Raw genomic sequence first — 55,827 nt, 5'->3', positions numbered from 1 at the left:
CGTGCGGCTGGAGGGCAGGGCCTTCGGCGACGTTCCGCTGAACCTGGAGTACAAGCTCGAGGTGTGGGACTCCCCGAACTCCGCGGGCATCATCATCGACGCCGTGCGCGCCGCGAAGATCGCCAAGGACCGCGGCATCGGCGGCCCGCTGCTGTCGGCGTCGTCCTACTTCATGAAGTCGCCGCCGGTCCAGTACGACGACTCGACCGCGCGGGACTCCGTCGAGAAGTTCATCAACGGCGAGGTCGAGCGCTGAGGGCGCCGGCACCGCTGCGCTGAAGGGGCGCCCGGGCCGCGGTCTCCGCGGTCGGGCGCCCTTTCGCGTGCCCGGTCGCCTGCTCAGGCCGCGAGCGCGCGCAGCGCCGACGGCAGCGCACCGACGTCCGGGATGGTGGCGGCCACCTCGGCCAGCACCGCCTCGTCGGGCGGGAAGTGCGGGTTCGGCACGCCGATCACGGTCATCCCGGCCGCGAGCGCCGCACGCAGGCCGTTGGTCGAGTCCTCCACGGCCGCGCACGACGCCGGGTCCACGCCGAGGCGTCCGGCCGCCTCGAGGTAGACGTCCGGGGCGGGCTTTCCCGCGCTGACCTGTTCGCTGGACACGGCGACGCCCACCAGGCCGGTGAGCTGCGTGGCGGACAGGAACGCGTCGATGAGCACGGGCGGCGACGAGCTGGCGATGGCGACCGGATAGTCGGCGGCGACCGTGCGCACGGCCTGTTCCGCACCGGGCAGCACGGGCGGGCCCTCAGCGTAGCGGCGGGTCATCTCGGTGACGACGAGGTCAGCGGCCCGTTCGGGCGTGAGCCGCGCGCCCAGCTCCTCCACCAGGTAGGCCGCCCATTCCGGCGTGCTCATCCCCTGCTGGGCGCGGGTGGCCTCGGGGGTCCACCGTCCGCCGTGCTCGGCCACCACGGACCTGCGCACCTCGTCCCACAGCTGTTCCGAGTCGACGAGCACCCCGTCGAGATCGAAGATCACGGCTCTCATGTCCCGCAGCCTACGTGTGCGCGACATTACTTCGCGTAGCTAAGCAATAGCGTTAGCCTTGCTAAGGAATGTGGAGTCGCCGGCTGCTGGCCCCAGCAGCGAGGAGGAACCCGCCGCCGATGAGCAACGATCACCACTCGAGCCTGCTCGACGCCGTGCGCGGTCAGCCGAAGCAGGTCTGGATCACCGCGTTCGCCGCCGTCATCGCCTTCATGGGAATCGGGCTGGTCGACCCGATCCTGCTGTCCATCGCCGAGGGGCTGCACGCGAGCCCTTCGCAGGTGACGCTGCTGTTCTCCTCCTACCTCGGCGTCCAGGTGGTGGCCATGCTCGGGACGAGCGCGGCCGCCGCCCGGTTCGGGGCGAAACGCACCGTGCTTGCCGGGCTGTCGCTCATCGTGCTCGCCACCGCGCTGTGCACGGTCGCGGGTTCCATCGAGGAACTCGTCGGCCTGCGTGCGGTGTGGGGACTCGGCAACGCGTTCTTCATCGCCACCGCGCTTGCGGTGATCGTCGGGGCCGCGACCGGCGGGCAGGCGGGCGCGATCCTGCTCTACGAGGCCGCGCTCGGCCTCGGCCTCTCCGTCGGGCCGCTGCTCGGCGCCCTGCTGGGCAGCATCTCCTGGCGCGGCCCTTTCCTCGGCACCGCCGTGCTCATGGCGTGCGCGCTCGTGCTGTGCGCCGGGTTCCTCACCAGCGACGCCCACGAACGCAGGCCCCGCATCGGCGTCCTCGATCCGCTCAGGGCGCTGCGTCACGGCGGCCTGCTGCGGACCTCGCTCGGCTCCGCCTGCTACACCGCCGCGTTCTTCGCCGTCCTGGCGTGGTCGCCCTTCGTGCTGGAGTACGGCGCCATCGCCATCGGGCTCATCTTCTTCGGCTGGGGCGTCTGCGTGGCCGTGGCCGGCGTGGTGCTGGCGCCGCGGCTCGCGGCGCGCCTCGGCGAACGCGGGGCCACGATCGTGTCCGTGCTCGGCTACGCCGTGCTGATGCTGCTCATGGCCGTGCCGAGCAAGCCGCTGCTCGTCGTGGCGATCATCGTCAGCGGACTGGTGTCCGGCCTGCTGAACACGTTGTTCACCGGCACAGCCATGTCGATCAGCGGCGCGCCCCGCCCGGTGGCGAGCGCGGGATACAACTTTTGCCGGTGGCTCGGCGGTGCGGCCGCGGCTACTCTCGTCGGACATGTCGCCGCCTGGCTGGGCTTCCCGCAGAGCCCATATCTGGTCGCGGCGGCGCTCTGTCTCGTGGCCGCCTGCCTGCTGGGCATCCGGGCACGCGGGACGGATCCGCACACCGTGCCCGCCGGGGCGGTGTTCGTCGGCGACAGTGCCTGAGCCGGTCCCAGCCGTCCGAGCCGTTCGCCCTTCGTTCACCTGGAAGACCGCGTGGGCTTGCTTTGGGCACTTACCGTCACACGCGTTCCCCTGACTGAGTGACTGGAGGGCTTGTGTCCGTCGAGCCGAGACGTCTGCTGCCGCTGCTGGGTTCCCACCGAACGGGCCGTTCCGCGGTCACGTGCGAGTACCGCTGCGGCAACGCGTGCGCGCACCCCGCGCCGAACCGGTCCGAGAACGAGTACTTCGGCGACGTCGTCAAGAACGTGGTCTCCCGCCGGGGCGCACTGCGGGCCGGGGCGGTGCTGAGCGCCACGGCCGCGGGCTTCGCCGCCCTGTCGGGCACCGCCGCCGCGGTGCCGCCCGCGCTCGCGGGCCGCGGTGGCCACCACGGTCGGCCAGGGCGGCGCGTCCCCGGCACCGACTTCGAGCCGGTGGCCCCCAACACGGCCGACGCCGTCGTGGTCCCCGAGGGCTACGAGCAGCGGGTCGTCATCCGCTGGGGTGACCCGGTGCTGCCCGGCGCGCCCGCGTTCGACTTCTTCAACCAGACGGCCGCCGCGCAGGCCAGGCAGTTCGGCTACAACAACGACTTCGTCGGGCTCATCCCGCAGGACCCGCAGGGCTGGCGCAACCTGCTCGTGGTGAACCACGAGTACACCAGCGAGACGGACATGTTCCCGGCCGGCACCTACGACGAGAACAACCCGACCGAGGAGCAGGTGCGGATCGCCTGGGCCGCCCACGGTCTCACGGTGGTGCAGGCACAGCGCGACCCCCGCGGCGGGCTGAAGGTCGTGCCGAGCCGCTACAGCAGGCGCATCACGATGGACACGCCGTTCGAACTGCGCGGCCCCGCCGCCGGGTCGGACTACCTGAAGACCTCGGCCGACCCGGGCGGCCGCACCGTGCTCGGCACGCAGAACAACTGCGCGGGCGGGGTCACGCCCTGGGGCACCGTGCTCTCCGGCGAGGAGAACTTCAACCAGTACTTCGCCAACGGGGGCACCGTCACCGACCCGGCCGCCGCCGAGCGCCTTTCCCGCTACGGCATCCGCGGCGGCGCCACCAGCCGCAAGTGGGAGCGCTTCGACAAGCGCTGGGACATCGCGCAGGAGCCGAACGAGGTCAACCGGTTCGGCTGGATCGTCGAGATCGACCCGAACGACCCGCACTCCACGCCGGTCAAGCACACAGCGCTCGGACGGTTCAAGCACGAGGGCGCCAACATCCAGATCGCCAGGGACGGCAGGGTCGTCGTCTACATGGGTGACGACGAGCGCTTCGACTACATCTACAAGTTCGTCTCCAAGGGCAAGGCCAAGCGGGGCACGAGCGCCTACGCCCGCAGGCACAACTCGCGCCTGCTCGACGACGGCACCCTCTACGTCGCCCGGTTCACCGGCGACAGCCCGGCGAGCGAGATCGACGGCAGCGGCGCGCTGCCCTCGGACGGCGAGTTCGACGGCACCGGCAGGTGGATTCCCCTCGCCAGCGGCGACAAGTCCTTCGTGGACGGATTCACCGCCGAGGAGGTCTACGTCTTCACCCGGCTCGCCGCCGACAAGGTGAGCCCCACGAAGATGGACCGCCCCGAGGACGTCGAGCCGAACCCGCACAACGGCCGCGTCTACGCGGCGCTGACCAACAACAGCGACCGCGGTGCGGCGGGCAAGGGCGCGGCCGACGAGGCCAACCCTCGCAACGGCAACCGCAACGGCCACGTGCTGGAGTGGGAGGAGCACCGCGGCGACCACACGGCGACCACGTTCTCGTGGCGCCTGCTGCTGGTCTGCGGTGACCCCGCGGCCGCCGACACCTATTTCGGCGGCTTCCCCAAGGACCAGGTGAGCCCGATCTCCTGCCCGGACAACGTGGCGTTCGACGGGCACGGAAACCTGTGGATCTCCACCGACGGCAACGCGCTCGGCTCGAACGACGGCCTGTTCTCGGTGCCGGTGGCAGGCCCGGACCGCGGCCAGGTCAAGCAGTTCCTCACCGTGCCGGTCGGCGCGGAGGCGTGTGGTCCCGTGGTGACCGACGACCTCGTGCTCGTCGCGGTGCAGCACCCCGGCGAGGGCGCGGGCGCCGCCGACCCCGACTCGCACTGGCCCGACGGCGGCACCGCCAACCCGCGGCCGTCGATCGTGTCGGTGTGGAAGAAGGGCCGCTGGGGCGCGGGCAGGATCGGCTACCGGTAACCGTGCGGCGTGGCCGGCCGTGCCCCCTACGGTGGGGGCATGGCTGACCAACCTCTCGCACTCGTCACCGGCGCCTCTCGCGGAATCGGCGCCGCCACCGCCCGCGCGCTCGCCCCGACGCACCGGCTGCTGCTGGGCGGGCGGGACGAGCAGGCGCTCGCCGGGCTCGCGCGGGAGCTGCCCGACGCGCGGCCGTGGCCGGTGGACCTCACCGACCCGGCCGCGCTCGCGTCGGCGGCGGCCGAGTGCGCCGAGCTGCACGTGCTCGTGCACTCGGCGGGCGTGGCGCGGCTCGGGCGGGTCGAGGACTCACCAGCGGAGTCGTGGCGGCACAACCTGGAGGTCAACGTCGTCGCGGTGGCGGAGCTGACCCGGCTCCTGCTGCCCGCGCTGCGGGCCGCGCACGGCCACGTCGTGCTGATCAACTCCGGGCAGGGGCTCGCCGCGCGGGAGGGCTGGGGGCCCTACGCGGCGAGCAAGTTCGCCGTGCGGGCCTTCGCCGACGCGCTGCGTGCGGAGGAGGAGCCGCACGGTGTGCGCGTCACGTCGGTGTACCCGGGCCGCACGGACACCGAGATGCAGCAGGCGGTCGTCGCCGGCGAGGGCGGCGAGTACACGCCCGAGAAGTACCTGCGGCCCGAGTCCGTGGCCGCCGCCGTGCACGCCGCCGTGTCGGCGAGCCCGGATGCCCACCTCACCGAGGTCACCATCCGCCCCCGCCCCAACCGCTGACCGCCGCCCCCAAGCTCCCCAATGCCACATTCGTAGCGTTCAACTTCCCCAATGCGGCATTCGTAGCGCCCGCCCGTCTCCCACCACCACCCAGACGGAGGCGCTCCGCGCCGCTGCGCCGATTCAGCGCCACCAATGCCGCATTGGGGAGACGTGGCGGGGGTGTCAGGCGCGGAGGCGGGCGGCGGCGGTCGCCACCTCGGCCTGCGCGGCGGCGCGGTCGACGCGCAGCGGCTCCCCCTCGCCCACCACCTGCTCACCGGCCACCCACACGTCGCGCACCCTGCGGGAGCCCGCCGCCCACACCAGGTTCGCCAGCAGCTGGTCGTCGGGAACGTCGAGCCCGGTGGCGAACGCCGGGTCGTCGAGGTCGATGTGCACCACGTCGGCCCAGCGGCCCGCCTCCAGCGCGCCGATGTCGTCGCGGCCGAGCGCCTCGGCGCCGCCGCGCGTGGCCAGCAGCAGCGCGTCCGCGGCCGTGAGCACGGTGGAGTCCTGAGTGGACAGCCGCGCGAGCATGGTGGCCAGCTGGATCTCCTGCCACAGGTCCAGGTCGTCGTTGCTGGCCGGGCCGTCGGTGCCCAGCCCGACCGCCACCGACGCCGCGCGCAGATCGGCCAGCCTCGCGATGCCGGACGCGAGCTTGCCGTTGGACCCCGGGCAGTGTGCGACGCCCGCGCCGTGCGCGGCGAGCACCGCGATGTCCTCATCGGACAGATGAACGGCGTGCGCGGCGATCAGCCTGCCGTCGAGCAGCCCCGTCTGGCGCAGCAGCAGCGGCACCGAGCCGTGCTCCGCGCGCTGCCGCTCGTCCTCGTCCGCCGCCTCCGCGACGTGGATCTGCACGAGCGCCCCGCGCGCCGCCGCCGACTTCGCGATGAGCCCGAGCGCCTCCACGGGCAGCATGTACGCCGAGTGCGCCGCGTAGGACAGCTCGACGCGGTCCCCCGGCCCGAAGCGCAGCCCGTCGGCGTCGATCCAGCGTTCGGTGGCCGTGATCATGCTCCGCCAGTCCAGCCCAGGCAGGTCGATGATCGGGCCGCCAAGCACCACCCTCGCGCCGGTGGCGAGCACCGCGTCGGCGACCTGCTCGGCGTGGAAGTACATCTCGGCGCTCGTGGTGATGCCGTGCCGCAGCATCTCCACCGAGCCGAGCAGCATGCCGGCACGCACGTCGCCGGGCCGCAGCTTCGCCTCGGCGGGCCAGATCACCTCGCGCAGCCAGCGCAGCAGCGGCAGGTCGCCACCCATGCCCCGCAGCAGCACCATCGGGCTGTGCGCGTGCGTGTTGACCAGACCCGGCAGCAGGATGCCCGGAAGCTCCCGCACGGGCGACTCGGCAGGCGGCGCCTGCGCGGCCGGGCCGCAGTAGCTGATCCGCCCGGCCTCGTCGATGTCCACCACGCCGTCCCGGATCACGGAGCAGCGGGCATCGGCGGGCAGGACGACGGGAGCATGCAGGCGAACGGTCATGCTGGCAGATTCTAGTGTCGCGCCCGGGTGGCCCCCGGCGATTACCAGGCACCGAACGAGAGGAGCCGGACATGGACGTCGAGGCGAGCCGGGTCATCGCGGTGGCACCGGAGCGGGTCGCGGCCTACGCGATGGACTGGCGCAACGACGCACGATGGACGCAGGGCATCAGGAACGCCGAGCTCACCACCGAGGCGCCGGGCGGCGGGTTCGGTGTCGGCGCCGAGGTGACCCGCACCGCGTACTTCCTCGGCCGCAGGATCGACTACGTGCTGCGGGTGGTCACCCACGAGCCGCCGTCGATGCTGGAGATGACCTCGGTCGCCGGGCCGTTCCCGATGCACGTGACCTACACCTTCGCCGCGCACCCACAGGGCACGCTGGCCACCATCCGCGTCCGCGGTGACGCGAGCGGGTTCTACCGCGTCGCCGGGCCGGTCATGGCACCGCTGGTGCGCCGCAACCTGCGCAAGGACCTGCGCGACCTGGCAGGCCAGATCGGCTGAGGGGCGTTCAGCCGTCGTCCACGATGCCGTTGCGCCACGCCCAGGCGGCGATCTCCACGCGGTTGCGCGCCCCGATCTTGCTCTGCACCGACGCCAGGTGGGTCTTCACGGTCGACAGCGACAGGTACAGCTCGGTGCCGATCTCGGTGTTGGTGAGTCCCCTCGCGGTCGCCTTCACCACGTCCAGCTCGCGGGCGGTGAGCGGCTCCGCGGGCTGCTCGGGTGCGGTGCGCGCCTTCGGCTGGCCGCTGAAGTGCCGCAGCAGGCGCACCGTGATCTGCGGCGACACCAGCGCGTCGCCCCGGGCGGCCGCGCGCACCGCCTCGATCAGCAGGCCCGGCCCCGCGTCCTTGAGCAGGAAGCCGGACGCACCGCCCTGCAGCGCCGTGTTGACGTACTCGTCGAGGTCGAACGTGGTGACCACGACCACCTTCAGCGGGTCGGCGACGTCCGGGCCGGCGAGCTGCTTGGTGACCTCGAGGCCGTCCATGCCCGGCATCCGGATGTCCAGCAGGCACACGTCCGGGCGCAGCTCGCGCGCCTTGCGCACGGCCTCGATGCCGTCGGCGACGTCGGCCACCACCTCGATGTCGTCCTGCGCGTCGAGGATCATGCGGAAGCCGATGCGCACCATGTCCTGGTCGTCGGCGATCAGTACCCGGATCACTCCCCAGCCGCTCCATCCTCGCCGTCCAGCGGTATCCACACCTCGACCAGCCAGCCACCGTCCGGGCCGGGGCCCGCGGACAGCCTGCCACGCAGCAGCTCCACCCGCTCCCGCATGCCGATCAGACCGTATCCGCCCGCGCCGCCCGCGGGCGGGCCAGGCCGGGCGGTGCCGTTGTCACTCACCCGGATGTGCAGTTCGCCGCCCTCGGCTCGCGCCGACACGGTGGCGAGCGTGGCTCCCTCGGCGTGCTTGCCGACGTTGGTGAGCGACTCCTGCACCAGCCGCAATGCCGAGCGGGCCACCTCCTGTGGCAGGTCGGGCGGAAGGTCCAGGTCGATCTCGGTGGGCACGCCGTGGTTGTTGGCCTCGACGAGCCGCCGCAGGTCCGCGGCGAGGTCCGTGGTGGCCTGCTCGCTGAACTCGCTGCTGCCCGCGGGGGCGTCGCCGCGCATGCTGCGCACGAGCCTGCGCATGGCCACCAGGGCTTCGGTGCCCGCCGTCTCGATCTGCCCGAGCGCGTCCACCACGACCCGGGGATCGCGCTCGCCGAGCATCCTGGCCGCCTGCGCCTGCACCACGATGCCCGTGACGTGGTGGGCCACGACGTCGTGCAGCTCCCTGGCCAGCGCCATCCGCTCCGCGGTCTGCGCGTCCGTGACCGCCGCCTCGACGGTCTTGATCCGTTCGGCCTCGCGGGCCTTGAGGTAGAGGCCGAGCGCCACCGAGATGCCCAGCAGCAGCACCGCCGCCAGCACCATCATGCGCAGGCCCTCGATGCTCTCGGTGGGCCGGTTGGTGAGCGAGGCGATCGCGACGGCGACCGACAACAGTCCGATGTGGGCACCCGCGCGGCGGGGAGACTGGTGACGCACCAGCGTCACGACGACGGCCATGCCCGACAGCACCTGCGTGGGCGGGATGCCGCCGAACGCGCTGTAGCTGGTGTCGGTGTTGCCCACCCACATCAGCAGCGCCGACAGCAGGATCAGCGCGGCGAGCCCCAGTGCCGCCCGGGTCGGGTAGCGCACGGCGAGCACCGTCACGGTGGCGGCCGCGGCCGAGCACGCGAGCACCAGCGCGCCGTCGAGCCCGGATGCCGCCGCCTGGAACATCTCCAGGAACAGCGCCAGGCTCAGCCCGCCGACCAGTGGCCACTGGCCGCGCAGCAGCTCCGGCAGCGTGTGGTGCCGCTGCGACTCGGCGGGCTTGCGCAGCTGCACCCCCACCCCCACCGCGAGCGCCAGGAGCACGAACCCGCCGACGAGCGTCTGGATGAGCTCGTCGCCGGAGTACGCCGACCACCCGCGGCCCACGACGGCCAGCAGCGTCGCCGACACCAGCCCGAAGACGCTGACGAACGCGATGCCACCGCGCGTGGCGCGTACGCACAGGTACACCAGCTCGAAGCCCGCGACCGTCTCGGCGAACGAGATGTCCGACAGCAGCGCCGTGTAGGCGTTCGCGTCGGTCGCGCGGAGCAGCGCGGTGGACAGCACCAGCGCCGCCGAGCCCGCCCAGGTCGCGGTCACCGGCTGGCTGCGGGCCCACACCGCGCAGGCGGAGATCGCGACGATGCCGGGCAGCAGCCACAGGTCGCTGCCTAGGGGCCCGATGCGGTCGACGCTCGCCGGCACGATGATCACCAGGTCGGTGAGCAGCGCGGCGAGCAGCACGATCCCGGGCAGGCCGAGCCACTGGAAGGCGGCGGCGAGCTTCCCGCGAGCAGGGGGTAGGGACACAACGCGACGGTAGAGGATTCCCGCCCGCGCGCACCTTGGCCGTCAGGCCGGTGCCGCCTCGGCCGTTCGGCCGAGGCCGCGTGGTCCAGTCCTGGCCGTCTGTCCGAAGTGCCCGGCCCGGCCGGCGCGCGAGGCTACGGATCATGCATCCACAGACGACAGATCGACCGGGGCAGCTGACCGCCGCGGCGCCCGCGCTCGCCGGGCGGAACCTGGTGAAGCGCTACGGCGCCCAGTACGCGCTGGCCGGGGTCGACATCGACATCCAGCCGGGTGAGGCGGTGGCGATCGTCGGCCCGTCCGGCTCGGGCAAGACCTCCCTGCTGCATGTGCTGGCGGGCATCCTCAAGGCGGACTCGGGCGAGGTGCTGCTCGCCGGGCGCCGGATCGACCAGCTCGGCGAGACCAAGCGCAGCGAGCTGCGGCGCACCGAGTTCGGCTTCGTGTTCCAGTCCGGCATGCTCGTGGCGGAGCTGAGCGCCGAGGAGAACGCCGCGCTGCCGATGCTGCTCGCGGGCGCGGCCAGGGGCGAGGCGCTGGGACGGGCCCGCGAGTGGCTCGGCAGGCTCGGCCTTTCCGGCAAGGAACGCAACCGGCCCGGCGAGCTCTCCGGTGGCGAGGCCCAGCGCGTGGCGATCGCGCGGGCGCTGGCCCACCGGCCGAGCGTCATCTTCGCCGACGAGCCCACCGGCGCGCTCGACACGCGAACCGGCCGCGACACGATGGACGCCCTGCTGGGCGCGGCGGGCGAGCACGGAGCGGCCGTGGTGATCGTGACCCACGACCGCGACCTCGCCGACTCGGTGCCGCGCACCGTGGCGATCCGCGACGGCCGCATCGACACCGCGGGGGGAACGGCATGAGCAGCGTCCGGCTCGCGCTGCGCGTGCTCAGAGTGGACGGGCGCACGCGGACCTCGGCGATCCTCACCGGGCTGGGGGTGGCGGTGGCGACCGCTCTGGTGCTGCTGCTGGTGGGCCTGCCGTTCGCCACCGAGGCGCGGGGCGAACGGTCCATGTGGCAGGAGCCGTCCTACTCGTCGGGGGAGGACGGCCCTGCCACGCTCCTGCTCACCTCCAGCGAGGACTACGCCGACGGCTCGAAGGTCGAGCGGGTGGACGTCGCCCCGCTCACCGATCCGCGGGCGATCGACCTGCCGCCCGGCATCGACCGGCTGCCGGGACCCGGCGAGACGTTGCTGTCGCCGGAGCTGGCCCGGCTCGTGGACGGCACGCCCGGATCGCAGCTGGGCGACCGTTTCGGCGAGGTGGTCGGCGTGCTCGGTGAGGACGCCCTGCAGTACCCGGACCAGCTGGTGGCGCTCGTCGGCCACACCCCGCAGACGATCACACCGGGCGCGCTGCGCCAGGACGGGTTCGCGGTCGGCGGCGCCGAGCAGGACCCGTTGCTGCAGTTGCTCGCCGGGGTCGGTGTGGTGGTGCTGCTCGTGCCGAGCCTGGTGCTGGTCGCCTCGGCGGCCCGGCTGACGGCGGCCCGCAGGGAACGCAGGCTCGCCGCGCTGCGGCTGGCCGGTGCCACGCCGCGGCAGGTGGTCGAGATGGTCGCCGCCGAGACGGCGATCGCCGCGGTGGGGGGCGCGGCGATCGGGTTCGCGGTCAGCCCCGTGCTGCACTCGCTGGCCGCGCACGTGCCGTGGAACGGCGGCACCTGGCAGCCGGGTGACTTCACCCTGCCACTCGCCGTCTCGCTGCCGATCACCGTCGCCATGCCCGTGCTGGTGCTGCTCGCCGCGGTGCTCGCCCTGCGCAGGGTGGTGAGCACCCCGCTGGGGGCGGCGGGCTCCCACGCGCGCAAGCCGCTGCACTGGTGGCGGTTGCTGGCACTGCCGCTGGCCGGGCTCGCGTTCACCCTCGCCGTGACCGCCGACGAGCCGACGATGATGACCGTGCTCGGTGGGCTGCTGCTGATCGTGGCGTCCGCCGCGCTGGTCGGGCCGTGGGTCACCTCCGCAGTGGGCGGCATCTTCGTCCGGATCTGGCGCAGGCCCGCGATGCTGCTGGCGGGCAGGCGGCTGCGGGACGACCCGCGCGGCGCCTACCGGGCCTCGGCCGGTGTGGTGCTGGCCGTGTTCACCGGGTCGATGGCGTTGACGCTGCTGCCGACGTTCGAGTCGATGGCGGGCTCGAGCTCGCCGTACCGCGACTCGGTGCTGTACGTGCCGGGGCTCGACGCGGCCGAGGCACGGCAGATCGCGGAACGGGCCGACGCCGACCTCGCCCGCTACGGCCAGCGGGAACGCACCGCGCAGGTGGGCGAGGTCTACCTGTCCAGGGGACCGGACTCGGGGGAGAGCGCCATGGTTCTGGACTGCGCCTCGGCGGGCACGTTGCTGCGGCTGGACATGGACGGCGCGTGCGCCGGGCAGCCCGGCGTCTACGCCGAGTACCCGATGAACCTCAACGGTGTCCACGTCAGCGCGATCTGGAACGAGCCGGGGCCCGCGCTGGCCGCGGACACGCCGGTGCGGCCGATCAGGGCCACCGACGCCGACGTCTCGTCCGTGCCGGTCATCGACCCCGCGGTGCTGCCGTCCGGGTTCGAGCCGCAGGCGGTCACCGTCGCCGTGGCCGCCACCGAGGCCAACCGGGAGGTCGTGCGCACGGCGCTGGCCGGTGCCGCGGGCGGTGTGCAGGTCGAGAGCAGGGAGATGCGGCTGGCGGACCAGCAGACGCAACTGGAGGACCTGCGGCGGGTGACCGTCATCGGCCTCATCGCCGCCGGGGCGCTCAGCGGGTGCAGCGCCGCGATCGCCACGGCGGGCTCGGTGATGGACCGGCGGCGCACCTTCGGGGCACTGCTCGCCGCGGGCACGCCGGTGCGTGTGCTGGCCAGGGCCCTGCGCACCGAGGCGGCCATGCCGGCCATGGTCGCGACGGTGGGCGCGGGTGCCGTCGGTGTGCTCGTCGGCATGGGCCTGTTCAGCCTCGTCGACGACGGTTCGGTGGTGCTCAGCCCGTGGATCCTGGCTCCCGTGGTGCTGGGCGTCGGGGTGGCGCTGCTGGCCGCGTCGGTGTGCCGCCCCGCGCTCAACCGGGTCCGGGCCGAACCCCTCGCCGACGAGTGAGCCCCAGCCTCACCGCTCGCCGGAGCGCGCCGCGGTGAGCCTGCGGGTGCACAGCCGCAGGGCGTCGCGCAGGGCCTGTACCTGCGCGGCGTCCAGGTCGGCGAGCATCTCCCGCTCCAGCTCGTCCATCCCCCGGTCCAGCTCGGCAAGGACGTCCTCGCCCCGCTCGGTCAGCCGTACCCGCAGCACGCGGCGGTTGGCCGGAGCGGGGCTGCGGGTCACCAGGCCCCGGCGTTCCAGGCCGGCGACCAGCTCCTGCATCGTCTGCGCGCTGACGAACGAGCGGCGCGCCAGCTGCGCCGACGACTGCTCGGGTGCCACGCGCAGCGCGGTCAGCGCCGTGTACTGGGCGGTGGTCAGCCCGTGCGGGCGCACCACGGCGTCCAGGTGTGCCCGCACGGCCAGCTCGAGGCGTTTGACGAGGTAGGCGGTGCGCACGGCGGGAACGTCGGTCACGGCGCGGCGACCTTCTCGAAGATCAGGTCGTGGCTGACCCTGCCCTCCTGTTCGGCCCGCTGCTCGAACTTGGTCACCGGCCGCCACTGCGGCCTCGGCGCCCAGCCGTCGAAGCGATTGCGCAGGGCGGGTTCCCCGGTGCAGACGGCCAACATCTGCTCGGCGTAGTTCTCCCAGTCGGTGGCCAGATGCAGCGTGCCGCCCGAGGCGAGCCGCGACGCGACCAGGCCGACGAAGTCCGGCTGCACGAGCCTGCGCTTGTGGTGGCGCTTCTTCGGCCACGGGTCGGGAAAGAAGATGCGCACCCCGGCCAGCGACCCGGGAGCGATGTGCTCGCTCAGCAGCACCACGGCGTCGCCGTGCAGCAGCCGCAGGTTGTCCACCCCGAGCTTCTCGGCGCGCAGCATGAGCTGGCCGAGCCCGGCCTCGTACACCTCGACCGCCACATAGTTGACCTCGGGCGCCGACGCCGCGAGCTGCGACGTGGTCTCTCCCATGCCGGAACCGATCTCCAGGATCACCGGCGCGGGCCTGCCGAACCAGGCGTCGAAGTCGATCGGGCCCGCGCCGAGGTCGGCCACGCTCCTGCCGAGTTGGGGCCACAGCCGTTCCCACGCCCGCTCCTGGCCCACGGTCATCCGGCCGCCGCGCTTGACGTAGCTGACGACGCTGCGCAGCCGTGGCTCCTGCTCGCTGTCCACGGACGGCACGATAGCCGCGCGGGTGGGTGGCTCAGCGCACCGCCTCGAACTCGCCGAGCCTGGCGCGCAGCCCCGCCAGCCCGGGCACGGCGATCGGCTCCGGCGTCGGCCCGCTGTGCGCGGGCAGCACGTCGATCCAGCCGGGATGCCGGTCCGTGGTGACGATGGTCGTGGGGATGCGATGGCCGGTGCGCCCGCCCTCGGAGGGCATGAACTCCCAGTAGCCCGACTCGCCGTCGGCAGCCCAGGGCACGAACTCCCAGCCCGGGCGCCTGCACAGCAGGGCGTCAATGCGGTCCTCGACGCGGAACCCGTCCTCCCTGCTCGGCAGCAGGCCGGCGGCGACCGCACGCAGCCACCAGGGGGACGGCACCACCTCGTCGTGGGAGCGTGCGGCCCGGTAGAGCGCGAGAACCCTGTCCTCGGCGGCCCGGTGGACCCAGGCGGTGCGCAGCTCGGCCGGGCTCGTGGCGGCCCGGGCGTCCAGGGGAAGCTCGATCGCCCGCGACCACTCCAGCTCGACCATCGGCTCGAGTCGCGGGACCTCGGGAAGGTCTGTCACCGTCAAGGGTCACCTCCGTAGAGTCCATGACGGGTGGTATCCACTATCCCCCGCGCCCGTGCGCCGTGGGCGCCCCAGTGGGCGGCCTCACAGACAGTTAACGCGTTCTTAATCCGGCGTTGGTTCCCCGGTGTGGAACTCGACGGCCTCCCCGGTGAGCTGCATGAACGCCTGTTCCAGCGACCCGCGTTGGGGGGCGAGCTCGTGCAGGGTGACGCCGGCGGCGAACGCCAGCTCGCCGACGGCGTCGCTGTCCATTCCGGACACGGTGAGCGCGCCGTCGGACTCGTCGAAGGACACCTCGCGCCGCGTCAGCGCCTGCTTCAGCTCGGGCAGCTGGGGGCTGCGCACCCGCACCGTCCGCGCGGTGGCGCTCGCGACGAAGTCGTCGGTGGTGCCCTGGTAGATCAGCTTGCCGCGGCCGATGACCACGAGGTCCTGCGCGGTCTGCGCCATCTCCGAGAGCAGGTGGCTGGAGACGAACACGGTGCGGCCCTCGCCCGCGAGGGTGTGCATCAGCTCCCGGATCCAGTGGATGCCCTCCGGGTCGAGACCGTTCACCGGCTCGTCGAACAGCAGCACCTCCGGGTCGCCGAGCAACGCGCCCGCGATGCCGAGCCGCTGCTGCATGCCCAGGGAGTAGCCCCCCGCGCGCTTGCCCGCGACGGAGGTGAGCCCGACGAGGCCGAGCACCTCGTCGACCCTGCGGTCCGGGATGTCGTTGGAGCGGGCGATCCAGCGCAGGTGGTTGCGCGCCGAGCGGTTGGGATGCACCCAGCCCGCCTCCAGCAGCGCACCGACCGTCCGCAGTGGATGGTCCAGCTCGTCGTAGTGCCTGTTGCCGATGCGGACGTCGCCCGCTGTCGGCCGGTCCAGCCCCAGCATCATCCGCATCGTGGTGGACTTGCCCGCGCCGTTGGGGCCGAGGAATCCGGTGACGCGGCCCGCGCTCACGGAGAAGGAGAGGTCGTCGACGGCCAGCGTCGGCCCGTAGCGCTTGGTGAGCCCTGTTGCCTCGATCACACCGTCGATGGTCCCACCACCACGCGGACCGTGCAGCACACATGACACAGGCCCGGGCCGCCCCCGATTGCGACCCGGGCCTGCATCCCCCGTACCGGCCTGTGCGTTCCCCGATGCCCCCGGCCGGCTTTTCTTCCCTGTGGTGGTCAGGCGTCCCGCCGCTTGGCGGTGGTGATGGCGATCGTCAGCAGCACCGCGGCGAACGCGGCGAAGTAGGCCAGCGCCCAGCCGGGGCTCAGCGGCGAGCTGGACAGCGGCGCCCCCGCCTCGGCCATGCGGCCGGCGTTCGACTCGCCCGCCCCGGTGAGGAACTTGTTCGCCACATTGAACGGCAGCCACTTGTAGATGTCGTCACCGATGCTCGGGATGAGCTGGATCAGGCTTTCCACGGCGAGGTTGTAGATCAGCAGCAGCGAGATGGCGCCCGCGCTGTGCCGGACCAGGATGCCGACGGCGACCGCGATCACCGACGCCACCGCGTACACGACGCCGACCCCGGCGACGTTGATCCAGTCGGCCGTGCTGTTCAGCGCGAGGTCGGCCCCCGGCTGCAGCAGCAGCGAGATGCCCCAGCACACGAACGCGGTGATCTCACCGATGATCAGCGAGAGCACGGCGATGACCGTGGTCTTGGCCAGCAGCGCGGCCGCCCGGTTGGGCACGGCCTGGAACGTCGTCCGGATGGTGCCGAAGCGGTACTCGGTGGTCACCGCGAGCGCGGCGAGCACCATGATCACCGCGAGGCCGAAGCTGTACCCGAACTGGGTGGAGGCGACGGTGGCCGGGAACTCTTCGTCGGCGTTGCCGACGACGAGTGCCGTGAATCCCGCGGTCACCACCAGGGCGACCAGCGCGCACCACCACGGCGAGCGCGTGGTGAGCAGCTTGATGCGTTCGACTGCGAGCAGAGTCATTCTTTTCGTCCTTGCGGCTCGAGAGGAGAGGTCGTTCTCAGGGGGCGGTGGGCGCGAGCACGTCCCGTGCCTCGGCCTCCAGGTCGGCGTGGTACTCGACGGAGTCGCCGGTGATCTGCATGAACGCCTGCTCCAGCGAGCCGCGCTGGGGGCTCAGCTCGTGCAGGACGGCGCCCTGCTGCATCGCGATCTCGCCGATCTTGGCGCTGTCCATTCCGGACACCACCAGCCCGTCCTCGGCGGGTTCCACCTGCGCGCTCGCGCGTTCCAGTGCCTCGCGCAGGGCCTCGAGCTGCGGGCTGCGCACCTTGACCGTGCTGTCGGTGGCGCGGGCGACGAACTCCTCGGTGCTGCTCTGCGAGATGAGCTTGCCCTTGCCGATCACCACGAGCTCGCTGGCGGTCAGCGCCATCTCCGAGAGCAGGTGGCTGGAGACGAACACGGTGCGGCCCTCGTCGGCCAGCCGGTGCATGAACTTGCGGATCCAGAGAATGCCCTCCGGGTCCAGGCCGTTCACCGGCTCGTCGAACAGCAGCACCTCCGGGTCACCGAGCAGCGCGCCCGCGATGCCCAGCCGCTGCGACATGCCGAGCGAGAAGCCGCCTGCCCGCTTGCCCGCGACGCTGCTCAGCCCCACGAGGTCGAGCACCTCGTCGACGCGGCGCAGCGGGAGCTTGTTGGACCTGGCCATCCAGGTCAGGTGCGCGCGTGCCGAGCGGTTGGGGTGCACCCACTTGGCGTCGAGCAGTGCGCCGACGGTCCGCAGTGGATGGTGCAGCTCGCTGTAGCGCTTGCCGCCGATCCGGACCTGCCCGCTCGTGGGGTTGTCCAGTCCGAGGATCATGCGCATGGTGGTGGACTTGCCCGCGCCGTTGGGGCCGAGGAAGCCGGTGACGCGGCCGGGCGTGACGCTGAACGTGAGGTCGTCGACCGCGAGCGTCTTGCCGTACCGCTTGGTGAGGCCCTGTGCCTCGATCATCTTTCCCTCCTGGTGCGGCTGCTCCAGCCGCCGTGACGCTTGCTCGGGTGCGTGGCGTTCCCCATGACGGTCCATCCACGATGACGCCATCATGTCCGGCTTCGTTGTCCGCCCGCGTCATCCTGGAGACCGAGATTCCGATCCGCCTGTGGTCATAGCGTGGCGGATCCGCGTGCCTCCGGCGATCCGTGATGACCCTGACTGAACCCTGAACTCCTTGCCGAGGGTTAGTGAATCGTGATTCAATAATCGTCATGGCACGGCCGAGGACCATCACCGACGAGCGGCTGCTCGCCGCGGCGGGGACGACCATCGCCCGCGAGGGGCCGGGATTCACACTGGCGCAGGTCGCCGCCGAGGCCGGGGTGGCTGTCGGCAGCGTGTCCCGCCGGTTCGGCTCCAAGCACGGGCTGCTGCGGGCGCTGAGCAGGGCCGCGGCGCGGGAGGCGGCCGCGGGCCTGAGCGCCGCGCTGGACTCCGCCCGCGATCCGAGGCTCGCCGTGCGCGACGGCCTCGCCGATCGCTACGCCCCGCTCGCCGACCCCGCGGTCGCGGCGAACCACCTCGGCCAGCTCGGTGCCGACATCAGCGACCCGGCGCTGCGTGACCTTCTCGGTGAGTACTACGCCGCTCTCGAGGCCGTGCTGGCCGGATTCCTCCGGCGCACGGCGGGGCGGCGCTGGCGGGGGCCGGAACCGGAGGTGGCCGCGCGGCTGCTGCTGGCGGCGGCGAACGGCACCGCCATCGACTGGTCGGTGCGGCCGAGGGGGGAGCTGGTGACGAGGCTGCGCGAGGACATCGACGCGATCACGGAAGGCTGGTGGACATGACCACGACCGAACGGAAACTGCAGGGAAGGGTCGCGGTCGTCACGGGATCGACCCGCGGCTGCGGGCGTGCCATCGCGGTGGAGCTGGGCAGGGCGGGCGCCACCGTGTTCGTCACCGGCCGCACCACCCGCGACAACGCCTCGCCGATGCGCCGGGGGGAGACCATCGAGGAGAGCGCCGAGCTGGTCGCCGCCGCGGGCGGGCGCGGGATCGCGGTCCGCTGCGACTTCACGTCGGTCGCCGACGTCGACGCGCTGCGTTCGCGCATCGAGTCCGAGGTGGACGGCAGGCTGGACATCCTCGTCGACGACGTGTGGGGCGGCGACCCGTTCGTGGAGTTCGGCAAGGCCTACTGGCAGTCCGATCTGGACAAGGCCCTTGGCGTGGTGCGCAACGGCGTCGACAGCCACCTCATCGCCCTCCACCGGCTGCTGCCGTTGCTCACGCGGCGCGAGGGCGGCCTGGTGATCGAGGTGACCGACGGCGACACCGACGACTACCTGGGCGCGGGCATCCCGTACTACGTGGTCAAGTCCACCGTTCGGGCGCTCGGCAGGGCGCTCGGCGCCGAGCTCGCCGCACACGGCTGCACAGGCCTCGCCGTCACGCCGGGGTTCCTCCGTTCGGAGGCGATGCTCGAGTTGTTCGGCGTCACCGAGGAGAACTGGCGCGATGCCGTGACCGGGGAACGCCCGGAGTTCGCCGTCTCGGAGACGCCGTACTACCTGGCCAGGGGTGTCGTGGCGCTGGCGGCCGACCCGGAGGTGCGCCGCTTCGCCGGGCGGACGCTGGCGTCGTGGACGCTCATGCACACCTACGGCGTCACCGACGTCGACGGCAGCAGGCCCGACTTCGGCCGCTACCTCCGCGAGGTGTACCTGGCCGGCGCCGATCCGGAGACGGTCGACGTCGCGGCCTACCGCTGAGAATCTAACCGGCGCCCGGCCTGGCGAGGCCGGTCTCGTAGGCCAGCACCACCGCCTGCACGCGATCGCGCAGATCCAGCTTCGCCAGTATCCGCCCGACGTGCGTCTTCACGGTCGCCTCGGACAGGAACAGCCGCTCCGCGATCTCGGTGTTGGAAAGGCCCTTGGCGACGAGTGCCAGCACCTCCCGCTCGCGCTCGGTCAGCACGTCGAGCACCGAGGCGTCCCTCGGCGGCGCCTGGCCGCCACCGAGGAAGCGGTCGAGCAGCCGCCGGGTCACCGCGGGCGAGACGACCGCGTCGCCCGTCGCCACCGAGCGCAGGGCCGACACCAGGTGATCGGGCGGGGTGTCCTTGAGCAGGAAACCGCTCGCGCCGCCCTGCAGCGCCGAGTACACGTACTCGTCCAGGTCGAAGGTGGTCATCACCAGCACCCTGGCCGTGCCCGCCTCGACGATGCGCTTGGTGGCCTCCACGCCGTCGAGCACCGGCATCCGCACGTCCATCAGCACCACGTCGGGACGCAGCTGCTCGGCCAGCCGCACCGCCTCCGCGCCGTCGCCCGCCTCGCCCGCGATCTCGATGTCGTCCTGTGCGCCGAGCACCATCCGGAAGCCGACGCGCATGAGCTCCTGGTCGTCGACCACCACGACGCGGATCATGGCTCCAACCTAACGGGCAGGCGGGCCCGCACGTGCCAGCCACCGCCCGGGCTCGGGCCCGCGTCGAGCGTGCCGCCGTAGACGTGGGCGCGCTCGCGCATGCCGATCAGGCCGTTGCCGCCGGGCTCGGGCGCACGCGTGCCCGCCACCTGCCGCGCCCGGCCCGCGCCGTCGTCGGTGACCGTCACGGTGACCTCGTCGTCGCCGCGCCGCACACACACCTCCGCCCGCGCGCCCGGCCCCGCGTGCTTGAGCGTGTTCGTCAGCGACTCCTGCACGATCCGGTACACGCCGAGCGAGACACCCGCGGGCAGCTCGCCGAGGTCGCCGTCCACGTCCAGCAGTACGGGCAGCCCCGCGGCGCGCATCGCGTCGGCGACCTCGGCGAGGTCGGCCGCCGTCGGCTGCGGCACCCGCGGCTCGCTGCCGCCGCCCTCGCCGCGCAGCACGTCGAGCAGCCTCCGCAGCTCGGCCAGCGCGCCCCTTCCGGTGTCGGAGATCGTGCGCACCGCCCGTTCGGCCAGGCCGGGATCGGTGCGGATGGCGTAGGAGGCGCCGTCGGCGTGCACCACGATCACACTCACCGCGTGCGCCACGACGTCGTGCAGCTCCCTGGCGATGCGGCCGCGCTCCTCCGCGACGGCGATACGCGTCGCCTGGTCGCGCTCGGTCTCCAGCAGGTGCAGCCGCGCCTCCACCTCCGCGTGGTAGGCCCTGCGCGCGCCGACGAACTCGCCCAGCATCCAGCACAGCGCCAGCACGAGAGCCACCACGACCGCGTTGATGACCCGGCCGTCGTCGTACTGCAGCAGGATCTGCGTGGCGCTGGCCACCACCATGAGCACGAGGTAGAGCACCCCGTGCGCGCGCCCGGCGTAGATGACCACGCTGTAGACGCTGACGGCGCTCGCGATCCCGCTGGCCAGCCCCAGCTGCAGCGCCGCGTGTGCCGCGCCCAGCACGAGGACACCGTAGGCGGAGACCAGCGGGTACCTGCGGCGCACGACCAGGGGCAGCACGGTCAGGACGTCGACCGGCAGCGCGACGTACCAGGGCGCGAAGTCCGGAGCCTCCTCGAACCGCGTGAACAGCAGGATCGCGACGTCGATGAGCAGCAGATGCACCGCGATGAGGCTGTCGCCGACCATCGGGTGCGCCCGCATCCACAGACTGAACCGCCGCACCCCCCGACACTAGGACGGGGACTGGCGAACCCGCGTCAGCCTGCGGTACCACCAACGGTTACGCGTTCAGGATGACGGACGTGGCAGGATTCCCGCCGTGACCGCAGGGGGGACGATGACGGCGACCGAAAAGGGACGGCTGGCCGGGCCGCTCTCGACCTCGGTGGCGAACCTGTGCCGCAGGCTCCAGCCGCAGGTCTCGCCGCGCACGGCGGCCGGCTTCGGCGAGGTGCTGCGCCGCCTCGGCGCGCCGCTGCAGGTCGCCGTGGCGGGACGGATCAAGTCGGGCAAGTCCACCCTGGTCAACGCGCTCATCGGGCGTCGGGTCGCGCCCACGGACATCGGCGAGTGCACGCGCCTGGTCACGCGGTTCTCCTACGGCACGGTCGACCGCATCGAGGTCGTCTTCACCGACGGCCGCAAGCAGGTGCTGCCGTTCGCGCCGGACGGGATGATCCCCGCCGAGCTGGGTGTGGACGTCGACGACGTCTCCCACATCGAGGCCTACCTCACCAACGCCGTGCTGCAGGACATGACCGTGATCGACACGCCGGGGCTCGGCTCGCTCGACGCGGCGTCGGTGTCGCGGACCGAGCAGCTGCTCGGTGCCTCGCGGGGCGATGGCGAGAGCGACGACGGCGAACCCTCCGATGAGCTGGACGAGGTCTCCCGCAGCGCCGTCGCCGGCGCCGAGGCCGTTCTCTACGTCGTCACCCAGGGCATCCGCGCCGACGACCAGCAGGCGCTGGCCGCGTTCACCGCCGCCACCGCCAGTCGCGAGGCCGGGCCCGTCAACGCCATCGCCGTGCTGAACAAGGCCGACACGATCGCGCCCGAGTCGGTGGACGGCTCCGATGGCGACGTCTGGCGCGCCGCCACGATGCTCGCCCAGCGGCAGGCCGCGCTGCTCAAGCCCCGGGTGGCCGACGTGCTGCCGGTGATCGGGCTCGTCGCGGAGTCGGCCGAGTCCGGCCAGTTCACCTCCGCCGACGCCGAGGCACTTGGGCGCGTGGCCGCACTCGACGACGAGGTGCTCGAGATGATGCTCATCTCGGCCGACATGTTCACCAGCTGGGAGTGCGACGTGCCAGCCGGAGTGCGGGTGCGCCTGCTGGAGAAGCTGGACCTGTTCGGCATCCGCAGCGCGGTGGACGCCATCCGCGCCGAGCCGGACATCACGGCGGGCGCGCTGCGGCGACGGCTGCTCGACGTCTCCGGGCTCGCCGCGGTGCGCGCGCGGCTGAACACGGTGTTCGCCGCGCGGGCCGACGGCATCAAGGCCGCCGCGGCGCTGGCGTCGATCACCGCGCTCGCCCACGCCTCCGGGGACCAGGCCGAGCGGCAGCGGGTCCACGACGCCATCGAGGTGCTGCTCGCCAAGCCCGAGGCCCACCAGCTGCGCCTGCTGGAGGCGCTGACCCTCGTCGCGTCCGGCGCGGTGGAGATGCCCGAGGACCTGGCGGAGGAGGTGCTGCGGGTCGGCAGCAACGCCGACCTGGCGGCGCAGCTCGGCAAGCCCGGCGGATCCCGGGCCGACCTCGCCACCTACGCGCTGGAGCGCGCGGGCTGGTGGCGTTCGTTCGCCTCGTTCGGGGCGACCCCGGCGCAGAGCCGGGTGGCCCACGTGGTGCACAGGGCGTACTTCCTGATCTGGCAGCAGCTGCGAGAGCCCGCTGGAGGCCGACGATGAGCGGATGGTTCCGCAAGGGCAGGGGCACGGCGGACACCACGGACGACCCCGAGCCGCCGACCGGGCAGATCCCCGTCGGGTCGCAGGGAACCGCACCGGCGGACGGCGCGTCGAAGCCGGGCGTGGAACCCGTAGTAGCCGCCACCATCGGCCACGACCAGGCGCTCGCGGACCGGCACGCGCTCATCCAGCTGTGCCTGTACGCGATGGACCGCGCGCGCAGCGGCGGGGTCGCCGAACGGATCGAGCAGGGACTCGCCGGGATCGGCGTCCACGCCCTGCGCCCCGACGGCCAGCGCTTCGACCCGGCCCTGCACGAGGCGGGCGGTGCCGTGCCCACCGAGGACGCGGGCCTCGAGGGCACGGTCGCCGAGACCGAGGTCGTCGGCTTCCTCGACCACGACCGGCTGCTGCGCGCACCGGTCGTCACGGTGTACACCAGACGCTGACGGCCCGGCGGCCGCGCTAGAGTCCGCGTGTGACCACGGCACCCTCGCTCGGCAAGCCTGCCCTGCCCGCCCAGGTCAAACAGGCGCGCGAGGCGCTGCTGGTGCTGCTGCGCGAACTCGACCCGCAGGCCGCGAAATGGGTCGAGGAGCAGCGCAGGGCGCGGGCGAAGAAGCCGTCGGTCGTGGTCGTCGGCGAGACCAACCGGGGCAAGAGCTCGCTCGTCAACGCCCTGCTGGCGACCCCCGGCCTCTCCCCCGTCGACGCCGAGGTGGCCACGGCCACCTACCTGGTGTTCGACTACGCCAACGAGTGGCTGGCCCAAGCCTGCTATCCGGGTCAGCTCGCCCCCGTCGGATTTCCGATGGAGGAGCTGGCGCGCTGGGTCTCGACCACGCACGAGCTGCCGGAGGGCCAGCTGCCGCCCCGCAACGTCGAGGTGTCCGGGCCGGTCCCGCTGCTGGAGCGCGTCACCGTGGTGGACACGCCCGGAGTCGGCGGGCTCGACTCCATGCACGGCGAGCTGGCGATGGAGGCGGCAGCCAGCGCCACCGCGCTGCTGTTCGTCGTCGACGCGTCGGCACCGTTCACCTCCACCGAGCTGCAGTTCCTCAGCACCATGGCCGACCGCGTCGAGACGGTGCTGTTCGCGCTGTCCAAGACCGACCAGTTCCGCGGCTGGCGGGAGGTGCTGGCCGCCGACCGCGAACTGCTCGCCGAGCACGCACCGCGGTTCGCCGACGCGCCGTTCCACCCCGTGTCCGCGCGCATGTTCGAGCTGGCGGGCAAGGCGCCGAACGAGCAGGCCGCCGCCATGCTCCGCGAGAAGTCCGGGGTCGCCGAGCTGCAGGGTGTCATCCAGGAGCTGCTGGTGGGCCGCTCGGTGATGCTCGGTGAGGCCAACACGCTGCGGGCGCTGTCCAGCGCGCTCGCCGAGCAGCACGCGAAGCTCAGCGCCGAGCAGCGGGCGCTGACCTCCGGCGAGTCGGAGGCCGAGCACCTGCGGCGGCGGCGCGACCAGCTCACCACGGAGCGGCGCTCGTCCACGCGCGGCTGGCAGCTCAAGCTGCGCGGCGAGGTGCAGCGCGCCCGCGTGGAGCTGGGCCACGAGGGCAGCAGGCAGATGCGCGACGCGCAGTCCTACTTCCGGCAGCGCATCGACGCCGCGAGCCGCGAGGAGCTGGCCGGCCTTCCGCAGCAGGTGGACGCCGCGTTGCAGACCATCTCGCAGCGCGTCTCGGCGCTGCTGGCCCAGCGGCTCAACCACGTCACCGAGGTGGCGCTCGCGGAACTGTTCTCCGCCGAGGAGCTGGACATCATCCGGGCCCAGTTCGCGCGTGGGGGCGGGCCACCGGTCGTGCTGCGGCCCCCGGACAAGCGGCCGCCGACGGCCGAGGACAAGCTGCTCGTGTTCATGGGCGTCTCCGGCGGCGCGGGTGCGGCGAAGCTGGCCGCGGCGCCACTGGCCGGGTTCGCCCTGTTCAACCCGGTGGTGCTGCCCGCGACGATCGTGATCGGGCTCGGGGCAGGCTGGTGGATGGCGCGCACCCGCAGGCACGCCGCCGACAAGCAGCACACCAAGCAGTGGCTGGTCGAGTCGATCGCGGACGCGCGCTCGACGCTGGACCAGCTGGTGGCCGAGCAGCTCATCGAGGCGGAGCAGCAGCTCGCCCTCGCCCTCGACGACGCGCTGAGCAGGCGCATCGAGGCGATCGAGGCGGAGCTGAAGGAGCTGGACAAGACCATCAAGATGGACGCGCAGGAGCGGTCCAGGAAGCTGTCGGTGGTGACCAGGCGCCTCAAGGAGGTCGCCGAGGGCCGCGACAAGGCCGAAAGCTTCCTCGGCCGGATCCGCGCGTTGCGCGACCGGCCGCGCGACGGGTGAGTCCCGCGGAGCGGAACTGGTGCCGGGAACCGAACGGGAATACCGTGAGTCCTATCCACGGACAGCACAGACAGACTGCCAAGCCCTGACCAGAGGGGGAGTTCCCAGTGTGGGTCGACGAGAGTGGTGGCGCCGACGCCACTGACCCGGCGGGCGCGTCGGAGGACATGACCATCACCGTCGAAGGCGAGGACTACTCCGCCGACGTCAACTTCGACATCAACGAGGACGGCGTCGAGGACACGGCGGTCATCGAGCACGCCGACGGCTCGACCCAGGCGTTCGTCGACAACGACGGCGACGGCGACGCCGACGAGTACATCGCGCTCGACGCCCAGGGGCAGACCACCGCCCATGCCCAGTACGACGACGCCAGCGGCGACTGGGTGTCCGTGGAGCCGGGCAGGCCGGGAGGCGACGGCGGCGGCACCGACACCCAGACCGGCGCGGGCGGCACCATCACGGCCGACATGCCGAGCGGCGACGTCGAGGTGGGCCCCGCGACCGTCGACACCGACAACGACGGCGTGAACGACACCGCGGTGGTCGAGGACGGCGACACGACGATCGCGTTCACCGACTCCGACGGCGACGGCGAGGCCGATGTCGCGGTGCTCATCGACGCGGAGGGCAACTCCGTCACCCTGGAGCACACCGGCGACGGCGAGTGGACCGAGACCGGCAGCAGCTCGGGTGCGGCCGCCGGGAGCGACAGCCTGTGGGGCGGCGGGCACGACACGGTCGAGGGTGTCGCCAAGATCGACTCGGCCACCGGCCAGTGGATCAGCCAGAACTGAGGCGGCACTCCGCCCGGGAACCGGGCAAAGCAGTCGTAACGGGAACAGGCCCGGCGCCGCATGTGCGCCGGGCCTTTTCCGTGTCGCAGGAAAGTCTTTCCTCCTGTCGCGATTCAGCGACAACTGAATCGATTCCCTGATCGTTCTTGTGAGAGAACCGACAGGTCAGGCCTCGGTTGCGCAGGTGTTTGGCCGCTAGTCTCTGGGAATCCCCAAAATCAGCACACCGCTCGGCGGTGGGCGTAAGCCATTTCGGTCGCCGGCAACGGAGCCCGCATCCGGACACAGTTCGGTGTGGGCTCTTGTCGTCGAAGACAGGAGAAGAGATGACTGCAGTAGCCATCCCCGGTCTGGACAAGGCGCCAACGACGCACAGCGGCGTGCTGTCTTGGGTGAGGGAGGTCGCCGAGCTGACCACCCCCGACCGGGTGGTGTGGGTCGACGGCTCCGACGAGGAGGCGGAGCGCATCAACGCCGAGCTCGTCGAGGCGGGCACCTTCGTCCCGCTGAAGGCCAAGCCGAACTCCTACTGGGCGGCCTCCGATCCGAGCGACGTCGCGCGCGTCGAGGAGCGGACGTTCATCTGCTCCGAGCGCGAGGAGGACGCCGGGCCCACCAACAACTGGATGGCCCCGGACGAGATGAAGGCGACCATGACGGAGCTCTACCGGGGCTGCATGCGTGGTCGCACCATGTACGTCATCCCCTTCTGCATGGGCCCGCTTGGCGACGACAACCCCAAGCTCGGCATCGAGATCACCGACTTCGCCTACGTCGTCGCCTCGATGCGGGTCATGACCCGCATGGGCAAGGCGGCGCTGGACAAGTTCGTCACCTCCGACGGCACCGAGCGCGAGTTCGTGCCCGCGCTGCACTCGGTCGGCGCCCCGCTCGAGCCCGGCCAGGAGGACGTCCCCTGGCCCTGCAACGACACCAAGTACATCAGCCACTTCCCCGAGAGCAGGACGATCTGGAGCTACGGCTCCGGCTACGGCGGCAACTCGCTGCTCGGCAAGAAGTGCTACTCGCTGCGCATCGCGTCGGTGATGGCCCGCGACGAGGGCTGGCTGGCCGAGCACATGCTGGTGCTCAAGCTCATCTCGCCGGAGAACAAGGCCTACTACGTGGCGGCCGCGTTCCCGAGCGCCTGTGGCAAGACCAACCTGGCGATGCTCCAGCCGACGATCCCCGGTTGGCGGGTCGAGACGCTCGGTGACGACATCGCGTGGATGCGCTTCGGCGAGGACGGCAGGCTCTACGCCGTCAACCCGGAGGCCGGCTTCTTCGGTGTCGCCCCCGGCACCAACTGGAAGACCAACCCCACCGCCATGCAGACCATCGAGCAGGGCAACTCGGTGTTCACCAACGTCGCGCTGACCGACGACGGCGACGTGTGGTGGGAAGGCATGGAGAACCAGCCGGAGCACGCGACGTCCTGGAAGAAGCAGGACTGGACGCCTGCCGACGGCGAGGCGGGCGAGCCCGCCGCGCACCCCAACTCGCGCTACTGCACGCCGATGTCGCAGTGCCCGATCCTCGCGCCGGAGTGGGACGACCCGAAGGGCGTGCCGATCTCGGCGATCCTGTTCGGCGGCCGCCGCGCCACCACGGTGCCGCTGGTGAACGAGGCCCGCGACTGGCAGCACGGCGTCTTCCTCGGCGCCACGATGTCGTCGGAGAAGACCGCCGCCGCGGCGGGCAAGGTCGGCGAGGTGCGCCGCGACCCGATGGCGATGCTGCCGTTCCTCGGCTATCACGCCGGTGACTACTTCAAGCACTGGATCGAGGTCGGCAAGGGCGCCGAGGCGAGCAAGCTGCCGCGGATCTACTACGTCAACTGGTTCCGCCGGGGCGACGACAAGCGGTTCCTGTGGCCGGGCTTCGGCGAGAACTCGCGGGTGCTGAAGTGGATCGTCGAGCGCATCGAGGGCAAGGCCTCGGCGCGGGAGACCCCCATCGGCTTCGTGCCGTCCGCCGACGACATCGACACCGACGGCCTCACCGAGCCGCCGGAGGACATCCAGGCCTCGCTCGACGTGAGCGCCGAGGAGTGGCGCCAGGAGATCCCGCTCATCGAGGAGTGGTTCGACAAGATCGGCGACAAGGTGCCCTCCAGCCTGCGCGACGAGCTGGAGACGCTCAAGCAGCGCCTCGGCTGATCGGCGCGAAGATCGTGGCCGTCCCCCACGGAGTCCTGCTCCTGCCGGGGACGGCCACGATCGTCTGCTGGTGTTCGCGCTAGCTGAACAGGCCGATCAGCTCGTCGATCGCCAGGTACGCAAACAGCGCAAGGCACAGGGTCAGCAGGGTGTTGGACACCCAGCCCGACCGGCCCTCGCCCGGCACCCGCCGCGTGTTGAGCAGGACGAGCAGCGTTCCGGCGAGGAACGGCATGAACAGTGCACCCAGCACGCCGTAGGTGACCGTGAGCTGGAACGGCTTGTCCAGAAACAGCAGCGCCATCGGCGGGAACGTCAGCCAGAGCACGTAGCCGCGGAACACGGGGCTGCGCACGCCCGCCTTGCGGTCGTAGTCCTCGCCGGTGTCGGTGGCGCCCGCCGGCAGCCGCCATGTGCGCCACCAGTCGGCGAACAGCAGGCTGACGCCGTTCCACACGCCGACGAGCGAGCTGAACGCCACGGCGAAGAAGCCGATGAGGAACGGGATCCGGGCCCACTGTCCGTAGTCGGCGGCGAGGATGTCGCCGAGCATGAGCAGGCCCTCGTCGTCGTCCACGATCTGTTGCCCGAGCAGCAGTTCCGAGCCGACGACGAGCATCGCGACGACGAAGATGCCGGTGGTGACGTAGCCGACCGCGTTGTCCAGCCGCATCATCGACAGCCAGCGCGACGAGCGCCAGCCCTTGGCCATCGTCCAGTAGCCGTAGGCGGCCATGGTGATCGTGCCGCCGACGCCGCCGATGAGGCCCAGCACGTAGACGAACGAGCCGCTCGGCAGCCGCGGCACGAAGCCGCTCAGCGTGTCGAGCAGGTTCGGCGTCACCAGTATGGCGGTGCCGACCACGGTGACGAACATGATGCCGACCAGCACCGTCATCACCTTCTCGACCACCGCGTAGCGGCTGAACCACACGAGCAGGAAGCCGACGATGCCGCAGATGATCGCCCAGTAGCGCACCGAGAGGCCGGGCATCAGCGCGTTGAGCGGGAGCCCCGAGGCCGACATGGCGGTGGCGCCGTAGACGAAGCCCCACACCACGGCGTACGCACCGAAGTAGACGAGCACCCACCTGCCGAGGGTGCGCCATCCCGCGAGGATCGTCTGCCCCGAAGCCAGGTGCCATCTGCCGACGGCTTCCGCCAGCGCGATCTTGAAGATTGTTCCGACGACGACTGCCCAGAGCAGGACGTAACCGAAGCGGGAGCCCGCGACCATGGTGGCCACCAGGTCCCCCGCACCGACACCGGTGGCGGCGGCCATGATGCCCGGCCCGATCTGCCGCAGCTTGGCTCGCCAGCCGACTGGTACGTCTGTCACGTCCTCGTGACCGACTTTGTGAGACATGCACGCAAGGTAACGCGGTTCACACGACCGGGGAACCAGGCAAAACGGACCTTTACAGTCCCTTAGGGCAGTGCCCTCGGCGCGGTGGCCGAGCCGAAGGGCACCGTGGGTACGTCATGCGAGCCGAAGGTGCCCTGGGGCTCGCCCGCCGACGGCGCGAGGTCGGCGATGCCGCGCAGGTGGTCGAGGGAGATGCCGACCGCGTCCGCGACGGCGACGACCGTGAAGAACGCGGGGGTGGGGATGCGGCCCGTCTCGATCTTGCGCAACGTCTCCACCGAGATCCCGGCCTCGGCCGCGACCTCCACCATGCTCCTGGTGCCCCTCGCCGCACGGAGCGCGGCGCCCAGCCGCTCACCCCGCGCTCGTTCGGCTTCGGTCAACGGCACGCGCACCACGCCGCTGATACTAATACCGCCGCAGGGTTACACACAGCCTGTGGACAACTCTGTGCACAGGCTGGGGACCGCTGCGGACCACTGCGGACCACTGCGGAGCGCCGGGAACCGTTACCGCGACCGAAGTGCAACCTGCCGGGAGGAAACGCCGGGCACTGCTCACGCGTCCTAGGTAGTGACACAGGTCACAACAGCTGAGTGAGGGGTGGTGGCCATGGTCTCGGCAGGCTTGGCCATGCTGGTCGTGGCGTTCGGTGCGGCGCTCGCCGTCGTGTGGTGCGGGGCGCTGCGGGAGGGTGACGACGTGGTCGCGGACGGCAACGGTCCCCAAGGGCGGGCCACCCCTGGGGACCGTTCGAGCGGGCCTCAGGCGCCGTCGGGCACCGGCAGCGGCATCCCCGGACAGGTGCGGTCCGGGGGCACCACGCCGTCGACGAGGTAGTCCTCCACGACGTCGTCGGCGCAGGCGTTGCCGCCCGCGTAGATGCCGTGGTCACCCTCGTCGGTGATGGTCAGCATCCGCGAGCCCTCGAACGCCTCGTGCGCCCGCCGCGCGCCCTCGATCGGCGTCGCCGGGTCGTGCTCGGACTGCACGATGAGCACCGGCGGCACGCCCTCACCGTCGAGCTCCGGCAGGTCCATCGGCCGGTTGTGCCAGAAGATGCACGGCTGCACGAGCCAGCCCCAGCCGAGCAGCGGGTAGCTGCGGCCGAGCAGCTCCGACTGCCAGACCACCGACGCGCGGTTGCCGTACCACGGGCCCTCGTTGCAGGGGATCGTCCAGAAGCTCGCGTCGTAGGCGTCGTCGTAGTCGGTCGGCACCACGAGCGGCTGCGGTCCCACGGAGTCCACCCTCGACAGCGCCTCCCGCAGGGTGCGCTCGGCGTCGCTCTGCGCCTGCGCCGACGGCCGGTCCTGGGTCAGCGTGCGCACGCTCACCAGGTAGTCGGCCAGCTCGGGGAACGACTGCTTGTCGTACAACATGCCCGCGATGGCCGAGTCGAGCTCGTTGGGACCGACCTGCTCGCCGTCGAGGTCCACCGGCTCCTGTGCCAGTGCCGCGCGCACCTGCTCGTAGGTCTGCCGGGCGGCCTCACCGGTGGTGCCGAAGTGGTAGAGCCGGTCGTACTGGGCCAGCCACGGCAGGAAGTCCTCCCGCCAGCGGCGTTCGAAGCCCAGCGGCTGCCAGTCGAACGACCGCTGCCAGGTGGTCGTGAACTCCGTGGACGAGTCCAGCACGAACCGTCCGGTGTGGTCGGGGAAGCGCTGCGCGTAGTGCGCGCCCAGCCAGGTGCCCGCCGAGTAGCCGACCCAGTTGATCCGGTCGCGGTTCAGCAGCTGGCGCAGCAGGTCGATGTCGTGGACGGTCTGGAACGTGTTGATCAGCGGGCCCAGCTCGCCCGACTTCACCTGGCACGACTCCGCCGCGTACTTGGTGGCGTCGAGGATGAGGTTGAGGTTCGAGCGGCGGCGGTCGCGCGGGTCCAGTGAGCTGCCCGTGCCGATGGCGCCGCCACACGTGATGTTGGTGCTCTTGCCGGTGCCCCTGGGGTCGAATCCGACGATCTCCTGGTGGGCGCGCAGCCGGTCCTGGTCGCGCAGCCGCGCGGGGAAGATCCGGCCGGGAGCGCCGGGGCCGCCGGGGTTGGTCACCACGCTGGCGGTCGCCTCTCCGCCGGTGGCCTTGAGCCTGCTCACGGCGATCGTGAGGTCCACACCCTCCCCTGGCCGGGTCCAGTCCCGCGGCACCAGGTAGGTGGCGCACTCGATGTCCTCGGCGCCCGCGGGTGGGGTGGCGGGCAGTTCGCCCTCCCCGCACCGGTGCCAGTCGAGCACCTGGGAGGTGTAGCGGGCGGGGACCTCGACCGGGGTCTGCCTCGCCGCGGGCGGGTCGGCGGAGGCCGGTGCGAGCCCGGCCAGCAGCGCTGCCGCGACCGCCGGAACCACCACGGCGAGGCGGGTTCGTGAACGGGCTCTCATGGAATCAGTCCCCTCGATCTTGCCGGTGTCGCGCGGTCATTGAATCCGGCCGCGGCGCGCGGGGCAACCGCCGATGGTCGGGCTCACGGCACGGGCAGCGGCGCGGTACCCAGCCCGCGCACCGGGCGCACCACGGTCTTGGCCGGCTCGGCGAAGCAGGTCAGGTTGGTGAAGCCGTGCGGCCAGTTCGCCCGGTCCGGCCACGTCCAGGAGGCCACCACGTCGTCCCGGTTGGCCGCGCGCAGGTAGCCGGCGAGCAGCTGCGGGCACCGCTGCCGTCCCATCGCGTCGAACTCGGCCTTGGCCGGGTACTTCTCGTCCGGCCGGCCCATCGCAACGACGCCGATGGCTTCGGCGCTGTGCGGCTCGTCGCACGCCACCAGTTCGAGCCCCTTGCGGGACGGGCGCGTCGCCGAGCACAGCTGGTGGTCGTAGAGCCCGTCTCCGGCCAGGACGCCGCGGGCCGACCCCGTGCGCGGCACGGCCTCTCCCCTGCCGTTGAGCTCCGCGACGCCGCAGAGGTACCACCGGTGCCCGGCCTGCCAGTCGTCCGGGCCTGCCCACAGCAGCCACGCGCCGAGCACGGTGGCGTCGTAGGCGGCATTGCCGAGGTAGTCCCTGGCCGCCTCGCGGCAGGTGGGGAACACGGCGCCGAACACGGCGGCCCGCTGGGGCGGGTCCTCCCCGAGTTCGGGGCCGAACTCGCCTGCCCTGGTGATCTCCACCGTGTGCTCGGTGCCGCAGTCGACGGGCGCCGGGTCGTTGCCGGACACGCACTGGCCGGGCGCGGCCAGCACGCGCTGCGGCGTGCGGTCCTGCGAACCGGTGGGCGCGGCCTGCGTCCGCTCGCCCGGTGTCGGCGTGCCGGGGACCTCGGTGGCGCACCCCGACAGCAGCAGGGCGGCCATCGCGGCCGCGGAGACGAGGAGCCCGTATCTGCGCATCGGCGATGACCCTACCGAGTGACCCTGCGCACCACTTAGGGTCAGCCGGCGTTAGCGGCACGTGACGCGAACTGCACACGGAAGTGGTGAGATCTGATGGCGACCCCGAGGCGCGGCACGGGAGCTGGGCTGCGGTTCAGTCCATGGAACCTGTTGCTGATCATCCCGTTGTGGATCCTGTGCACACCCCTGTACAACCGGGCCACCCCCGAGTTGTTCGGCATGCCGTTCTTCTACTGGTTCCAGTTCGTCGGCATCGCCGTCGGCGTGGCCTGCACGGCGGTGGTCTACGTCATGACGCGGGAGACGCCGACCGTTCCCGCCCGCGGTGAGGGCACCGACGTCGACGACCTCGACGAGGGGAGCGCGCTGTGAACGACCTGCACTGGCCCGAGCTGATCATCTTCGGTCTGCTGTTCCTGCTCGTCACCGTGCTCGGCTTCGTGGCGTCCCGGTGGAAGGCGGGCTCCACGCTCGACCACCTCGACGAGTGGGGACTCGGCGGCCGCAAGTTCGGCTCGTGGATCACCTGGTTCCTCATCGGCGGCGACCTCTACACCGCCTACACGTTCGTCGCCGTGCCCGCCCTGCTGTTCGGCGCGGGAGCGATGGGCTTCTTCGCGATGCCGTACACGATCATCGCCTACCCGCTGGTGTTCCTGCCGCTGCTGCGGCTGTGGTCGGTGTCGCGGGCGCGCGGCTACGTCACCCCCGCCGACTTCGTCCGGGGCCGCTACGGCTCGCCGGTGCTCGCCACGCTGGTGGCCGTCACCGGCATCGTCGCCACCATGCCCTACATCGCGTTGCAGCTCGTGGGGCTGGAGGCCGTGCTGCGCACGATGGGCTTCAACGCCGGGGGCTTCCTCGGCCACCTGCCGCTGCTCATCGCGTTCGTGATCCTGGCGATCTACACCTACCAGTCCGGGCTGCGGGCACCAGCGCTGATCGCCTTCGTCAAGGACCTGCTGATCTACGTGGTGATCCTGGTGGCGGTGCTGTACCTGCCCGCCAAGCTCGGCGGCTGGGGCGAGATCTTCTCCGCCGCGGAGGCGAAGTTCGCCGAGACGGAGTCGCCGAACGACGGCCTGCTGCTCAACGCCAACAACCAGTTGCAGTACGCCACCCTGGCGTTCGGCTCGGCGCTGGCGTTGTTCCTGTACCCGCACGCGGCCACCGGCGTGCTGGCCTCGCGCGGGCGCAACGTGCTCAAGCGCAACATGTCCGCACTGCCCGCGTACTCGGTGCTGCTGGGCCTGCTGGCGCTGCTCGGCTTCGCGGCCATCGCGGCGGGCACCGAGGCACTGACCAACCAGGCGACCGGGCGGCCCGACACCAACACCATCGTGCCGAAGCTGTTCGACGATCTGTTCCCGTCGTGGTTCGCGGGCATCGCGTTCTCGGCCATCGGCATCGGCGCGCTCGTGCCCGCCGCGATCATGTCCATCGCCGCGGCCAACCTGTGGACCCGCAACATCTACAAGGAGTTCCTCCGCCGCGACGCCACCCCGGCCGACGAGGCGCGGCAGGCCAAGCTCGCCTCGCTGGTGGTCAAGTTCGGGGCCGTGGCGTGCATCCTGTTCATCGACCCGCAGTTCTCGATCGACCTGCAGCTCATCGGCGGCGTGGTGATCCTGCAGACGCTGCCGTCGGTGGCGATCGCGCTCTACACGCGCTGGTTCCACCGGTGGGGGCTGATCGCCGGCTGGTTCGTCGGCATGTTCTGGGGCCTGCTGCTGCTCTACAACATCCCGAACCCGGCGACCGGCAAGCCGCACTTCGGCGGTTCGGCGCTCGCGCTGGACAAGCTGAACATCCTCGGCTGGCAGCCGTTCGCGGGCTCGCAGGTGCAGATCTACGTCGGCATCGTCGCGCTCGTGGCGAACCTGCTCGTGGCGGCCGTCGTGACGGTGGTGGCGCGGCGGCTGCGCGTGTTCAACGGCACCGACGACACCGACCCGGGCGACTACCACGTGGACGAGGGAGACAAGAACCTCCGGCCCGTCGGCGCGCAGCACTGACCAGCACTGACCAGCGCTGACCAGCACTGCGCACGTCCGTCCGCGTCACCGGCACTCGGCCAGCCTGCGTTCCAGGAACCGGCGCTGGGGCTGCGCGCCGGGCAGCTCCAGCGCCCTGCGGTAGTAGCGGGCGGCCGTCCGGGGCTGCCCTGCGCGCAGCCACAGTGCGCCGAGCGCGGCGGGCAGCCCGCGGTGCCCGCTGAGGCGGTCGTCCTGTTCGAGGCGCTCCAGCTCCGCGATGCCCTGGCCGGGTCCGTGCACCATGGCCACGGCGATGGCGCGGTTGAGCAGGGTCACCGGTGAGGGCCGCAGCTCGGCCAGCCGGTCGTAGAGGGCGAGGATGCGCGGCCAGTCGGTGTCGGCGGGATCCGCGGCGGCGACGTGGCACAGCGCGATGGCGGCCTCGACGTGGTAGGCGGACAGCTCCGGGCCGGTGCACGCGGCGGCGAACGTCCGCGTGCCCTCGGCGATGAGGCGCCGGTCCCACCGGCCGCGGTCCTGCTCGTCGAGCAGCAGCACGTCGCCTGCCTCGTCGACCCGCGCGGGCAGGCGGCTGGCCTGCAGCAGCATCAGCGCGAGCAGCGCCCGCGCGCGTGGCAGGTCGGTGCGGGCGTCGGCGAGCAGCAGCCTGCCGAGCCGGATCGCCTCGCCGCACAGCTCCCCGCGCACGGCGGCGTCGCCGGAGGTGGCGTCGTAGCCCTCGGTGAACAGCAGATACAGCACCGCCAGCACACTGTCCACCCGGGACTCCACCTGCTCCGCGGGCGGCAGCTGCAGCGGCTCGTCCCGCGTGCGCAGCCACTTCTTCGCCCTGGCGAGCCGCTGCGCCACGGTGGCGGGCTTGGTGAGGAGTGCGGCCGCGATCTCGCCGACCCCGAGCCCGCCGACCGTCCTGAGCGTGAGCGCGACCTGTGAGGTCTGGGACAGCTCGGGATGGCAGCACAGCAGCATCATGGCCAGCTCGGCGTCTCCGGCGGGCGCCTCGTCGCAGCCGTCCAGTTCGGCCAGCAGTGGCAGCTTGGCCCGCAGCGTCTGCTCGCGGCGCAGCAGGTCCAGCGCCCGGTTGCGGGCGGCGCGGAACAGCCAGCCGCGCGGGTTGGCCGGGACGCCGCTGTGCGGCCAGGTGCGCAGCGCCTGCTCGAAGGCGTCGGCGAGGCATTCCTCCGCCAGGTCGAGCCGGGCGGGGCCGAGCGTGCGGGCCAGCGTGGCGGTGATCTGCCCGGCGCTGTGCCGGAACAGATGCTCCACCACGCCGGCCGGCTCGCCCATTGCCTAGGCCTCGCAGCCGTTCTCGCCCACCTTGCGCACCTCGATCGGCCCGAACGCGACGTGCGGGTGGGTGCCGAAGGTCTTCTCGGCCTGGTCGAGATCGTCGGCCTCGATGATGATGACGCCGCCGACCACCTCCGCGGCCTCGGTGTGCGGGCCGTCGGTGGAGGTCAGGACACCGTCCTCCAGCCGCACCACACGGCCCTTCGTCGCGGAGAGGCCGTTGCTGTAGACGAGCCTGCCCGCCTTCTCCATGTCCTCGCTCCACGCGAGGTAGCGCTCGAGGGTGCGCTGCGCCTCGTCCGGGCCGAGATGAGCGAGCGCGTCAGGGGTGTTGCGCAGGAACCCGGCGTACTGGGGCATGTCTCCTCCTTGGTCGTCGGCCGGTCGTGCTGCCTACGAGACCCAGACGAACGAGGACGGCCGGAATCGACACGCACTAGCGTGACACCGATGAGCGAGGATGTGAGCAGGTTCGGCACGGTCGAACCGGATGAGCTGCCCGCCGACCTGGCCGAGCGGATCGGGCTGATCGCGGAGAAGTCGGGCTTCGTGCCGAACATCTTCCGCGCGCTGGGCCATCGCCCCGCCGAACTGCGGGCGTTCCTCGACTACCACGACGCGCTGATGAACCGTGAGGACGGCCTCAGCAAGGCGGAGCGGGAGCTGGTGGTCGTCGCGACGTCGGGGGCCAACCACTGCACGTACTGCGTGGTGGCCCACGGCGCGATCCTGCGCATCCGGGCGAAGGATCCGCACGTGGCGGACCGGGTGTCGAGCAACCCGTGGCAGGCGGAGCTGGAGCCACGGCAGCGGGCGATCGTGGACCTCGCACTGGCGCTGGCGCACGACTCGGCGCGCTTCGGCGAGCAGCACCTGGCCGCGGCGCGCGAGGCCGGGCTCTCCGAGGACGAGATCTGGGACGTCGGCGCCATCACCGCCCTGTTCGCGATGTCGAACCGCCTGGCACACCTCACCGCGCTGCGCCCGAACGCCGAGTTCTACTCCATGGGGCGGTAGCGGCCGTTACAGGTCGCGGCGCCACACCTCGGCCACCAGGTCGCGGCCCCAGCTGCGGTGCGGCTCGCTGCCCGCGAGCTCGAACCCGGCCCGCCGGTAGATCTGGCGTGCCGTGGTGAGGATGCTCTGCGTCCACAGCTCCATCGACCGGTACCCGGAGGCGCGGGCGAAGGCGAGGCACTCGCCGACGAGCCGCTTGCCGACCCCGGAACCGCGCGCGCTGGGCTCCACGAGCAGCAGGCGGAGCTTGGCGGTGTGCTCGTCGCCGCCGGGCACGCAGAAGACCGAGCCGACCGGGGCGCCGTCCAGCTCGGCGATCCAGGCGGCCTGGCGGCCGGTGTCCTCCGCCGTGACGTAGTCGGCGACGATGCGGGCGACCAGCGCCTCGAACGTGGCGTCGAAGCCGTACTCCTGCGCGTAGAGCGTGCCGTGCCGCTGCACCACCCAGCCGTAGTCGCCGGAGCGCGGCGGGCGCAGCACGAACGCGGGACCGCGGTGGTGCTCGCCGAGCACGTCGGTGACCGTGGCCATGGCCGAGAGCAGCCGTCGCTGGTCCTCCTCGGTGAGCTTGCCGAGCAGCTCGCCGATCTGGGCGTCCGTGCGTTCCTCCAGCGCGGCCTGGGTGGCGCGCCCGGTCTCGGTGAGACCGACGGTCTGCCTGCGGGCGTCGGTCTCGGACCGGCCGCGGGTGAGCAGGCCCTGCGACTCGAGCCGAGCCAGGAGCCTGCTGGCATAGCCGGGGTCGAGGCCCAGCCTGCGGCGCAGCTCGGGCACCTCGCGCACATCCTGCTGGGCCAGTTCGTAGAGCACGCGGGCCTCGGTGAGGGAGTGCGGGGTGCCGACAAGGCCCTCGTCGAGGACCCCGATCACGCGCGTGTAGAGCCGGTTGAAGGCGCGGACACCGGCGATGCGTTCCGACGGCTCGTTCATTGACCACCTCAACAACTTCGTTGACTCAGTCAATGATACCGGGATCGCAGGGTGGCGCCACTGAATTTCGGGGCCGGAAATATGGAAACCCCGTGATGCTGCCAGGTCGGGGGTCCGCCAGCATCACGGGGTCATGGGGGGTATCGACGGCGCCTCCGGCGGCGTTACACCCTGAGTTGATTGTAAGCCAGGTCACACCGATCCAGGGTCACCGGCGGCGCGAGCGTGTCTGCGCGATCGCGGTCAGCTCCTGGCGCATCGTCGCGGTGGCGGCGTTGTCGATCGCGCGGTTGATGGCGCGCCGGGTGCGGGCCTCGGCGCGGCGGGCACGGAGTCGGGCGGCGATGTTGGTCATCGGGCGTGTGTCATCCCCTTGGCGTTCTTCTCGGCGATAGCGTGCTACCTCTCCAGTATGTACCTTTTTTCACAAAGTCTCCACTGATCATCCGGTGATGTGCCTTACGCGCCGGAAGATCGTCGGCATACTGGCCCTGTTGCCGGGGAGAATGGTTTGATCGGGGTCTATAGGCGTCTCTAGCTCAGAGTCTAGAAATCCGTAGAAGACTCAATCGTCGAGCCGGCCGAGCAGGTAGTTGCCGAAGTGCGGCACGGTGAACGCGATGTGGCCGCGCTCGGCCGAGTAGACGAGCCCCTTCTTCATGAGGCTGTCGCGGGCCGGTGACAGCGACGACGGCTTGCGCCCCAGGAACACCGCGACGTCCGACGTGCCCGCGCTCTCGTCGCGGCCCTGGGTCAGCTCCGCCATCGCGCGCAGGTACTCGCGCTCGGCCGGGGTCGCCCGCTCGTACCGGGAGCCGAAGAAGCCGACCGCCAGCTCGGCCTCGGCCTCGGGCGCGGCGACGCGCACGTCCTCCTCGGTGATCGGGTTGGACGGCGCCGCGTCCCAGGCCGCCTTGCCGTAGGCCTGGATGAAGTACGGGTAGCCGCCCGACGCGGTGAACAGGGCCTCCAGCGCGTGGGGCGCGATCTCGGCCTCCTCCCGCTCGACGGGCGCCAGCACGGCGCGGTCGGCGTCGGACCTGCTCAGCCGGTCGATCCGGGTGTAGCGGAACAGCCGCTCGGAGTACGACTTCGATGCCGAGAGCACGGCGGGCACGTGTGGCAGTCCGGCGCCGACCACCACCAGCGGGGTCCCGGACTGCGACAGCTCGTGGCACGCGGCGCACAGCGCCGAGACGTCCTCGGGCACGAGGTCCTGGATCTCGTCGATGAGCAGTGCCACACCGGTGCCCACGTCGGCGGCCAGCTCGGCGACGTCGCTGAACAGCTCCACCAGGTCGATCTCGATGTCGCCGGAGTCGGCGCGGCCCTGCGCGGGGGGCACGTCGATGCCCGGCTGCCAGCGGTCGCGCATCTTGGCGTCCGGCCGGTTGGCCTTGAGGGCGAACGCCTTGAGCACGGCCAGCACCTCGTCCACCCGGTCCGGGGCGCGGTGCTTGACGGCGAGGTCGCGGATGGCCCTGTGCAGCGCCGCCGACAGCGGCCTGCGCAGCTCGGCGTCCGGCCGGGCCTCCACCTTGCCCGCGCCCCAGCCCCGCCGGACGGCCATCGAGCGCAGCTCGCCGAGCAGCACGGTCTTGCCCACGCCGCGCAGCCCGGTGAGCACCAGGCTGCGTTCCGGCCTGCCTCGGGCGACGCGTTCGAGTACCACCTCGAACGCCTCCAGCTCCCGCTCGCGGCCTGCCAGCTCGGGTGGTCGCTGCCCCGCTCCGGGGGCGAACGGATTCCGCACCGGGTCCATCGCTACGACACTATTGGGTTTTCTAGGTCCAGCCCGATATTGCGCGAGAAACTCGTATCGGCGTGTCACGCGCGGCCGACATCCAGGGTTCGCCTGGGCTTCACCCGTCCGTGTCAGTGTCGGGCGCGTGACGACGACGAAGCGTGCGCTCGCGACCATCGCGGCGGTACTCACAGTGGTGCTTCTCGGCAGCGGGCTCTCCCCCGCCGGCGCGAAACCGAAGCACACCGACTTCGACATCCAGGCCCACCGGGGCGGCATCGGGCTCACCGTGGAGGGGACGCTCGCGGCGTTCGCCACGGCCATGGAGCTCGGCGTGACCACGCTGGAGCTCGACATCCAGATCACCCGTGACGGGCGCGAGGTGATCACTCACGACCGGAGGATCAACCCGGCCAAGTGCGCCGACACCGCCCCCGTGACGCCGGGAGACCCCCAGTACCCGTACGCGGGCAAGTACATCAAGGACCTCACGTTCGCGCAGGTCCGCACGCTCGACTGTGGCTCGCAGCGGCACCCTGGCCACCCGGACCAGAAGCTCTCCCCCGGAGCGAAGATGCCGACGCTGGCCGAGTTGTTCGCGCTGGCGCGCAGGCACCACGCGTGGCACCTGAGGTTCAACATCGAGACGAAGGTCGAGGCGGCCGCGCCCGAGGAGACCGCCCCGCGCGAGCAGTTCGTGAACAGGGCGATCCGGGAGATCATGCGCTCGGGCTTCGCGCGCAACGTGACCATCCAGAGCTTCGACTGGGGTGCGCTCATGCTGGTGCGCGCGAAGGCCCCGTGGCTGCCGGTGGTGGCGCTGACCCAGCCGGAGTTCCTCCAGGTCGGCCAGCCGGGCCGGTCGCCGTGGCTCGGCGGGCTCGACATCGACGACTTCGGCGGGAGCCCGGTGCGTGCGGTGACCAGCTTCGGAGCCAGCGCGCTCTCGCCCGTGCACGGCAACCCGCAGGGCGGCGCGGTGGGCGACCCGGACTACGTGCCGTTCACCACGAAGGCCCTGGTCGACGAGGCGCACCGGGCGGGGATCAGGGTGGTGCCGTGGACCATCAACGACACGGCGACGATGCACAAGCTCATCGACGACGGCGTGGACGGCATCATCACCGACTACCCCGACCGCCTGCGCGAGGTGGCCGCCGAGCGCGGATTCCGGCTGCCCAGGGCGTACCCGGCCAGGCGCTAGCGGTCCATAGCGCTTTCTAGCTCTCAGGCTAGAGAGGCTTAGCCGAGTGAAGACGGCGAGGAGTGGGTAGTTTCCGGAGCGGAACGATCCCGGCCAGTGAGGGAAGGTCACGATGATTCTCCGCCGAGTGGCTCGCCCGCTCCTCGCCGCAATGTTCATCTCGGGCGGTATCAACGCTCTGCGTCAGGCCGAGGGCCACGCCGAGGCCGCCAAGCCGCTGCTGGACAAGACCGTCGGCAAACAGCCCGAGTCGCTGCCGGACCAGGTGCCCACCGACCCGGTGACCCTGGTCCGCATCGATGCCGCGGTGAAGCTGGTCGGCGGCTCGCTGCTGGCGATCGGCAAGCTCCCCCGCCTGTCGTCGCTCATGCTGCTCGGCAGCCTGGTTCCGACGACGCTCGCGGCTCACTCCTTCTGGGAGGAGAAGGACTCCGGTCGCCGCCAGGAGCAGCAGATCCAGTTCACGAAGAACCTCGGCCTGGCGGGCGGGCTGCTGCTGGCCGCCGCCGACACCGAGGGCAAGCCGTCGGTGGGCTGGCGCGCCAGGCACGCAGTGCGTGACGCGAGCAAGCAGGTCCAGGACACCGCCGAGTCCGTGCAGCGCACGGCGGGCAAGACCGCCGGGAAGGCGAGCAAGAAGGTGGGCAAGGCCGGCAAGCAGGCCGGCGCGCTCACCGGCAAGGCGGGCAAGGTCACCGGTAAGGCGAGCAAGAGCGTGGAGTCCGTGCTCTCCCGGTGACCCTGCCCGACCCCCTTACCTGCTGGCCACCTTCCGGTACCGGGCGGTGGCCAGCGGCGCGAAGATGGCGATGATCGCCACCGAGCTCAGCACCGCGTACAGCGCGGCGTTGTCCGCGGGCCAGCCCGACGGCGCCGCCCAGCCTGCCGGGCTGGCGTTGCCGAACAGGTCCCGCGTGGCGTTGACGGCCGCCGTGAACGGGTTCCAGTCCGCGATCGTGCCGAGCACGCCCGGCAGGCTCTCCTGCGGCACGAACGCCGACGAGATGAACGTCAGCGGGAACATCCAGATCAGGCCCGCGCTGTTGGCGACCTCGACGCTGCGTGACACGAGCCCGATGTAGGCACCCACCCAGGACAGGGCGAACGCGAACAGCAGGATCATCAGGTAGCCGAGGATCGCGTCCAGCACGCTGCCCCGGATGCGCCAGCCGATCAACAGCCCGCAGATCGACATCACGAACAGCACCACGAGGCTGAGCACCTGGTCGGCCGTGGTCCGGCCCAGGATCACGGCCAGCCGCGACATGGGCAGCGACCGGAACCGGTCGATGATGCCCTTCTGGAGATCGTTGGCGAAGCCGATGACCGTGTAGGACGAGTTGAACGCCACCGTCTGCGCGAAGATGCCCGCGATGAGGAACTCGCGGTACTGGCCGCTGTCGCCGCCGGGACCGCCGATGGCGCCGCCGAACACGTAGGCGAACATCAGCACGAACATGATCGGGAACAGCGTCGCCCCGAGCAGCCACTCCGGGTTGCGCCGCACGTTCATCACGTTGCGCCACGTGATGACCCCACTGTCGGTGAGGATCTTGCCTGCCCCGTTCACGATGCGGGCACCTCCTCCTCGGCGCCGTGGCCGGTCAGTGCCAGGAACACGTCGTCGAGCGTCGGCCGGTGCAGCCCGACGTCCTGCACCGTCACGCGCTCGGCATCGAGCAGGCGCAGCGCCTCGACCAGCGCCTTGGGTCCCGTGTCCACCAGCACCTCGACTCTGCGGGAGTGCTCGTCGACGGTCGCCTCGCTCGTGCCCACGCTCTCGAGCACGCGCACGGCCGCCGGGATCTGTTCCTGCTCGGCGACGACGAGGTTGAGCCGCTCCCCGCCGATCTGTGCCTTCAGCTCGTCGGCGGTGCCCCTCGCGATCACCTTCCCCTTGTCGATCACGACGATCGAGTCGGCGAGCCGGTCGGCCTCCTCCAGGTACTGCGTCGTCAGCAGCACGGTGGCGCCCGTCGCGACGAGCTGCTCGATCACCTCCCACATGTCGATGCGCCCGCGCGGGTCCAGCCCGGTGGTCGGCTCGTCGAGCACGACGACGCTCGGCTCGGCCACCAGTGCGCCGGCGAGGTCGAGCCTGCGCCGCATGCCACCCGAGTAGCCCTTCGCGGGCCGGTCGCCCGCCTCGTCGAGCTGGAACCGGCGCAGCAGCTCCCGTGCGCGCTCGCGCGCCTCGGCCTTGCGCTTGCCGTACAGCCTGCCGACGAGATAGAGGTTCTCGAACCCGGTCAGGTTCTCGTCCACGGCGGCGTACTGGCCGGACAACCCGATCGAGCGCCGTACCCCGTCGGGATCGGCGAGCACGTCGTGCCCTGCCACCTCCGCCTCGCCCTCGTCCGGCCTCAACAGCGTGGTGAGGATCCGGACCGTGGTGGTCTTGCCCGCGCCGTTGGGCCCCAGCAGTCCCAGCACCTGTCCCGTCGGGATCTCCAGGTCGACCCCGTCGAGCGCGCGCGTCGAGCCGTAGCTCTTGACGAGCCCACGGGCGCGCACGGCGACGCCGGACTGGCCCCCCATGCCTCTGTCTGATTCGGACATGGCGCCAGCCTAGGAGGGACCACCGACAATGTCGTGGGATTTAGAGGACGCGGGGGCCTTTCGGCCTGGCGCGTTCGAGGGGTGGGGCGGGGCTACTTCTCCAGGATCGCCGTCACTCCCTGGCCTCCCGCGGCGCAGATGGAGATGAGGCCCCGGCCCGAGCCCTTCTCGTTCAGCAGCTTCGCGAGGGTGGCGACGATGCGGCCACCGGTCGCGGCGAAGGGGTGGCCCGCCGCCAGTGACGAGCCGTTGACGTTGAGCTTGGCCCGGTCGATGGAGCCCGGAGGTGCGTCGAGCTCGAGCCGTTCCTTGGCGAACGTCGGGTCCTCCCACGCCTTGAGCGTGGCCAGCACCTGCGAGGCGAAGGCCTCGTGGATCTCGTAGAAGTCGAAGTCCTGCAGCGACAGCCCCGCACGGGCGAGCATCCTCGGCACCGCGTAGGCGGGTGCCATCAGCAGGCCCTCCTCGCCGTGCACGTAGTCCACGGCGGCGGTCTGCGAGAACGTCGTGAGGTAGGCCAGCACGGGCAGGTTGTGCTTCTTCGCCCAGTCCTCGCTGGCGAGCAGCACGGTGGACGCGCCGTCGGAGAGCGGCGTCGAGTTGCCCGCCGTCATCGTGCCCTCCGGCCCGCCGAACACGGGCTTGAGCTTGCCCAGCTTCTCGGCGCTGGAGTCGGGGCGCAGGTTCTGGTCCCTCGTCAGCCCGAGGTAGGGGGTGACGAGGTCGTCGAAGAAGCCCCGGTCGTACGCCGCGGCGAGCCGCTGGTGGCTGGTGGCGGTCAGCTCGTCCTGCTCGGCCCTTCCGATGTCCCAGGTGCCTGCCGTCAGCGAGGCGTGCTCGCCCATCGAAAGGCCGGTGCGTGGCTCGGCGTTGCGCGGGATCTCCGGGACGATGTGCCCCGGCCGCACCTTGGCCAGCAGCTTCAGCCGCTCTCCCATGCTCTTGGCCGCGTTGAGCCGCACGAGCAGCCTGCGCAGGCTGTCGTTGACGGCCAGCGGCGCGTCGCTGGTGGTGTCGACGCCGCCCGCGATGGCCGAGTCGATCTGCCCGAGCGCGATCTTGTTGGCGACGTTGATGATCGCCTGGAGCCCGGTGCCGCAGGCCATCTGCACGTCGGAGGCGGGCGTCGCGGGCGAGAGCCTGCTGCCCAGCACGCACTCCCTGGCGAGGTTGAAGTCCCGGGAGTGCTTGAGCACCGCACCCGCGGCGACCTCGCCGATGACCTCCCCCTGCAGGGCGTAGCGGCTCACCAGGCCGTCGATGGCGGCCGTGAGCATGTCCTGGTTCGACGCCTGCGCGTAGGGGCCGTTCGAGCGGGCGAACGGGATGCGGTTGCCCCCGACGATCGCGACCTTGCGTACGGTCGCGGACCTGCTCCTGCTCGACCGGGACCGGCCGCCGCCGGACTTCTGCGCTGAGGTCATGGCTCCTCCTGTGCTCGTCGCGCCCACTCGGAAGTGTAACCTACTCGCCAGTAGGTTAGGCTGGGGCTGCACACTCGGTATGGGAGGCACCCGATGGCGGACAAGTACCAGCGCTTCACCAAGACACCCGTCGGCAAGTTCCTGGTGCCCAGGCTGGGCCTGCCGAACCCGCCCACGCTCCGGCGCTACCGGCCGGGGCAGCCCGCTCTCGATGGTCCCGCACTTCTGGGCGCCGCGCCGGGCGGACGCCTGGAGAAGGCGCTGTCCGCCCAGCTGGACGCCGCGGGCATCGAGGTGCTGAGCACCCCCGCCGACGACGTGCGGTACGGAGCGCTCGTGTTCGACGCGACCGGCATCACCGAGCCCGCGCAGCTGCGGGAGCTGCACCGCTTCTTCCACCCGGTGATCCGCAAGGTGGGCGCGTGCGGCCGGGTCGTGGTGCTGGGCACCCCGCCCGAGCAGGCGCAGGGCCGCGAGCTGATCGCCCAGCGCGCGTTGGAGGGCTTCGTCCGCTCGGTCGGCAAGGAGCTCAAGCGCGGCGCCACGGCCCAGCTCGTCTACGTCGGCCAGGGCGCGGAGGACGCCACGGAGTCCACGATGCGGTTCTTGCTCTCGGCCAAGTCCGCGTTCGTCGACGGCCAGGTGATCCGCGTCGGCACCGGCGGGGTCACCACCGCCCCTGCTCCGGAGAGCTGGGAGCAGCCGCTGTCCGGCAAGGTCGCGCTCGTCACCGGCGCCTCGCGGGGCATCGGCGCCGCCATCGCGGAGGTGCTCGCCCGCGACGGCGCCCACGTGGTCGCCCTCGACATCCCGGCGCAGGGCGCCGACCTGTCGCGGGTCGCCAACGACATCGGCGGCTCGGCGCTGCAGCTCGACATCACGGCCGCCGACGCCCCGGACAAGCTCGCCGACCATCTCACGCAGCGGCACGGTGGCGTCGACATCGTGGTGCACAACGCGGGCATCACGCGGGACAAGACGCTCGGCAACCTCACCGAGCAGGGCTGGGACTCCGTGCTCGGCGTCAACTTGGCCGCGCAGCTCGCCGTGAACGACACGCTGCTGTCGCGCAAGGTGCTGCGGGACAACGGCCGGATCATCGGCGTCTCGTCCATCGCGGGCATCGCGGGCAACGTCGGCCAGACCAACTACGCCACCAGCAAGGCGGGCGTCATCGGCATGGTCGCCGAGGGCGCGCCGCGGCTAGCCGAGCACTCCGGCACGATCAACGCGGTCGCGCCCGGGTTCATCGAGACCCAGATGACCGCCGCGGTGCCGGTGGTGATCCGCGAGTTCGGACGCCGCCTCTCCAGCCTCGCCCAGGGCGGGCTGCCGGTGGACGTCGCCGAGACCATCGCCTGGTACGCCAACCCGGCGTCGGCCGCCGTCAACGGCAACGTGGTGCGCGTCTGCGGCCAGGCGCTGTTGGGAGCGTGACATGACGGTCAGGGAACTGCGGAGCACGCCGAGCCTCGCCGGCCTGTACCCCAAGGCCGCGCTGGGCAGCCTGCGCAGGAGCGGCGGGCAGGCACTGCCGGACACCGAGTACGTGCGCACCGGGGTCGTCGCCGACCCGGCGCACGTCGCCGCCTACAACCGTGTGTGCGGGTTCCGGCTCGCCGACGAACTGCCCGCCACCTATCCGCACATCCTCGCCTTCCCGCTGCAGATGGCGCTGATGACGCAGCCGGACTTCCCGTTCCCCGTGCTCGGGATGGTGCACGTCGCCAACCGCATCACCCAGCACCGTGCGGTCCGCATCGGCGAGGCGTTCACCCTGCGGGTGCGGGCGGAGAACCTGCGCCCGCACGAGAAGGGAACCCAGTTCGACGTCGTCAGCGAGGCCGTCGTCGGGGACGAGACCGTGTGGACCGACGTGAGCACCTACCTGCGGCGCGGGGGCGGCTCGGGCGGTTCGAAGGGCAGGGCCGCCCAGCTGGCCAAGCCGTCGCCGAGCGCGATCTGGCACGTTCCCGGCGACATCGGCCGCCGCTACGCCGAGGTGTCCGGCGACCGCAACCCGATCCACCTGCACCCGCTCACCGCCCGGCTGTTCGGCTTCCCGAAGGCCATCGCGCACGGCATGTGGACCAAGGCACGCAGCCTCGCCGCGTTCGAGGGCAGGCTGGGCGAGTCCTACACGGTGGACGTGCGGTTCCAGCAGCCGGTGCTCCTGCCCGCGAAGGCCGCCTTCACCACGTGGCCCAGCGACGAAGGGTACGAACGCAGTGGCGCGGAGCGTCTCCGTGGGGGGCGGCGGCCGGGTGACGGGTGGGCCTTCGAACTGTGGCACGCGCGCAAGCCGAAGCCGCACCTGAAGGGCACGGTCAGGTTTACCTAGGCCGCCAGACGTCGCCCTCCACGAGGTCGTTGAAGCCGAGCCAGATCAGGTTCATCAGCCACGAGGCGAGCACGGCGTCGGAGACGTCGGAGTGGTCGAGCCACCAGTCGGCAAGCGACTCGGCCGCGCCGACGAGCGCGGCGGCCAGCCCCTCGCCGGAGAACTCGGCCTGCTCGGCGAGCCCCTTGCGCGAGCCGGCCGACACCACGAGCGCGGAGACCAGTTCGATGGCCCTGCCACGCAGCGCGTCGACCTCACCGGCGAAGGGGCCTCCGACGGTGAGCGCCTGGCGGTGCAGGACGGTCCAGGAGTCGCGGTACTCGGAGACGAACCCGTAGAACGAGCGCAGGCCGTGCCACAGCTGCATGTCCGGTGGCAGGTCCGGCTTGATGCCTGCCTGCACGGCCTCCAGGAGGCGGCCAGCCTCCCTGCGGATGCAGTGCAGGAACAGGTCCTCCTTGGCGCCGAGGTAGCTGTAGATCATCGGCTTGGAGACGCCCGCGACGTCGGAGACCTCGTCCATGGATGCCGAGTGGTAGCCGTGCCGGGCGAAAACCTCGACGGCAGCGTCGAGGATCTGCTTCTCCCGCACCGCGCGGGGAAGCCTTTTAGCCCGTTCGGGCGAGCGCCGTACATCCTCCGTCACCGCAACCTCCTGTCCGGAGGAAACGCTACCTGTTAGGCGAATCAGGCTCGTGTTGCCGGGTTAGCTACCGCTGAGTAGCCTGACGCCGTGTCCTCCGAAAGTGCGTTGGACCGATTCGCGCGGCACATCGACGTCCGGGCGCTGTCCACCGAGCAGTTCGTTCGGCTCCTGGAGACGCTGTGCATGCTCGACACGGCGGGAGCAGGCATCGAACTGCGCTCGCTGTCGACGGAGGTGCTGGTCGACATCGTCGCCAAGGCGTCGAAGGACCAGATCAGGGCCATCGGGCAGCACCCGGAGCTGCGCGCGGTGTTCCTGGACGAGATCTTCCGGCGGATGTCCGACCACTTCGTGCCGGAGAAGGCGCGCTACGTCAGCCTCGTGGTCGGCTGGCGCTTCCCGAACGGCGGCGACGAGTTCGACCGGTTCCAGACCGTGATCGAGGACGGCATGTGCGTGTCCAGCGCCGACTGCGGGCGCGACCCCGACACCACGATCACCGTCGCCGTGGACGACTTCATCCGCCTGGCCACCGGCAACGCGGCGGTGGCGGCCATGTTCGTCACCGGCAAGGTCAAGGTGAAGGGCGAGTACGCGCCGGCCGTGCGGCTGTCCGGCTACTTCGACATCCCCAAGCCGCCCGGGTAACGCCTCACGGCGAGTCGATCACCGGCCGCTGCCCCGGTGGCGGGTCGTCACCGGGCCTGCGCTCGTCGACCACCTCGCTGTCGACGACGATCACGTGACCCTGAGCGCGCATCTGGTCGCGCATGCGGTCGTGCATCATCGGGGCCCTGCGCTCGATGCGGCGCAGCCAGGACCGGCGGACGACGCTGCGCGTGGGCGGCAGCAGCAACAGCAGGCCTGCCACGTCGGTGACGAAGCCGGGCACCAGGATGAGCACGCCGCCGAGCCCGACGAGCATCCCGTCGGTGACCTCGTTGTGGGCGGAGCGCCCCGAGCGGGCCGTCGTCATGAAGGCGCGGGCCGCCTTGCCACCCTCGCGCCGGGCGAGCCACGACCCGGCGAACGCGCCGAGCAGCAGCAGTCCGAGCGTGGGCAGGAAGCCGATGAGCGACGCGACCGCCCACACGGCGGCCACCTCGGCGACCACGTACAACAAGAACAAGACGGCCATACCTGAACAACGCAGGGACGTGCCGATTTGCTCCCGCGGACCCGGAAGGGACGCTAACGTCGCCGGTCGTGTGGAGCTGGCTCGGTCACGGCAACCCGAAGGCGATCGCCGGTGTCACGGCCGCCGTGTTGCTGGTCCTCGTCGTCGTCGGGCGTCTGGCGCGGCACTCGCGTGGCGCGATGGCCGGGTTCCGCCCGCCGGGTCAGCAGGTCCGGCGCAGCCAGGCACCATCCGGCCGGATCGCGGCCACGATCACGGGCTGGATGCTCGTGGCTGTCCTCGTGGCGGCGGGCACCGGATCCGGTCTGCTCTGGCTGCTCGGCTGGCCCACCTTGCCACCGGTGGCCGCGTTCGACACCTCGCAGGTGCTGGAACTGCTCAAGATCGCTCTCGCTGTCGTGGCCGGACTCGGTGGTGTGGTGCTGCTGGCGGTGAACCTGCGCAGGCAGCGGGTCACCGAGGCCGAGCACGGCCTCGCGCGCGGCCGCGACGAGCGGGAGCGGGAGCAGGTGTTCAACGAGCGGTTCGGCACGGCCGCTGAACAACTGGCTCATGAGAGCGGGGCGGTGCGCCTCGCCGGGGTGTACGCGATGTCCGGGCTGGCCGACGACTGGGTGGGTAATCGACAGGCCTGCGTTGACGTGCTGACCGGATACCTTCGCCTTCCCGTGAGCGAGGACGACGTCGCCGAGGCCAAGGTGAGGGAGACGCTGCTCCGCGTCCTGTGGGGACGCTTCGGCCCCGACGGAACGTGGCGGCACCTTTCGGTCGATCTCAGCGGAGCCCGGTTCACGGACGCGGACCTCTCCCTGCTGAACATCCGGGGCGAGGCGCGCTTCGACGGTGCGGTGTTCGACGGCGACTGGACGGTCGCCGGAGTGGCTGCGGACGCGGCGAACTTCTCCGGCGCGTGCTTCCGCGCTGCACAGACGGTTGCCGAAATCGCCTTCTCCATGGTCGACGTCACGTTCGAGGGTGGTGAGCTGCTGTTCGACAGCGACCGCATGAGGGGCCAGCGGTTCCGGTTCGTCGGCTGCACGTTCACCGGGGTGGTGATCGCGGTGACCGGGGAAGAGAACAGGCAGGGCGAGGTGGTCTTCGAGGGCTGCGGCTTCGTGGACTGCACGTTCGACTTCACCCGGCTGACGTCCCGCAGGCGCGACGATTCCGGAGGCGAACCCCGTTTCGGCGTCTACGAGTCCACGCTCAACGAATGCCTGATCGACCTGCGCACCGCGCACCAGGGTCGGCATGCGCTGTGGCTGGTCGACTCCGAGCTACGGGATGTTCGGTTCGGCGTCGAGCAGTACGGCGTCGATCGACCCAAGCTCCTGAACGTGCGCCGGCCGCGGCTCATCGGCACCGAGTTGCCGGAGCGGCACACCCGAGTCCGCGGTGCGCCGGAGGAACCGGATCCCTCCGGCGCACCGCGGAGCGAGCGTCAGTAGGTGATGGCCTGCGCCGGGTCGGCGAGCAGCGCACCGACGTCGGCGAGGAACTGCGAGCCCTGCTGGCCGTCGACCACCCGGTGGTCGAAGCTCAGCGACAGCTGCATCACCTTGCGCACGGCCAGCTCGCCGTCCACCACCCACGGCATGTCCCTGATCGCGCCGAGCGCCAGGATCGCCGACTCGCCGGGGTTGATGATCGGCGTGCCGGTGTCGACGCCGAACACGCCGACGTTGGTGATGGTGAACGTGCCGTGCAGCATCGCCTCGGGCGGCGTCTTGCCGTCCCTGGCTGTGGTGGTCAGCTCGTCGATGGCCTGGGCCAGTTCCACGAGCGAGAGCGCATCGGCGTCGCGGACCTTGGGCACGACGAGCCCGCGCGGCGTGGCCGCTGCGATCCCGAGGTGCACGTAGTCCTTGAAGACGATCTCGTTCGCCTCGTCGTCCCACACCGCGTTGACGTCGGGGGTGCGTCGTACCGCGAGGCACACGGCCTTGGCCGCGAACGCCAGCGGGGTGAGCTTCACCCCGGCGAAGGCCGGGCTGCTCTTGAGCTTCGCGCGGAACTCCATCATCGGCGTGACGTCGATGGTGAGGAACTCCGTGACGTGCGGTGCCGTGAACGCGCTGGAGACCATCGCCTGCGCGGTGGCCTTGCGCACGCCCTTGATCGGCACGCGCCGCTCCCGGGCACCCGGAGCGTGGGCGGGAGCCGCGGCGGTCGCCGTCGTCTCCGGCTCGGCCGCCCGCTGCACGTCCTCGCGGGTGATGACCCCGCCCTCGGCGGAGCCGATGACCTGGCGGAGGTCCACCCCGAGCTCCTTGGCGAGCTTGCGCACCGGAGGCTTCGCCAGCGGCACGTACTCCGGTGCCGAGCTCCCCAATGTGGCATTCGTAGCGTCAGACTTCCCCAATGTGGCATTCGTAGCGTCAGACGCCACAAATGTGGCATTGGGGAGCTTGCGGGGACGGCGCTTGGCGACCACGTTCTTGGAGCCGTAGCCGACAAGGGGTTTCATCTCGTCGTCGGCGGGAGCCGGTGCCGCCGACGATCCCGAAGGGGGTTCCTGGGCGACGCCGTTGGTGGCGGGGGCCGCGGGCTGCTCCGTGGCTCCGCCTCCCGAGGGCGCCGAGCCCTGCGGGTCCACGTCGATGGTCATGATCGGCGTGCCGACCTCGACCGTCTGCCCCGGCTCCGCGAGCAGTTCGGTCACCACACCGGCCCACGGGACCGGCAGCTCCACCGCCGCCTTGGCGGTCTCGACCTCCACCACGATCTGGTTGACCTGAACCTCGTCGCCGGGCTTGACCTTCCAGTCGAGGATCTCGGCCTCCGTCAGCCCCTCGGCCGTGTCGGCAAGGGGAAACTGCTTGTACTCAGGCATGTCTGCGCGATCCCCCTCACCAGTCCAGCGCGCGGTCGACGGCGTGCAGCACCCGATCCAGGTCGGGAAGGAAGTGCTCCTCCAGCTTCGCCGGCGGGTACGGCGTGTCGAAGCCGGCGACGCGGAGGACGGGCGCCTCCAGCGAGTAGAAGCACTCCTGCTGCACCCGGGCCGCGATCTCGGAGGTGATCGAGGACTCGGACTGCGCTTCGCTGACGGTGATGAGGCGGCCCGTGCGGCGCACGGACTCGAACACCGGGCCGAGGTCCAGCGGCGAGAGCGCACGCAGGTCGATGACCTCCAGCGACCGGCCCTCCTCGGCGGCGGCCGCGGCCGCGTCGAGGCACACCTTCACCGAAGGACCGTAGGCGACGACCGTCGCCGCGGCGTCCGTGCCGCCCTGCCGGACGACCCGGGAGGCGAACAGCGGGTCCGGCGTCGCCGACGGGTCGACGGGCGCCTTGAGCGCCCCGGAGTGGTAGAGCCGCTTGGGCTCGAAGAACAGGATCGGGTCGTCGCTGGCGATCGCCTGCTGGATCATCCAGTAGGCGTCAACCGGGTTGGAGCAGGAGACGACCTTGAGCCCCGCGATGTGCGCGAACAGCGACTCCGGCGACTCCGAGTGGTGCTCCACCGCGCCGATGCCGCCGCCGTAGGGCACGCGGATCACCACGGGCACCTTCACCTTGCCCTGCGTGCGGTAGTGCAGCTTCGCCAGCTGGCTGGAGATCTGGTCGAAGCCGGGGAAGATGAACCCCTCGAACTGGATCTCGCAGACCGGGCGGAAGCCGCGCACGGCGAGGCCGACGGCGGTGCCGATGATGCCGGACTCGGCCAGCGGCGTGTCCAGCACGCGCTGCTCACCGAAGTCCTTCTGCAGGCCGTCGGTGATGCGGAAGACGCCGCCGAGCTTGCCGACGTCCTCGCCCATCACGATGACCTTGTCGTCGGCCTCCATCGCGGCGCGCAGGCCCTGGTTGAGCGCCTTGCCGATGGTGAGGTTCTGCACGGCTGAGGCGGGACCCTCGACGGGGTGGGACTTCACGGGCGCGGCCATCAGTGCTCACCTGCCTCGGCGAATCCGGAGAGGTAGGCCAGGTACTCCTCGCGCTGCGCGTCCAGCTGCGGCGAGGGCTCGGCGTAGACGTTGGCGAACACCCGCTCGGGCGGCGGGTCGGGCATGTTGAAGCAGAAGTCGCGCAGTTCGGCGGCGAAGCTGTCGGCCTCGGCCTGCACCGCCTCGAAGAACGCCGTGTCGGCGCCGCCGGTGCGGGCCAGGTGCGCGCGGACCCGCTCGATCGGATCCTTGTGCTTCCACACCTCAAGCTCGTCGGAGAGCCGGTACCGCGTGGGGTCGTCGGTGGTGGTGTGGGCGTCCATGCGGTAGGTGAACGCCTCGATGAGCACCGGCCCGTTGCCGTGCCTGCACTCGTCCAGCGCCCAGCGGGTCACCGCGAGACAGGCGAGCACGTCGTTGCCGTCCACGCGGATGCCGGGGAAGCCGTAGCCCCGTGCCCGCTGGTAGAGCGGCAGCCTCGACTGGCGCTCGGTGGGCTCGGAGATGGCCCACTGGTTGTTCTGGCAGAAGAACACCACGGGCGCGTCGTACACGGCGGCCCACACGAAGCCCTCGTGCACGTCGCCCTGGCTGGTGGCGCCGTCGCCGAAGTAGACGATGGTCGCCTCCCCGTCGTCGTCGCCGACCTTGCCCTCGAACTTCTGCCCCATGGCGTAGCCGGTGGCGTTGAGGACCTGGTTGCCGATGACGATCGTGTACGGATGGAACCCGTGGGCCTTGAAGTCCCAGCCGCTGTGGTCGGTGCAGCGGAAGATGCCGAGCAGCTCGCGGAAGTCCACGCCACGCGTGTACGCCACGCCGTGCTCGCGGTAGCTGGGGAAGGCCATGTCCTGCGGCCGCAGTGCCCGGCCCGAACCGATCTGGGCCGCCTCCTGGCCGAGCAACGGCACCCAGATGCCGAGCTGGCCCTGCCGCTGCATCGCGTTGGACTCCCGGTCGCCTCTGCGGACCAGCACCATGTCCCGGTAGAGCCCACGCAGCGCCTCGGCGTCGATGTCGGCGACATAGGGGTCGAACATGGCCGACGAAAGGCGCTCGCCTTCGGGGTTGAGCAGCTGAGTCAGCTCAGCCCCGCCTTCTGTTGTTGCTCGCAAACCCGCAATCACCTGTTCTGGAGTCGGTTCCGCCGCTGTCGCGGCCGGTCCGGCGCCAGGCTCCGGGCGCGTCCACTGTTCGGGGGACGACATGCGCTTCTCCCTTTTGGTGTCGTGCCGCGCGACCACTTGTGGCGGCCACGGCGGCGCACCGGCGGCACCACGTACGCATCGGGTCCGAGCGCTCGGGTGTCCGTCGGCGGTGACGGTTCACGTCGCCATCCTGGCATGGACGGGGCCGCTCTGGAGAGGTTCCGAGTCCGATTCGTTGCCCGGAATCGGTAGCTGAGCTGCGGAAACGCTTGGACTACCTACCGTGCAACCGCCGAAAGTCGGTCGTGGGAACGGGCGTTAACCTGGACCGCCGCCCGGCGTCCTTCCGGGTGAGACCCGCTCGGGGAGATCGACCGCAGCAGGCACTGTGACGTGCACCACAGGGGGTCCGTGTCACGATCGGGGGCATGGACTCACGGGTGCTGCGGGAGCGGGTGCGGCAGGTGTGGGCCGGAGACGCGCTGGGCGGGCTGTCCGAGTTCGTGACCATCCCGGCGCTGTCCCCGGCCTTCGACCAGGCCTGGGCGGCGAACCGGCAGCTGCACGCCGCCGTCGAGCTGGTGCGGGCGTGGCTGGCCGAGCGGCCCATCGCCGGTGCGCGTGCCGAGGTGGTGGAGCTGCCCGGCCGCACGCCGGTGCTGCTGCTCGACGTGCCGGCCAGAGACGCCACCAACCCGGAGACCGCGGTGGTCTACGGCCACCTCGACAAGCAGCCGCCCGCGGGCGAGTGGTCGCCCGGGCTCGGCCCGTGGACACCGGTGGTGAAGGACGAGCGGCTGTACGGCAGGGGCGCGGGCGACGACGGCTACGCCGCCTACGCCGCCGCCGTCGCACTGGAGGCGCTGCACGCCGCGGGCGGACGGCACGCGCGCACGGTGGTGCTGCTGGAGACCGGCGAGGAGTCGGGCAGCCCCGACCTGCCCGCCTACCTGGACGAGCTTGCCGGGCGGCTCGGTCCCGTCGGCCTGGTGATCTGCCTGGACATCGCGGGCGCCGACCACGAGCGGCTGTGGCTGGCGAGCTCGGTGCGCGGCATCGCCTTCCTCGACGTCACCGTCCGCGTGCTCACCTCCGGCGTGCACTCCGGGCACGGCAGCGGCATCGTGCCCAGCTCGTTCCGGGTGCTGCGCCAGCTGCTCGACCGCATCGAGGACGCGCGCTCGGGCCGCATCCTGCTGCCCGAGCTGGAGACAGCCCTGCCGGACGGGGCAGCCGACGAGATCCGCACCGGCGTGGCCGAGGGGTTCCTGACCCCGAGACTGCCGGTGGCCGACGGCGTGCGGCTGGTCAGCGACGACCCGGTGGAGCTGGTGCTCAACAACACCTGGCGGCCCACACTCTCGGTCACCGGCGCGGACGGGCTGCCACCGCTGCTCGACGCGGGCAACGTGCTGCGCCCGTACACCGGCCTCAAGCTCAGCTTCCGGCTGCCACCCACCGTCGACGCCCCCGCCGCGCTCGCCGCCGTGGAGAAGGCGCTCACCGCCGACGTGCCCTCCGGCGCGCAGGTCGAGCTGGCCCGCGCCGAGGCCGCCGACGGCTGGAGCACCACGCCGCGCGCCGCGTGGCTCACCTCGGCGCTCGACGAGGCGAGCGCCGAGGTGTTCGGCGCGCCGTGGCGGTCGATCCCGCTCGGCGGGACCATCCCGTTCCTCGGGCTGTTCGGCCGCGCGTACCCCGACGCGCAATTCGTGGTCACCGGGCCGAGAGGACCCGGCAACAATGCCCACGTGCCCGACGAGTGGCTGCACCTGCAGCAGACCGAGCGGGTGACCGAGACGGTCGCCCGCATCCTGCACGCCCACGCCACCGCGCGCTGAGTGACGACGGAGAGGAGACA

At 71.6% G+C, this 55,827-nt stretch carries 52 protein-coding genes and 1 pseudogene (1 of these 53 cut by a window edge); 24 read left to right on the top strand and 29 right to left on the bottom strand.

Annotated elements, in window-relative coordinates:
- A protein-coding gene (locus BAY60_RS05185) for an inositol-3-phosphate synthase (protein ID WP_112279644.1) crosses the window boundary here: on the top strand, nt 1-256 show its 3' end. The gene continues 833 nt to the left of window position 1, outside the view; the window shows 256 of its 1,089 coding nt (coding positions 834-1,089); its start codon lies off the left edge, out of view; it ends in the stop codon at nt 254-256.
- Nucleotides 257-339: 83 nt separating this feature from the next.
- Here BAY60_RS05185 and BAY60_RS05180 read toward each other — a convergent pair whose 3' ends face one another.
- Complete coding sequence (locus BAY60_RS05180) at nt 340-990, bottom strand: HAD family hydrolase (RefSeq protein WP_112279643.1); 651 nt, start codon at nt 988-990, stop codon at nt 340-342.
- A 119-nt stretch (nt 991-1,109) separates the two neighbouring features.
- Here BAY60_RS05180 and BAY60_RS05175 point away from each other — a divergent pair, with 119 nt between their 5' ends.
- The 3 genes from BAY60_RS05175 to BAY60_RS05165 all read left to right on the top strand — a co-directional run bounded on the left by BAY60_RS05175 (nt 1,110) and on the right by BAY60_RS05165 (nt 5,260).
- Nucleotides 1,110-2,327 (top strand): MFS transporter, encoded by a 1,218-nt coding sequence (locus tag BAY60_RS05175; protein WP_112279642.1) that lies wholly within the window; start codon nt 1,110-1,112, stop codon nt 2,325-2,327.
- A gap of 113 nt (nt 2,328-2,440) precedes the next feature.
- Nucleotides 2,441-4,528 carry a PhoX family protein gene (locus BAY60_RS05170; RefSeq protein WP_112279641.1) on the top strand — a complete coding sequence of 696 codons (2,088 nt, stop codon included), beginning with the start codon at nt 2,441-2,443 and terminating at the stop codon, nt 4,526-4,528.
- 39 nt (nt 4,529-4,567) lie between these two features.
- Entirely contained in the window at nt 4,568-5,260 is a 693-nt protein-coding gene (locus BAY60_RS05165; RefSeq protein ID WP_112279640.1) for an SDR family oxidoreductase, read from the top strand.
- A 165-nt stretch (nt 5,261-5,425) separates the two neighbouring features.
- Here BAY60_RS05165 and BAY60_RS05160 read toward each other — a convergent pair whose 3' ends face one another.
- Nucleotides 5,426-6,733: an amidohydrolase family protein gene (locus BAY60_RS05160; protein ID WP_112279639.1), complete on the bottom strand. Its 1,308-nt coding sequence runs from the start codon at nt 6,731-6,733 to the stop codon at nt 5,426-5,428.
- Between the two features lie 71 nt (nt 6,734-6,804).
- Here BAY60_RS05160 and BAY60_RS05155 point away from each other — a divergent pair, with 71 nt between their 5' ends.
- Nucleotides 6,805-7,239 (top strand): SRPBCC family protein, encoded by a 435-nt coding sequence (locus BAY60_RS05155; RefSeq protein ID WP_112279638.1) that lies wholly within the window; start codon nt 6,805-6,807, stop codon nt 7,237-7,239.
- 7 nt (nt 7,240-7,246) lie between these two features.
- Here BAY60_RS05155 and BAY60_RS05150 read toward each other — a convergent pair whose 3' ends face one another.
- Nucleotides 7,247-7,906, bottom strand: coding sequence for a response regulator (locus BAY60_RS05150; protein WP_112279637.1), 660 nt, complete (start codon nt 7,904-7,906; stop codon nt 7,247-7,249).
- Nucleotides 7,903-9,648, bottom strand: coding sequence for a sensor histidine kinase (locus BAY60_RS05145; protein WP_112279636.1), 1,746 nt, complete (start codon nt 9,646-9,648; stop codon nt 7,903-7,905). The genes BAY60_RS05150 and BAY60_RS05145 overlap by 4 nt, the downstream gene beginning before the upstream one ends.
- Nucleotides 9,649-9,791: 143 nt before the next feature.
- Between BAY60_RS05145 and BAY60_RS05140 the strand changes: the two genes are divergently transcribed.
- Together BAY60_RS05140 and BAY60_RS05135 are read left to right on the top strand one after the other, a co-directional pair.
- Nucleotides 9,792-10,511, top strand: coding sequence for an ABC transporter ATP-binding protein (locus BAY60_RS05140; protein ID WP_112279635.1), 720 nt, complete (start codon nt 9,792-9,794; stop codon nt 10,509-10,511).
- Entirely contained in the window at nt 10,508-12,733 is a 2,226-nt protein-coding gene (locus BAY60_RS05135; RefSeq protein WP_112279634.1) for an FtsX-like permease family protein, read from the top strand. The genes BAY60_RS05140 and BAY60_RS05135 overlap by 4 nt, the downstream gene beginning before the upstream one ends.
- 9 nt (nt 12,734-12,742) lie before the next feature.
- Here the strand turns inward: BAY60_RS05135 and BAY60_RS05130 are convergent, their stop codons facing one another.
- The 6 genes from BAY60_RS05130 to BAY60_RS05105 form a co-directional block, all read right to left on the bottom strand.
- Nucleotides 12,743-13,189: a MarR family winged helix-turn-helix transcriptional regulator gene (locus BAY60_RS05130; RefSeq protein WP_112279633.1), complete on the bottom strand. Its 447-nt coding sequence runs from the start codon at nt 13,187-13,189 to the stop codon at nt 12,743-12,745.
- Nucleotides 13,186-13,890: a tRNA (guanosine(46)-N7)-methyltransferase TrmB gene (gene trmB, locus BAY60_RS05125; protein ID WP_112279632.1), complete on the bottom strand. Its 705-nt coding sequence runs from the start codon at nt 13,888-13,890 to the stop codon at nt 13,186-13,188. The genes BAY60_RS05130 and trmB overlap by 4 nt, the downstream gene beginning before the upstream one ends.
- Nucleotides 13,891-13,921: 31 nt before the next feature.
- Complete coding sequence (locus BAY60_RS05120; RefSeq protein ID WP_245992414.1) at nt 13,922-14,416, bottom strand: hypothetical protein; 495 nt, start codon at nt 14,414-14,416, stop codon at nt 13,922-13,924.
- Between the two features lie 144 nt (nt 14,417-14,560).
- Nucleotides 14,561-15,475, bottom strand: coding sequence for an ABC transporter ATP-binding protein (locus tag BAY60_RS05115; protein ID WP_112280728.1), 915 nt, complete (start codon nt 15,473-15,475; stop codon nt 14,561-14,563).
- A 146-nt stretch (nt 15,476-15,621) separates the two neighbouring features.
- On the bottom strand, nt 15,622-16,389 hold the full coding sequence (locus BAY60_RS05110) for an ABC transporter permease (RefSeq protein WP_112279630.1): 768 nt from the start codon (nt 16,387-16,389) through the stop codon (nt 15,622-15,624).
- Nucleotides 16,390-16,426: 37 nt separating this feature from the next.
- Entirely contained in the window at nt 16,427-17,368 is a 942-nt protein-coding gene (locus tag BAY60_RS05105) for an ABC transporter ATP-binding protein (protein WP_112279629.1), read from the bottom strand.
- 254 nt (nt 17,369-17,622) lie between these two features.
- Here BAY60_RS05105 and BAY60_RS05100 point away from each other — a divergent pair, with 254 nt between their 5' ends.
- Both BAY60_RS05100 and BAY60_RS05095 read left to right on the top strand, forming a co-directional pair.
- On the top strand, nt 17,623-18,198 hold the full coding sequence (locus tag BAY60_RS05100) for a TetR/AcrR family transcriptional regulator (RefSeq protein WP_112279628.1): 576 nt from the start codon (nt 17,623-17,625) through the stop codon (nt 18,196-18,198).
- A complete protein-coding gene (locus tag BAY60_RS05095) occupies nt 18,195-19,124 on the top strand; it encodes an SDR family oxidoreductase (protein ID WP_112280727.1) in 930 nt (309 codons plus the stop codon). The genes BAY60_RS05100 and BAY60_RS05095 overlap by 4 nt, the downstream gene beginning before the upstream one ends.
- Before the next feature lie 4 nt (nt 19,125-19,128).
- Here BAY60_RS05095 and BAY60_RS05090 read toward each other — a convergent pair whose 3' ends face one another.
- Both BAY60_RS05090 and BAY60_RS05085 read right to left on the bottom strand, forming a co-directional pair.
- The gene (locus tag BAY60_RS05090; protein WP_112279627.1) at nt 19,129-19,785 is read right to left on the bottom strand and encodes a response regulator; all 657 of its coding nucleotides are present in this window, start codon (nt 19,783-19,785) and stop codon (nt 19,129-19,131) included.
- Nucleotides 19,782-20,948 carry a sensor histidine kinase gene (locus BAY60_RS05085; RefSeq protein ID WP_425466461.1) on the bottom strand — a complete coding sequence of 389 codons (1,167 nt, stop codon included), beginning with the start codon at nt 20,946-20,948 and terminating at the stop codon, nt 19,782-19,784. Before BAY60_RS05085 ends, BAY60_RS05090 begins: the two co-directional genes overlap by 4 nt.
- Before the next feature lie 136 nt (nt 20,949-21,084).
- Here BAY60_RS05085 and BAY60_RS05080 point away from each other — a divergent pair, with 136 nt between their 5' ends.
- From BAY60_RS05080 to BAY60_RS05060, 5 genes are all read left to right on the top strand, one after another.
- The gene (locus tag BAY60_RS05080; protein ID WP_112279625.1) at nt 21,085-22,659 is read left to right on the top strand and encodes a dynamin family protein; all 1,575 of its coding nucleotides are present in this window, start codon (nt 21,085-21,087) and stop codon (nt 22,657-22,659) included.
- Entirely contained in the window at nt 22,656-23,108 is a 453-nt protein-coding gene (locus BAY60_RS05075; protein WP_112279624.1) for a nucleotide exchange factor GrpE, read from the top strand. The genes BAY60_RS05080 and BAY60_RS05075 overlap by 4 nt, the downstream gene beginning before the upstream one ends.
- Before the next feature lie 29 nt (nt 23,109-23,137).
- On the top strand, nt 23,138-24,991 hold the full coding sequence (locus BAY60_RS05070) for a dynamin family protein (RefSeq protein WP_112279623.1): 1,854 nt from the start codon (nt 23,138-23,140) through the stop codon (nt 24,989-24,991).
- A gap of 107 nt (nt 24,992-25,098) precedes the next feature.
- Nucleotides 25,099-25,788, top strand: coding sequence for a DUF6802 family protein (locus BAY60_RS05065; protein ID WP_112279622.1), 690 nt, complete (start codon nt 25,099-25,101; stop codon nt 25,786-25,788).
- A 326-nt stretch (nt 25,789-26,114) separates the two neighbouring features.
- Nucleotides 26,115-27,947 carry a phosphoenolpyruvate carboxykinase (GTP) gene (locus BAY60_RS05060; protein WP_112279621.1) on the top strand — a complete coding sequence of 611 codons (1,833 nt, stop codon included), beginning with the start codon at nt 26,115-26,117 and terminating at the stop codon, nt 27,945-27,947.
- A gap of 79 nt (nt 27,948-28,026) precedes the next feature.
- On the opposite strand, the gene BAY60_RS05055 is transcribed toward BAY60_RS05060, so the two are convergent.
- From BAY60_RS05055 to BAY60_RS05040, 4 genes and pseudogenes are all read right to left on the bottom strand, one after another.
- A complete protein-coding gene (locus BAY60_RS05055) occupies nt 28,027-29,313 on the bottom strand; it encodes an Nramp family divalent metal transporter (protein ID WP_112279620.1) in 1,287 nt (428 codons plus the stop codon).
- A 161-nt stretch (nt 29,314-29,474) separates the two neighbouring features.
- Nucleotides 29,475-29,711, bottom strand: a pseudogene (locus tag BAY60_RS05050) (helix-turn-helix domain-containing protein); the annotation flags it as partial.
- 366 nt (nt 29,712-30,077) lie between these two features.
- Nucleotides 30,078-31,691 (bottom strand): alpha/beta hydrolase, encoded by a 1,614-nt coding sequence (locus BAY60_RS05045; RefSeq protein ID WP_112279619.1) that lies wholly within the window; start codon nt 31,689-31,691, stop codon nt 30,078-30,080.
- An 83-nt stretch (nt 31,692-31,774) separates the two neighbouring features.
- Nucleotides 31,775-32,635, bottom strand: coding sequence for a septum formation family protein (locus BAY60_RS05040; protein WP_112279618.1), 861 nt, complete (start codon nt 32,633-32,635; stop codon nt 31,775-31,777).
- 96 nt (nt 32,636-32,731) lie between these two features.
- Here BAY60_RS05040 and BAY60_RS05035 point away from each other — a divergent pair, with 96 nt between their 5' ends.
- Together BAY60_RS05035 and mctP are read left to right on the top strand one after the other, a co-directional pair.
- Nucleotides 32,732-33,010 carry a DUF3311 domain-containing protein gene (locus BAY60_RS05035; protein ID WP_112279617.1) on the top strand — a complete coding sequence of 93 codons (279 nt, stop codon included), beginning with the start codon at nt 32,732-32,734 and terminating at the stop codon, nt 33,008-33,010.
- A complete protein-coding gene (gene mctP / locus BAY60_RS05030) occupies nt 33,007-34,653 on the top strand; it encodes a monocarboxylate uptake permease MctP (protein ID WP_112279616.1) in 1,647 nt (548 codons plus the stop codon). The genes BAY60_RS05035 and mctP overlap by 4 nt, the downstream gene beginning before the upstream one ends.
- Before the next feature lie 45 nt (nt 34,654-34,698).
- On the opposite strand, the gene BAY60_RS05025 is transcribed toward mctP, so the two are convergent.
- A complete protein-coding gene (locus tag BAY60_RS05025; protein WP_112279615.1) occupies nt 34,699-35,922 on the bottom strand; it encodes an RNA polymerase sigma factor in 1,224 nt (407 codons plus the stop codon).
- 3 nt (nt 35,923-35,925) lie between these two features.
- Complete coding sequence (locus BAY60_RS05020; protein WP_112279614.1) at nt 35,926-36,285, bottom strand: YciI family protein; 360 nt, start codon at nt 36,283-36,285, stop codon at nt 35,926-35,928.
- 90 nt (nt 36,286-36,375) lie between these two features.
- Here BAY60_RS05020 and BAY60_RS05015 point away from each other — a divergent pair, with 90 nt between their 5' ends.
- Nucleotides 36,376-36,942 (top strand): peroxidase-related enzyme, encoded by a 567-nt coding sequence (locus tag BAY60_RS05015; RefSeq protein ID WP_112279613.1) that lies wholly within the window; start codon nt 36,376-36,378, stop codon nt 36,940-36,942.
- A 6-nt stretch (nt 36,943-36,948) separates the two neighbouring features.
- Here the strand turns inward: BAY60_RS05015 and BAY60_RS05010 are convergent, their stop codons facing one another.
- The 3 genes from BAY60_RS05010 to BAY60_RS05005 all read right to left on the bottom strand — a co-directional run bounded on the left by BAY60_RS05010 (nt 36,949) and on the right by BAY60_RS05005 (nt 39,634).
- The gene (locus tag BAY60_RS05010) at nt 36,949-37,872 is read right to left on the bottom strand and encodes a bifunctional helix-turn-helix transcriptional regulator/GNAT family N-acetyltransferase (RefSeq protein WP_112279612.1); all 924 of its coding nucleotides are present in this window, start codon (nt 37,870-37,872) and stop codon (nt 36,949-36,951) included.
- Between the two features lie 208 nt (nt 37,873-38,080).
- A complete protein-coding gene (locus BAY60_RS36995) occupies nt 38,081-38,227 on the bottom strand; it encodes a hypothetical protein (protein WP_170160308.1) in 147 nt (48 codons plus the stop codon).
- A gap of 210 nt (nt 38,228-38,437) precedes the next feature.
- The gene (locus tag BAY60_RS05005) at nt 38,438-39,634 is read right to left on the bottom strand and encodes an ATP-binding protein (protein WP_112279611.1); all 1,197 of its coding nucleotides are present in this window, start codon (nt 39,632-39,634) and stop codon (nt 38,438-38,440) included.
- A 175-nt stretch (nt 39,635-39,809) separates the two neighbouring features.
- Between BAY60_RS05005 and BAY60_RS05000 the strand changes: the two genes are divergently transcribed.
- Both BAY60_RS05000 and BAY60_RS04995 read left to right on the top strand, forming a co-directional pair.
- Nucleotides 39,810-40,820 carry a glycerophosphodiester phosphodiesterase family protein gene (locus BAY60_RS05000; RefSeq protein ID WP_245992413.1) on the top strand — a complete coding sequence of 337 codons (1,011 nt, stop codon included), beginning with the start codon at nt 39,810-39,812 and terminating at the stop codon, nt 40,818-40,820.
- A 127-nt stretch (nt 40,821-40,947) separates the two neighbouring features.
- Complete coding sequence (locus BAY60_RS04995) at nt 40,948-41,559, top strand: DoxX family membrane protein (protein WP_342769747.1); 612 nt, start codon at nt 40,948-40,950, stop codon at nt 41,557-41,559.
- 15 nt (nt 41,560-41,574) lie between these two features.
- On the opposite strand, the gene BAY60_RS04990 is transcribed toward BAY60_RS04995, so the two are convergent.
- From BAY60_RS04990 to BAY60_RS04980, 3 genes are all read right to left on the bottom strand, one after another.
- Nucleotides 41,575-42,390 carry an ABC transporter permease gene (locus tag BAY60_RS04990; protein WP_112279609.1) on the bottom strand — a complete coding sequence of 272 codons (816 nt, stop codon included), beginning with the start codon at nt 42,388-42,390 and terminating at the stop codon, nt 41,575-41,577.
- Nucleotides 42,387-43,379, bottom strand: a complete 993-nt coding sequence (locus BAY60_RS04985; protein ID WP_112279608.1) for an ATP-binding cassette domain-containing protein — start codon at nt 43,377-43,379, stop codon at nt 42,387-42,389. The genes BAY60_RS04990 and BAY60_RS04985 overlap by 4 nt, the downstream gene beginning before the upstream one ends.
- Before the next feature lie 92 nt (nt 43,380-43,471).
- The gene (locus tag BAY60_RS04980) at nt 43,472-44,803 is read right to left on the bottom strand and encodes an acetyl-CoA C-acetyltransferase (RefSeq protein ID WP_112279607.1); all 1,332 of its coding nucleotides are present in this window, start codon (nt 44,801-44,803) and stop codon (nt 43,472-43,474) included.
- Nucleotides 44,804-44,896: 93 nt separating this feature from the next.
- Between BAY60_RS04980 and BAY60_RS04975 the strand changes: the two genes are divergently transcribed.
- On the top strand, nt 44,897-46,240 hold the full coding sequence (locus tag BAY60_RS04975) for a 3-oxoacyl-ACP reductase (RefSeq protein WP_112279606.1): 1,344 nt from the start codon (nt 44,897-44,899) through the stop codon (nt 46,238-46,240).
- Between the two features lies 1 nt (nt 46,241).
- Complete coding sequence (locus BAY60_RS04970; RefSeq protein WP_112279605.1) at nt 46,242-47,144, top strand: MaoC/PaaZ C-terminal domain-containing protein; 903 nt, start codon at nt 46,242-46,244, stop codon at nt 47,142-47,144.
- Here BAY60_RS04970 and BAY60_RS04965 read toward each other — a convergent pair.
- On the bottom strand, nt 47,137-47,790 hold the full coding sequence (locus BAY60_RS04965) for a TetR/AcrR family transcriptional regulator (protein ID WP_112279604.1): 654 nt from the start codon (nt 47,788-47,790) through the stop codon (nt 47,137-47,139). The two genes, BAY60_RS04970 and BAY60_RS04965, sit on opposite strands and share 8 nt — an antisense overlap.
- A gap of 87 nt (nt 47,791-47,877) precedes the next feature.
- Here BAY60_RS04965 and BAY60_RS04960 point away from each other — a divergent pair, with 87 nt between their 5' ends.
- Nucleotides 47,878-48,438 (top strand): SCP2 sterol-binding domain-containing protein, encoded by a 561-nt coding sequence (locus tag BAY60_RS04960; RefSeq protein ID WP_425466443.1) that lies wholly within the window; start codon nt 47,878-47,880, stop codon nt 48,436-48,438.
- Nucleotides 48,439-48,442: 4 nt separating this feature from the next.
- Here BAY60_RS04960 and BAY60_RS04955 read toward each other — a convergent pair whose 3' ends face one another.
- The gene (locus tag BAY60_RS04955; protein WP_112279603.1) at nt 48,443-48,928 is read right to left on the bottom strand and encodes an FxsA family protein; all 486 of its coding nucleotides are present in this window, start codon (nt 48,926-48,928) and stop codon (nt 48,443-48,445) included.
- A 68-nt stretch (nt 48,929-48,996) separates the two neighbouring features.
- Between BAY60_RS04955 and BAY60_RS04950 the strand changes: the two genes are divergently transcribed.
- Nucleotides 48,997-50,376: a pentapeptide repeat-containing protein gene (locus BAY60_RS04950; protein ID WP_112279602.1), complete on the top strand. Its 1,380-nt coding sequence runs from the start codon at nt 48,997-48,999 to the stop codon at nt 50,374-50,376.
- Here BAY60_RS04950 and BAY60_RS04945 read toward each other — a convergent pair.
- Genes BAY60_RS04945 through pdhA form a run of 3 tightly spaced genes read right to left on the bottom strand, consistent with a single transcriptional unit; the run spans nt 50,370 to nt 54,026 of the window.
- The gene (locus BAY60_RS04945) at nt 50,370-51,761 is read right to left on the bottom strand and encodes a dihydrolipoamide acetyltransferase family protein (protein ID WP_112279601.1); all 1,392 of its coding nucleotides are present in this window, start codon (nt 51,759-51,761) and stop codon (nt 50,370-50,372) included. The two genes, BAY60_RS04950 and BAY60_RS04945, sit on opposite strands and share 7 nt — an antisense overlap.
- A 16-nt stretch (nt 51,762-51,777) precedes the next feature.
- A complete protein-coding gene (locus BAY60_RS04940) occupies nt 51,778-52,818 on the bottom strand; it encodes an alpha-ketoacid dehydrogenase subunit beta (protein ID WP_112279600.1) in 1,041 nt (346 codons plus the stop codon).
- A complete protein-coding gene (gene pdhA, locus BAY60_RS04935; protein WP_112279599.1) occupies nt 52,818-54,026 on the bottom strand; it encodes a pyruvate dehydrogenase (acetyl-transferring) E1 component subunit alpha in 1,209 nt (402 codons plus the stop codon). Before pdhA ends, BAY60_RS04940 begins: the two co-directional genes overlap by 1 nt.
- A 368-nt stretch (nt 54,027-54,394) precedes the next feature.
- On the opposite strand from pdhA, the gene BAY60_RS04930 reads away from it, so the two are divergent.
- Nucleotides 54,395-55,807: a M20/M25/M40 family metallo-hydrolase gene (locus tag BAY60_RS04930; protein WP_211330186.1), complete on the top strand. Its 1,413-nt coding sequence runs from the start codon at nt 54,395-54,397 to the stop codon at nt 55,805-55,807.
- The last annotated feature ends 20 nt before the right edge of the window (nt 55,808-55,827 follow it).

Origin of the sequence: Prauserella muralis, from assembly GCF_003202285.1 — a bacterium.
In the GTDB taxonomy this organism is placed as follows: domain Bacteria; phylum Actinomycetota; class Actinomycetes; order Mycobacteriales; family Pseudonocardiaceae; genus Prauserella_B; species Prauserella_B muralis.
The sequence above is the reverse complement of the archived record's forward strand: the minus strand, read 5'-3'. Positions and strand labels throughout refer to the sequence as shown.

Coding starts and splice junctions, on each gene's coding strand:
- BAY60_RS05180 (WP_112279643.1), bottom strand. CDS start 990: ATGAGAGCCGTGATCTTCGATCTCGACGGGGTGCTCGTCGACTCGGAA.
- BAY60_RS05175 (WP_112279642.1), top strand. CDS start 1,110: ATGAGCAACGATCACCACTCGAGCCTGCTCGACGCCGTGCGCGGTCAG.
- BAY60_RS05165 (WP_112279640.1), top strand. CDS start 4,568: ATGGCTGACCAACCTCTCGCACTCGTCACCGGCGCCTCTCGCGGAATC.
- BAY60_RS05160 (WP_112279639.1), bottom strand. CDS start 6,733: ATGACCGTTCGCCTGCATGCTCCCGTCGTCCTGCCCGCCGATGCCCGC.
- BAY60_RS05155 (WP_112279638.1), top strand. CDS start 6,805: ATGGACGTCGAGGCGAGCCGGGTCATCGCGGTGGCACCGGAGCGGGTC.
- BAY60_RS05140 (WP_112279635.1), top strand. CDS start 9,792: ATGCATCCACAGACGACAGATCGACCGGGGCAGCTGACCGCCGCGGCG.
- BAY60_RS05135 (WP_112279634.1), top strand. CDS start 10,508: ATGAGCAGCGTCCGGCTCGCGCTGCGCGTGCTCAGAGTGGACGGGCGC.
- BAY60_RS05120 (WP_245992414.1), bottom strand. CDS start 14,416: ATGGTCGAGCTGGAGTGGTCGCGGGCGATCGAGCTTCCCCTGGACGCC.
- BAY60_RS05110 (WP_112279630.1), bottom strand. CDS start 16,389: ATGACTCTGCTCGCAGTCGAACGCATCAAGCTGCTCACCACGCGCTCG.
- BAY60_RS05105 (WP_112279629.1), bottom strand. CDS start 17,368: ATGATCGAGGCACAGGGCCTCACCAAGCGGTACGGCAAGACGCTCGCG.
- BAY60_RS05100 (WP_112279628.1), top strand. CDS start 17,623: ATGGCACGGCCGAGGACCATCACCGACGAGCGGCTGCTCGCCGCGGCG.
- BAY60_RS05095 (WP_112280727.1), top strand. CDS start 18,195: ATGACCACGACCGAACGGAAACTGCAGGGAAGGGTCGCGGTCGTCACG.
- BAY60_RS05090 (WP_112279627.1), bottom strand. CDS start 19,785: ATGATCCGCGTCGTGGTGGTCGACGACCAGGAGCTCATGCGCGTCGGC.
- BAY60_RS05085 (WP_425466461.1), bottom strand. CDS start 20,948: ATGCGGGCGCACCCGATGGTCGGCGACAGCCTCATCGCGGTGCATCTG.
- BAY60_RS05080 (WP_112279625.1), top strand. CDS start 21,085: ATGACGGCGACCGAAAAGGGACGGCTGGCCGGGCCGCTCTCGACCTCG.
- BAY60_RS05075 (WP_112279624.1), top strand. CDS start 22,656: ATGAGCGGATGGTTCCGCAAGGGCAGGGGCACGGCGGACACCACGGAC.
- BAY60_RS05060 (WP_112279621.1), top strand. CDS start 26,115: ATGACTGCAGTAGCCATCCCCGGTCTGGACAAGGCGCCAACGACGCAC.
- BAY60_RS05055 (WP_112279620.1), bottom strand. CDS start 29,313: ATGTCTCACAAAGTCGGTCACGAGGACGTGACAGACGTACCAGTCGGC.
- BAY60_RS05045 (WP_112279619.1), bottom strand. CDS start 31,691: ATGAGAGCCCGTTCACGAACCCGCCTCGCCGTGGTGGTTCCGGCGGTC.
- BAY60_RS05040 (WP_112279618.1), bottom strand. CDS start 32,635: ATGCGCAGATACGGGCTCCTCGTCTCCGCGGCCGCGATGGCCGCCCTG.
- BAY60_RS05035 (WP_112279617.1), top strand. CDS start 32,732: ATGGCGACCCCGAGGCGCGGCACGGGAGCTGGGCTGCGGTTCAGTCCA.
- BAY60_RS05025 (WP_112279615.1), bottom strand. CDS start 35,922: ATGGGCGAGCCGGCCGGCGTGGTGGAGCATCTGTTCCGGCACAGCGCC.
- BAY60_RS05020 (WP_112279614.1), bottom strand. CDS start 36,285: ATGCCCCAGTACGCCGGGTTCCTGCGCAACACCCCTGACGCGCTCGCT.
- BAY60_RS05015 (WP_112279613.1), top strand. CDS start 36,376: ATGAGCGAGGATGTGAGCAGGTTCGGCACGGTCGAACCGGATGAGCTG.
- BAY60_RS05010 (WP_112279612.1), bottom strand. CDS start 37,872: ATGAACGAGCCGTCGGAACGCATCGCCGGTGTCCGCGCCTTCAACCGG.
- BAY60_RS36995 (WP_170160308.1), bottom strand. CDS start 38,227: ATGACCAACATCGCCGCCCGACTCCGTGCCCGCCGCGCCGAGGCCCGC.
- BAY60_RS05005 (WP_112279611.1), bottom strand. CDS start 39,634: ATGGACCCGGTGCGGAATCCGTTCGCCCCCGGAGCGGGGCAGCGACCA.
- BAY60_RS04985 (WP_112279608.1), bottom strand. CDS start 43,379: ATGTCCGAATCAGACAGAGGCATGGGGGGCCAGTCCGGCGTCGCCGTG.
- BAY60_RS04980 (WP_112279607.1), bottom strand. CDS start 44,803: ATGACCTCAGCGCAGAAGTCCGGCGGCGGCCGGTCCCGGTCGAGCAGG.
- BAY60_RS04975 (WP_112279606.1), top strand. CDS start 44,897: ATGGCGGACAAGTACCAGCGCTTCACCAAGACACCCGTCGGCAAGTTC.
- BAY60_RS04970 (WP_112279605.1), top strand. CDS start 46,242: ATGACGGTCAGGGAACTGCGGAGCACGCCGAGCCTCGCCGGCCTGTAC.
- BAY60_RS04955 (WP_112279603.1), bottom strand. CDS start 48,928: ATGGCCGTCTTGTTCTTGTTGTACGTGGTCGCCGAGGTGGCCGCCGTG.
- BAY60_RS04945 (WP_112279601.1), bottom strand. CDS start 51,761: ATGCCTGAGTACAAGCAGTTTCCCCTTGCCGACACGGCCGAGGGGCTG.
- BAY60_RS04940 (WP_112279600.1), bottom strand. CDS start 52,818: ATGGCCGCGCCCGTGAAGTCCCACCCCGTCGAGGGTCCCGCCTCAGCC.
- pdhA (WP_112279599.1), bottom strand. CDS start 54,026: ATGTCGTCCCCCGAACAGTGGACGCGCCCGGAGCCTGGCGCCGGACCG.
- BAY60_RS04930 (WP_211330186.1), top strand. CDS start 54,395: ATGGACTCACGGGTGCTGCGGGAGCGGGTGCGGCAGGTGTGGGCCGGA.